The organism is Acinetobacter sp. F9 (assembly GCF_019195275.1).
GTDB lineage: Bacteria > Pseudomonadota > Gammaproteobacteria > Pseudomonadales > Moraxellaceae > Acinetobacter > Acinetobacter pseudolwoffii.
In genome coordinates, this window is sequence record NZ_CP078068.1 from 1106672 (window position 1) to 1164160 (window position 57489).

At 44.0% G+C, this 57489-nt stretch carries 62 protein-coding genes, 6 tRNA genes and 1 other RNA gene (1 of these 69 running past the window's edge); 38 read left to right on the forward strand and 31 right to left on the reverse strand.

Features of this window, described 5'->3' with window-relative positions; genetic code table 11:
- Positions 1-382 precede the first annotated feature (382 nt).
- The 3 genes from KT990_RS05310 (at position 383) to KT990_RS05320 (ending at position 3150) form a co-directional block, all read left to right on the forward strand.
- Positions 383-1372 carry a LysR family transcriptional regulator gene (locus tag KT990_RS05310; RefSeq protein ID WP_005097703.1) on the forward strand — a complete coding sequence of 330 codons (990 nt, stop codon included), beginning with the start codon at positions 383-385 and terminating at the stop codon, positions 1370-1372.
- A gap of 127 nt (positions 1373-1499) precedes the next feature.
- Positions 1500-2822, forward strand: coding sequence for a hemolysin family protein (locus tag KT990_RS05315; protein ID WP_005097704.1), 1323 nt, complete (start codon positions 1500-1502; stop codon positions 2820-2822).
- 46 nt (positions 2823-2868) lie between these two features.
- A complete protein-coding gene (locus KT990_RS05320) occupies positions 2869-3150 on the forward strand; it encodes a hypothetical protein (protein WP_005097706.1) in 282 nt (93 codons plus the stop codon).
- A 52-nt stretch (positions 3151-3202) separates the two neighbouring features.
- Here the strand turns inward: KT990_RS05320 and KT990_RS05325 are convergent, their stop codons facing one another.
- Complete coding sequence (locus tag KT990_RS05325; RefSeq protein ID WP_005097708.1) at positions 3203-3709, reverse strand: hypothetical protein; 507 nt, start codon at positions 3707-3709, stop codon at positions 3203-3205.
- Between the two features lie 174 nt (positions 3710-3883).
- Here KT990_RS05325 and KT990_RS05330 point away from each other — a divergent pair, with 174 nt between their 5' ends.
- The 3 genes from KT990_RS05330 to KT990_RS05340 all read left to right on the forward strand — a co-directional run bounded on the left by KT990_RS05330 (position 3884) and on the right by KT990_RS05340 (position 5642).
- Positions 3884-4612: a hypothetical protein gene (locus KT990_RS05330; RefSeq protein ID WP_100534866.1), complete on the forward strand. Its 729-nt coding sequence runs from the start codon at positions 3884-3886 to the stop codon at positions 4610-4612.
- Between the two features lie 169 nt (positions 4613-4781).
- A tRNA-Leu gene (locus KT990_RS05335) sits at positions 4782-4867 on the forward strand.
- Positions 4868-4958: 91 nt separating this feature from the next.
- On the forward strand, positions 4959-5642 hold the full coding sequence (locus KT990_RS05340; protein WP_100329093.1) for a hypothetical protein: 684 nt from the start codon (positions 4959-4961) through the stop codon (positions 5640-5642).
- A 32-nt stretch (positions 5643-5674) separates the two neighbouring features.
- Here KT990_RS05340 and KT990_RS05345 read toward each other — a convergent pair whose 3' ends face one another.
- From KT990_RS05345 to rlmE, 4 genes are all read right to left on the reverse strand, one after another.
- Positions 5675-5989 carry a DUF5713 family protein gene (locus KT990_RS05345; protein ID WP_005169878.1) on the reverse strand — a complete coding sequence of 105 codons (315 nt, stop codon included), beginning with the start codon at positions 5987-5989 and terminating at the stop codon, positions 5675-5677.
- 108 nt (positions 5990-6097) lie between these two features.
- A complete protein-coding gene (gene folP / locus KT990_RS05350; protein ID WP_159138239.1) occupies positions 6098-6949 on the reverse strand; it encodes a dihydropteroate synthase in 852 nt (283 codons plus the stop codon).
- A gap of 169 nt (positions 6950-7118) precedes the next feature.
- Positions 7119-9008, reverse strand: coding sequence for an ATP-dependent zinc metalloprotease FtsH (gene ftsH, locus KT990_RS05355; RefSeq protein WP_100355633.1), 1890 nt, complete (start codon positions 9006-9008; stop codon positions 7119-7121).
- 132 nt (positions 9009-9140) lie between these two features.
- Positions 9141-9791: a 23S rRNA (uridine(2552)-2'-O)-methyltransferase RlmE gene (gene rlmE, locus KT990_RS05360; RefSeq protein ID WP_005097715.1), complete on the reverse strand. Its 651-nt coding sequence runs from the start codon at positions 9789-9791 to the stop codon at positions 9141-9143.
- Positions 9792-9986: 195 nt separating this feature from the next.
- Here rlmE and yhbY point away from each other — a divergent pair, with 195 nt between their 5' ends.
- Together yhbY and KT990_RS05370 are read left to right on the forward strand one after the other, a co-directional pair.
- The gene (yhbY, locus tag KT990_RS05365) at positions 9987-10310 is read left to right on the forward strand and encodes a ribosome assembly RNA-binding protein YhbY (protein ID WP_005097716.1); all 324 of its coding nucleotides are present in this window, start codon (positions 9987-9989) and stop codon (positions 10308-10310) included.
- An 11-nt stretch (positions 10311-10321) separates the two neighbouring features.
- The gene (locus tag KT990_RS05370) at positions 10322-10861 is read left to right on the forward strand and encodes a DOMON-like domain-containing protein (protein WP_218209272.1); all 540 of its coding nucleotides are present in this window, start codon (positions 10322-10324) and stop codon (positions 10859-10861) included.
- Positions 10862-11016: 155 nt separating this feature from the next.
- Here KT990_RS05370 and KT990_RS05375 read toward each other — a convergent pair whose 3' ends face one another.
- Both KT990_RS05375 and KT990_RS05380 read right to left on the reverse strand, forming a co-directional pair.
- Positions 11017-11241 (reverse strand): hypothetical protein, encoded by a 225-nt coding sequence (locus KT990_RS05375; RefSeq protein WP_005169862.1) that lies wholly within the window; start codon positions 11239-11241, stop codon positions 11017-11019.
- Positions 11242-11342: 101 nt separating this feature from the next.
- Positions 11343-11831, reverse strand: coding sequence for a hypothetical protein (locus tag KT990_RS05380; RefSeq protein WP_005097720.1), 489 nt, complete (start codon positions 11829-11831; stop codon positions 11343-11345).
- 308 nt (positions 11832-12139) lie between these two features.
- Here KT990_RS05380 and carA point away from each other — a divergent pair, with 308 nt between their 5' ends.
- From carA to greA, 3 genes are all read left to right on the forward strand, one after another.
- Positions 12140-13279 (forward strand): glutamine-hydrolyzing carbamoyl-phosphate synthase small subunit, encoded by a 1140-nt coding sequence (gene carA, locus KT990_RS05385; RefSeq protein WP_005097721.1) that lies wholly within the window; start codon positions 12140-12142, stop codon positions 13277-13279.
- A 13-nt stretch (positions 13280-13292) separates the two neighbouring features.
- The gene (gene carB / locus KT990_RS05390; protein WP_005097722.1) at positions 13293-16523 is read left to right on the forward strand and encodes a carbamoyl-phosphate synthase large subunit; all 3231 of its coding nucleotides are present in this window, start codon (positions 13293-13295) and stop codon (positions 16521-16523) included.
- A 92-nt stretch (positions 16524-16615) separates the two neighbouring features.
- Positions 16616-17092, forward strand: coding sequence for a transcription elongation factor GreA (greA, locus tag KT990_RS05395; protein ID WP_005169861.1), 477 nt, complete (start codon positions 16616-16618; stop codon positions 17090-17092).
- 83 nt (positions 17093-17175) lie between these two features.
- Here the strand turns inward: greA and KT990_RS05400 are convergent, their stop codons facing one another.
- Positions 17176-17757: a TetR/AcrR family transcriptional regulator gene (locus KT990_RS05400; RefSeq protein WP_159138242.1), complete on the reverse strand. Its 582-nt coding sequence runs from the start codon at positions 17755-17757 to the stop codon at positions 17176-17178.
- A gap of 140 nt (positions 17758-17897) precedes the next feature.
- Here KT990_RS05400 and KT990_RS05405 point away from each other — a divergent pair, with 140 nt between their 5' ends.
- Together KT990_RS05405 and KT990_RS05410 are read left to right on the forward strand one after the other, a co-directional pair.
- Entirely contained in the window at positions 17898-18302 is a 405-nt protein-coding gene (locus KT990_RS05405) for a RidA family protein (protein ID WP_005169859.1), read from the forward strand.
- A gap of 105 nt (positions 18303-18407) precedes the next feature.
- Positions 18408-19034 carry a CatB-related O-acetyltransferase gene (locus tag KT990_RS05410; RefSeq protein ID WP_218209273.1) on the forward strand — a complete coding sequence of 209 codons (627 nt, stop codon included), beginning with the start codon at positions 18408-18410 and terminating at the stop codon, positions 19032-19034.
- On the opposite strand, the gene KT990_RS05415 is transcribed toward KT990_RS05410, so the two are convergent.
- The 5 genes from KT990_RS05415 to coaD form a co-directional block, all read right to left on the reverse strand.
- Positions 19018-19809, reverse strand: coding sequence for a hypothetical protein (locus KT990_RS05415; RefSeq protein ID WP_228730818.1), 792 nt, complete (start codon positions 19807-19809; stop codon positions 19018-19020). The genes KT990_RS05410 and KT990_RS05415 overlap by 17 nt on opposite strands.
- A gap of 53 nt (positions 19810-19862) precedes the next feature.
- Positions 19863-19939: transfer RNA gene (locus KT990_RS05420), tRNA-Met, on the reverse strand.
- 72 nt (positions 19940-20011) lie between these two features.
- Positions 20012-20389, reverse strand: an RNA gene (gene rnpB / locus KT990_RS05425) — RNase P RNA component class A.
- Positions 20390-20415: 26 nt separating this feature from the next.
- On the reverse strand, positions 20416-20679 hold the full coding sequence (locus tag KT990_RS05430; protein WP_005097729.1) for a YfhL family 4Fe-4S dicluster ferredoxin: 264 nt from the start codon (positions 20677-20679) through the stop codon (positions 20416-20418).
- Position 20680: 1 nt separating this feature from the next.
- Entirely contained in the window at positions 20681-21172 is a 492-nt protein-coding gene (coaD, locus tag KT990_RS05435) for a pantetheine-phosphate adenylyltransferase (protein ID WP_004280585.1), read from the reverse strand.
- Between the two features lie 139 nt (positions 21173-21311).
- On the opposite strand from coaD, the gene smpB reads away from it, so the two are divergent.
- Complete coding sequence (gene smpB, locus KT990_RS05440) at positions 21312-21791, forward strand: SsrA-binding protein SmpB (RefSeq protein WP_004280586.1); 480 nt, start codon at positions 21312-21314, stop codon at positions 21789-21791.
- Positions 21792-21847: 56 nt separating this feature from the next.
- Here the strand turns inward: smpB and KT990_RS05445 are convergent, their stop codons facing one another.
- Genes KT990_RS05445 through rluD form a run of 3 tightly spaced genes read right to left on the reverse strand, consistent with a single transcriptional unit; the run spans position 21848 to position 24279 of the window.
- Positions 21848-22408 carry a flavodoxin family protein gene (locus tag KT990_RS05445; RefSeq protein ID WP_005097730.1) on the reverse strand — a complete coding sequence of 187 codons (561 nt, stop codon included), beginning with the start codon at positions 22406-22408 and terminating at the stop codon, positions 21848-21850.
- 40 nt (positions 22409-22448) lie between these two features.
- Positions 22449-23189, reverse strand: a complete 741-nt coding sequence (pgeF, locus tag KT990_RS05450) for a peptidoglycan editing factor PgeF (protein ID WP_100534868.1) — start codon at positions 23187-23189, stop codon at positions 22449-22451.
- Positions 23190-23226: 37 nt separating this feature from the next.
- Positions 23227-24279 carry a 23S rRNA pseudouridine(1911/1915/1917) synthase RluD gene (rluD, locus tag KT990_RS05455; protein WP_218209274.1) on the reverse strand — a complete coding sequence of 351 codons (1053 nt, stop codon included), beginning with the start codon at positions 24277-24279 and terminating at the stop codon, positions 23227-23229.
- 71 nt (positions 24280-24350) lie between these two features.
- On the opposite strand from rluD, the gene KT990_RS05460 reads away from it, so the two are divergent.
- Positions 24351-25343 carry an outer membrane protein assembly factor BamD gene (locus KT990_RS05460; RefSeq protein WP_218209275.1) on the forward strand — a complete coding sequence of 331 codons (993 nt, stop codon included), beginning with the start codon at positions 24351-24353 and terminating at the stop codon, positions 25341-25343.
- 193 nt (positions 25344-25536) lie between these two features.
- Positions 25537-27450, forward strand: a complete 1914-nt coding sequence (locus KT990_RS05465) for a DNA primase (RefSeq protein ID WP_180191118.1) — start codon at positions 25537-25539, stop codon at positions 27448-27450.
- Positions 27451-27531: 81 nt separating this feature from the next.
- Here KT990_RS05465 and hemA read toward each other — a convergent pair whose 3' ends face one another.
- Complete coding sequence (gene hemA / locus KT990_RS05470) at positions 27532-28815, reverse strand: glutamyl-tRNA reductase (protein WP_218209276.1); 1284 nt, start codon at positions 28813-28815, stop codon at positions 27532-27534.
- Between the two features lie 78 nt (positions 28816-28893).
- On the opposite strand from hemA, the gene KT990_RS05475 reads away from it, so the two are divergent.
- The 11 genes from KT990_RS05475 (at position 28894) to panD (ending at position 34992) form a co-directional block, all read left to right on the forward strand.
- Positions 28894-30606: a tetratricopeptide repeat protein gene (locus tag KT990_RS05475; RefSeq protein ID WP_100329191.1), complete on the forward strand. Its 1713-nt coding sequence runs from the start codon at positions 28894-28896 to the stop codon at positions 30604-30606.
- A 7-nt stretch (positions 30607-30613) separates the two neighbouring features.
- Positions 30614-31192 carry a lipoprotein insertase outer membrane protein LolB gene (gene lolB / locus KT990_RS05480; protein WP_005097737.1) on the forward strand — a complete coding sequence of 193 codons (579 nt, stop codon included), beginning with the start codon at positions 30614-30616 and terminating at the stop codon, positions 31190-31192.
- Between the two features lie 21 nt (positions 31193-31213).
- Positions 31214-32041, forward strand: a complete 828-nt coding sequence (ispE, locus tag KT990_RS05485) for a 4-(cytidine 5'-diphospho)-2-C-methyl-D-erythritol kinase (protein WP_218209374.1) — start codon at positions 31214-31216, stop codon at positions 32039-32041.
- A gap of 2 nt (positions 32042-32043) precedes the next feature.
- Positions 32044-32118 (forward strand) — tRNA-Gln (locus KT990_RS05490).
- Positions 32119-32143: 25 nt separating this feature from the next.
- Positions 32144-32218, forward strand: a tRNA-Gln gene (locus KT990_RS05495).
- Between the two features lie 20 nt (positions 32219-32238).
- Positions 32239-32313, forward strand: a tRNA-Gln gene (locus tag KT990_RS05500).
- Positions 32314-32405: 92 nt separating this feature from the next.
- A tRNA-Gln gene (locus KT990_RS05505) sits at positions 32406-32480 on the forward strand.
- 36 nt (positions 32481-32516) lie between these two features.
- Complete coding sequence (locus KT990_RS05510; protein ID WP_005097740.1) at positions 32517-33470, forward strand: ribose-phosphate pyrophosphokinase; 954 nt, start codon at positions 32517-32519, stop codon at positions 33468-33470.
- Positions 33471-33568: 98 nt separating this feature from the next.
- On the forward strand, positions 33569-33865 hold the full coding sequence (gene rplY, locus KT990_RS05515) for a 50S ribosomal protein L25 (protein WP_005097741.1): 297 nt from the start codon (positions 33569-33571) through the stop codon (positions 33863-33865).
- A gap of 18 nt (positions 33866-33883) precedes the next feature.
- Complete coding sequence (gene pth, locus KT990_RS05520; RefSeq protein WP_074383404.1) at positions 33884-34465, forward strand: aminoacyl-tRNA hydrolase; 582 nt, start codon at positions 33884-33886, stop codon at positions 34463-34465.
- 146 nt (positions 34466-34611) lie between these two features.
- Positions 34612-34992: an aspartate 1-decarboxylase gene (panD, locus tag KT990_RS05525; protein ID WP_005097743.1), complete on the forward strand. Its 381-nt coding sequence runs from the start codon at positions 34612-34614 to the stop codon at positions 34990-34992.
- A gap of 69 nt (positions 34993-35061) precedes the next feature.
- Here the strand turns inward: panD and KT990_RS05530 are convergent, their stop codons facing one another.
- The 4 genes from KT990_RS05530 to KT990_RS05545 form a co-directional block, all read right to left on the reverse strand.
- On the reverse strand, positions 35062-35634 hold the full coding sequence (locus tag KT990_RS05530) for a GDYXXLXY domain-containing protein (RefSeq protein WP_005097744.1): 573 nt from the start codon (positions 35632-35634) through the stop codon (positions 35062-35064).
- The gene (locus KT990_RS05535; RefSeq protein WP_218209277.1) at positions 35631-37436 is read right to left on the reverse strand and encodes a DUF2157 domain-containing protein; all 1806 of its coding nucleotides are present in this window, start codon (positions 37434-37436) and stop codon (positions 35631-35633) included. Before KT990_RS05535 ends, KT990_RS05530 begins: the two co-directional genes overlap by 4 nt.
- Positions 37437-37526: 90 nt before the next feature.
- A complete protein-coding gene (locus KT990_RS05540; protein ID WP_218209278.1) occupies positions 37527-38138 on the reverse strand; it encodes a LysE family translocator in 612 nt (203 codons plus the stop codon).
- A gap of 46 nt (positions 38139-38184) precedes the next feature.
- Entirely contained in the window at positions 38185-38670 is a 486-nt protein-coding gene (locus tag KT990_RS05545) for a DUF1289 domain-containing protein (RefSeq protein WP_035337988.1), read from the reverse strand.
- A 198-nt stretch (positions 38671-38868) separates the two neighbouring features.
- Between KT990_RS05545 and KT990_RS05550 the strand changes: the two genes are divergently transcribed.
- The 4 genes from KT990_RS05550 to KT990_RS05565 all read left to right on the forward strand — a co-directional run bounded on the left by KT990_RS05550 (position 38869) and on the right by KT990_RS05565 (position 41447).
- Positions 38869-39801 (forward strand): rhodanese-related sulfurtransferase, encoded by a 933-nt coding sequence (locus KT990_RS05550; protein WP_005097749.1) that lies wholly within the window; start codon positions 38869-38871, stop codon positions 39799-39801.
- 206 nt (positions 39802-40007) lie between these two features.
- Entirely contained in the window at positions 40008-40286 is a 279-nt protein-coding gene (locus tag KT990_RS05555) for a hypothetical protein (protein WP_005097750.1), read from the forward strand.
- An 87-nt stretch (positions 40287-40373) separates the two neighbouring features.
- On the forward strand, positions 40374-40991 hold the full coding sequence (locus KT990_RS05560) for a DedA family protein (RefSeq protein WP_074383408.1): 618 nt from the start codon (positions 40374-40376) through the stop codon (positions 40989-40991).
- A gap of 30 nt (positions 40992-41021) precedes the next feature.
- Complete coding sequence (locus KT990_RS05565; RefSeq protein WP_100329106.1) at positions 41022-41447, forward strand: ABZJ_00895 family protein; 426 nt, start codon at positions 41022-41024, stop codon at positions 41445-41447.
- A 67-nt stretch (positions 41448-41514) separates the two neighbouring features.
- Here the strand turns inward: KT990_RS05565 and KT990_RS05570 are convergent, their stop codons facing one another.
- Positions 41515-42039, reverse strand: coding sequence for a YecA family protein (locus KT990_RS05570; protein ID WP_005169813.1), 525 nt, complete (start codon positions 42037-42039; stop codon positions 41515-41517).
- A 71-nt stretch (positions 42040-42110) separates the two neighbouring features.
- Entirely contained in the window at positions 42111-42317 is a 207-nt protein-coding gene (locus KT990_RS05575) for a PA3496 family putative envelope integrity protein (RefSeq protein ID WP_005169810.1), read from the reverse strand.
- Positions 42318-42663: 346 nt separating this feature from the next.
- On the opposite strand from KT990_RS05575, the gene rpoD reads away from it, so the two are divergent.
- The 6 genes from rpoD (at position 42664) to KT990_RS05605 (ending at position 49262) form a co-directional block, all read left to right on the forward strand.
- Positions 42664-44598 (forward strand): RNA polymerase sigma factor RpoD, encoded by a 1935-nt coding sequence (gene rpoD / locus KT990_RS05580; protein ID WP_228730826.1) that lies wholly within the window; start codon positions 42664-42666, stop codon positions 44596-44598.
- 113 nt (positions 44599-44711) lie between these two features.
- Entirely contained in the window at positions 44712-44999 is a 288-nt protein-coding gene (locus KT990_RS05585; protein ID WP_004280625.1) for a YbeD family protein, read from the forward strand.
- Between the two features lie 150 nt (positions 45000-45149).
- Positions 45150-45809 carry a lipoyl(octanoyl) transferase LipB gene (gene lipB, locus KT990_RS05590; protein ID WP_086044564.1) on the forward strand — a complete coding sequence of 220 codons (660 nt, stop codon included), beginning with the start codon at positions 45150-45152 and terminating at the stop codon, positions 45807-45809.
- A 74-nt stretch (positions 45810-45883) separates the two neighbouring features.
- The gene (locus KT990_RS05595; protein WP_005097759.1) at positions 45884-46417 is read left to right on the forward strand and encodes a hypothetical protein; all 534 of its coding nucleotides are present in this window, start codon (positions 45884-45886) and stop codon (positions 46415-46417) included.
- A 1-nt stretch (position 46418) separates the two neighbouring features.
- Positions 46419-47603, forward strand: coding sequence for an iron-containing alcohol dehydrogenase (locus KT990_RS05600; protein WP_218209279.1), 1185 nt, complete (start codon positions 46419-46421; stop codon positions 47601-47603).
- Between the two features lie 264 nt (positions 47604-47867).
- Positions 47868-49262, forward strand: coding sequence for an APC family permease (locus KT990_RS05605; protein ID WP_005097762.1), 1395 nt, complete (start codon positions 47868-47870; stop codon positions 49260-49262).
- 61 nt (positions 49263-49323) lie between these two features.
- Here the strand turns inward: KT990_RS05605 and KT990_RS05610 are convergent, their stop codons facing one another.
- From KT990_RS05610 to rplU, 8 genes are all read right to left on the reverse strand, one after another.
- Positions 49324-49719 (reverse strand): hypothetical protein, encoded by a 396-nt coding sequence (locus tag KT990_RS05610; RefSeq protein WP_228730827.1) that lies wholly within the window; start codon positions 49717-49719, stop codon positions 49324-49326.
- Positions 49720-49859: 140 nt separating this feature from the next.
- Positions 49860-50336, reverse strand: coding sequence for a tRNA (cytidine(34)-2'-O)-methyltransferase (locus KT990_RS05615; RefSeq protein ID WP_218209281.1), 477 nt, complete (start codon positions 50334-50336; stop codon positions 49860-49862).
- Positions 50337-50823: 487 nt separating this feature from the next.
- Positions 50824-52206 (reverse strand): siroheme synthase CysG, encoded by a 1383-nt coding sequence (gene cysG / locus KT990_RS05620; RefSeq protein ID WP_218209282.1) that lies wholly within the window; start codon positions 52204-52206, stop codon positions 50824-50826.
- A gap of 73 nt (positions 52207-52279) precedes the next feature.
- The gene (gene serS, locus KT990_RS05625; RefSeq protein ID WP_218209283.1) at positions 52280-53551 is read right to left on the reverse strand and encodes a serine--tRNA ligase; all 1272 of its coding nucleotides are present in this window, start codon (positions 53549-53551) and stop codon (positions 52280-52282) included.
- Between the two features lie 100 nt (positions 53552-53651).
- The gene (locus KT990_RS05630) at positions 53652-54413 is read right to left on the reverse strand and encodes a DUF3298 domain-containing protein (protein WP_218209284.1); all 762 of its coding nucleotides are present in this window, start codon (positions 54411-54413) and stop codon (positions 53652-53654) included.
- Positions 54414-54583: 170 nt separating this feature from the next.
- The gene (lolA, locus tag KT990_RS05635) at positions 54584-55279 is read right to left on the reverse strand and encodes an outer membrane lipoprotein chaperone LolA (RefSeq protein ID WP_218209285.1); all 696 of its coding nucleotides are present in this window, start codon (positions 55277-55279) and stop codon (positions 54584-54586) included.
- 250 nt (positions 55280-55529) lie between these two features.
- Positions 55530-55784 (reverse strand): 50S ribosomal protein L27, encoded by a 255-nt coding sequence (gene rpmA / locus KT990_RS05640; RefSeq protein WP_005097774.1) that lies wholly within the window; start codon positions 55782-55784, stop codon positions 55530-55532.
- A 19-nt stretch (positions 55785-55803) separates the two neighbouring features.
- Complete coding sequence (rplU, locus tag KT990_RS05645; RefSeq protein WP_005097776.1) at positions 55804-56115, reverse strand: 50S ribosomal protein L21; 312 nt, start codon at positions 56113-56115, stop codon at positions 55804-55806.
- A gap of 445 nt (positions 56116-56560) precedes the next feature.
- Here rplU and sdsA point away from each other — a divergent pair, with 445 nt between their 5' ends.
- On the forward strand, positions 56561-57489 hold the 5' portion of the coding sequence (gene sdsA / locus KT990_RS05650; RefSeq protein ID WP_218209286.1) for an All-trans-nonaprenyl-diphosphate synthase. It continues 49 nt past the right edge of the window; the window shows 929 of its 978 coding nt (coding positions 1-929); it begins with the start codon at positions 56561-56563; the stop codon falls past the right edge of the window.

Here is a 57489-nt window from a genome sequence, read left to right on the forward strand (position 1 = left end):
TTCATTAGACTTAAGTCTGGGTTTGGCTCAAATCCACTTTTATTAAAAAATAATCATGATTTTGAATTATTTCTTAGGCTGAAGCATTTATCAAGATAGCATACTTTTCACGCAATTATTCACGCAATTACAGCTGTATTTTTAAAGTTTAAAGCTTGGCTATGGAGCTGTTGATCTGCCTACATGAAAATACTGAATCTTTGCTTAGCCCGTGCTTCTACTCAGTCGAATAAAATCGTTAATCATTCAGCTTAAACCTGCATAAATTCCCTAGATTTTATCTGCATTCTCATGGCTTTTTTTTCATCGGCGCTTTACACAAAGCCCGGCAGTTATGGCATAATCAGCATAATTTCTTGTATTTATTCTCGGTATTTCTTTTATGAATCTGGAGCGGGTCGATCTCAATCTATTAATTTATCTTGATGTACTTCTTCGCGAAAAAAATGTCACCCGTGCAGCCGAACAATTGGGCGTTACCCAGCCTGCCATGAGTAATATTTTACGCCGATTACGCAATTTATTTAATGATCCTCTCCTGATCCGTTCTTCTGAAGGCATGACACCCACAGAACGTGCACTTGAGTTACAGCCACGTATCCGGGATGCGCTGGCTGACTTGTCCATGATTCTGGAACCGCGTACCGAGTTCCGTCCTTATACGTCAAATCGTGTCTTCCGGATTATGACCTCGGATTATGCCGAAGCGACGCTGGTTCCTCGGCTGGTCAAAGCCTTACGTTCAGAAGCACCGAACGTGGTCTTGGACTTTCTAACCCCGAGTGATGTGTCTTATCGTGACATGGAACAAGGCAAAGTTGATCTGGCGATTAACCGTTTTAATGAAATACCGCAAAGTTTTCATCAGGTTCTGGTCTGGCGTGACAGTTTTTCCTGTTTATTAAACAATAAACACCCCGCTGCAACCAACCTGAACTTAAAAAGCTATCTGGATGCACAGCATATCTGGGTCTCTAAAACCGGTATGGGTGTAGGCTTTGGGGTCAACCCGGAGAAACAGGCCGGTTTAGGCTGGATCGATCAGGCTTTGGAACGTATTGGCCAGAAACGTAAAATCTCGGTCTTTACCCGTCATTATCAAATGCCAGGTTTATTGGCCTCCAATGTCGATCTGGTGGCAACCCTGCCTTCACGGATCGCACGCCTGCAAGCCAAGAATCATAATTTAATTCTGAAAGATCCACCATTTTATATTCCCGAATTTGAACTCAAAATGGCATGGTGCCCTCTATTGCATCATCACCCTGCACATCGCTGGTTACGTCAGCTGATTTTGTATGTTGCGCGTCAAATGATTGAGGAAGAAAATCGTGAATTCCTGAGCAATAATTCTCAATTTTCACACTATTAAACTCAAATTCTTCTAAATTCTTATTTTTTAAGATTATACTTTGAAGGCTTGAGAGGTAGTTTTTACACCTCAAGCCTTTTTTTGTGTTAAAAATATCCCAAGATACTATTCATCCACAGGTGGATTTGTGAGCCTCTTACAAAATATCGTGATTATCTTAATACTCATCGCGGGGGCCGGTTTTTTATCTTTAACAGAAATCGCCCTCGCAGGTGCCCGTAAAGTCAAACTGAAAATTCTGGCTGAATCGGGTGAACATCGCGCTCAAAAAGTTTTAGATCTACAAGAAAATTCTGCTGACTTCTTTGCAGCCTCTCAAATCGGTTTAAATGCAGTCGCCATTCTTGGCGGTATTTTAGGTGAAGGAGCCTTCCGTCCTTATATTTTTAATTTTGTTTCCCGCTTTTACCAGGGTCCTTGGGCTGAAAATATTAGCTTTGCACTTTCCTTTACTGTCGTCACTTCTTTATTTATTCTATTTGCAGACTTGATGCCGAAACGTCTGGCCATGATTGCGCCAGAAAAGATCGCAGTCTCGGTCATTGAACCCATTCAGATTTTCATTAAAGTCTGTAAGCCTTTGGCCTGGCTCATTAATGTTATTGCCAACATGCTGTTCCGTCTGTTTAAAGTGAATACCATTCGTGATGATAATATTACCTTTGATGATATTTCCGCAGTGATGGATGCAGGTGCACAAGCTGGCGTACTGCAAAAACAGGAACATCATTTCATTGAAAATGTATTCGAGCTGGAAGAGCGTAATGTACCTTCGAGTATGACTACCCGTGAGAATGTGGTGTTCTTTACCTTAAATGAACCAGAAGAAAGTATTCGGCAAAAGCTGGCGGAATATCCCTATTCCAAGTTTCTGGTGTGTAGCAATGACATCGACAGTGTGATTGGCTATGTCGATGCCAAAGATATTCTGGTGCGGATTCTGAATAACCAGTCGCTGCTACAGTTAAATGAAAATACCATCCGTAATGTCCTGACCATTCCGGATACTTTAACTTTATCGGAAGTTCTGGACCGTTTTCGCTCGACCAAGGAAAAATTTGCCGTCGTCATTAATGAATATGCGCTGGTGGTTGGGGTGATTACCCTCTCCGACATTATGATTACTGTAATGGGCGACTGGGTGACACCAATTGAAGCCGATCAGCAAATTATTAAGCGTGACAATAATTCCTGGTTGATTGAAGGCAGCACGCCAATTGAAGACATGAAACATGCGCTTGAAATCGACTCAATGCCAGATGAGGAAAATTACGAAACACTGGCTGGTTTTATGATGTTCAAGCTGCGTAAAATTCCGCGTCCTGCCGATACCGTCATTCATGCCGGTTATAAATTTGAAGTCGTCGATGTCGATCATTTCAAGATTGACCAGTTGCTGGTGACTCGGATCATTGAAATCAATCCATTAATTCAGGAAGAATCAGAATAATCTGATTCTTCCTCTATTTTAAAATAAAAATCATAAGGATAGAGTGATGTCCATTTCTGCGCTATTGGCTTGTTTTAGTTTTTATTCAGGACTGTATTTAATCTATTTCTTTTTTGCTCAACAACAAAATCCGCTGTTCTTGTTTTTAGCGATCATTTTATTGATTTTTGCTTGCATCATTACCCCTTATGGTTACCAGCGTCACCGTGGCCATTATGACCGAACCATGAGTTGGGGACAGTATTTGGCCATACCTTTGATTTTATGGGGACGACTATTTATCGTTCCTATCAGTTTTATTTTAAGTTTGTTTTATTCAAACCAGTAAATTCAATCATAAAAAAGCACCTAACGGTGCTTTTTTACATCTATTGAGGTGCTTAGATCTTTGTTAACAATGCATCTAAAACAGCTTGATAGTGAATCTGGATATCATCTTCTAGAATCTTGTAAGCATTGTCGAACTGCACCATAGGCCAGCCTTCTTTCCAGAATGGAAAAATATTATGCAGGTCATGGGTAACAATCGCATCTTCACGCAGAATCGCTTGTGCAATCTGGGACAGCACTTGTGCCGTTTCAGCGCCATCAATCGCCATATAGTCGATTCCGCGCGCTTTTAAAATACGGACGCGGTCTTTTTTATAACGGATTTTTTTGATTTGTGCCGTATTCAGGCCCAAAGCCAAAGATACCGCTTCGACAAATTTGTCTTCAAATGACTGATTCAATGCCACTAACGCTTCTTTATGCGCTTCCTGACGACCAGCTTTACCACCCTGACGAATCACTTCTTTCGCCTCAGTATTTAGTTCATCCTTTTTCATGCTTTGCAGGATGTCTAAAATTTCGATGTCGCTTAACGCCTCAGGAGATTGATCAGTCATAAACTGTCCTTAAAAAAATAAATCTTGAATCGGCTATTTTCGCATAATTCGTGGCTAAAAAACTAAAATCTTCGTGATTAAAGCAATGATAAGCGCTGAAAATGGATTTGTCCTGTGATTCTGCGTCAAATCGACTATAGTGCCTGTGTCTATTTCTGAATAAATCTCTGGATGATGCCCACTACCCAAGTGACTTTGTTGCTGCAGCAACTTCAACAACAGTATCCGACTGCATTTAAAGGCAATTACCTGTTCTATAGCCAGATCAAAATCCGTGGGATCTGGGATAAAGCCAAGCTTTTGATTCCCTGGGTCTTGGCGGCCATGATTTTTATTCCCGTCAGTTTGATGTTCGGTGACGTCATAAAGCAATCTTTTGTGCAAGTGAGCGAATTTCAGGCGCAAAGTTATGCCATTTTGGCGATACTGTTGTTCCTGATGTTGAGTCTCACCTTAATTCTGCAACAGGTTCAGCATTCTTCTTATTCGCTATATCAGTTATTACGCCATACCCCAATCAAGATGGCTGTGGTGATTATACTACAAACCTTAAATCTGTTTTTTGTACAAAGTAGCCTGCTGATGTGGAGTTTATTCTTTTTTGGAGTCAGCTTTGGCTTTATCCGTTTTTATCGGGAAAACTTGTTCCGGGAAAACAGCCAAAATACTGAACATTATCAGTTGCAACAATTACGTAGAATCTGCTTCTGGGCTTATAAACAGACCTGTATGCTTCGACTAAAATTACGTTTTTGTTCAAACAATCATCCTCAGCATGCCGAACTAAAACAGCAATTAAATCACTATGCCGAGTTATATATCCAACTGCTGAAACATGAGCATCAATACTGTAAAACCATCAAGCATCTGGATGTCGACAGTTATCTGGACGAGAACTCATAGTTCGCTCTATTATTTTGATTAGCCATCTTGAATATTTCTAATAAGGGGCCTTAAAAACAGATTGATCTGCTAATTTTTTAGAGAGAAGCCACGGAATTGCTTGAAAAGAAAGCAATCATTTAGAAATGTGCTTGCCAAGCTTTATTTCGTCCTCTATTATTGCGCACATGCCCGAGTGGTGAAATCGGTAGACACAGGGGATTTAAAATCCCCCGCCCACAAAGCGTGCCAGTTCGAGTCTGGCCTCGGGCACCATTTTAATCTTTATTAAAATGGTGCAATAGAAAACCCAGCATTAGGCTGGTTTTTTTGTGCCTGAATTTTATTCTTTTAGCGCGAAATCCTCATGTCAGAATTAAAATACTTCGATCTCGCCACATTACAATTACGCCATCCAGACGCTTTTTTCCTGAAGCTGCGTTATAGCCGCTTCAAATTTAATGCCCTGCAAAATCTCCAGTTTGTGATCGCGATTAATTTACTGTCTCTTTTAATCTGCGTGGCCTGTAGCATCAGCTCAGTACTTCTGGAATATTATTTTTTCAAGAATGCCACGATCGCCTTTAATGTCACCTTGATCATGTTAATGGCCCTGCTTTATCCCTATATCTGGTATGCACAATATCAGGCGCAATTCAGCTCCAAAGCCTATAGTCAGCGCTTGCAGAACTGTCTGTATCTGCAAATTCCGATTTTTCTGGTTTTATTGCTGAATCTGTATGTAATTCATTCAGATATGCTGGTGATCATCAGCATGATCATTTTAGCGCTTTCCTCTTTTGGCGCTGTGACCTTAGAACCTTTATTTAAAAGTTCTTGTAGTGCAATTGATCAGATCAAACTGCAAAAACTGCGGCAGCTGGCCTTTTGGGCCTATCAACAGTCCAGATCCAAAACACCGCAACCGATTCAGGACCAGTCAAATCTGCAGGCTTATTACCAGAATCTTTATCAGCAATGCATGCATGAAGAGCAAAAATTACTCAGCTCGATTCGCTTTAAAAGTTTTAAAGACTATTTCTACAAATAATAAAAAACCCTGCAGTAGCAGGGTTTTATCGATCACCATTCACGATTGGTAATCAGCTCTTCCATTTCAATCTCGAACAACCCGTGCTCTTGCACCACCATCATCATGGCTTCGGCAATATAATCTGCAGCGGTATCATCCAGAGATGAATCCAGATCTTCAAACTGCGGTTTCATGGCATTAATATCAGCAACGGTCAGATGGGCAAGCTGGTAAATTTCTTGATCTGACAAAGCTGATTTAGCGACTTTTTGGGCAAAATGTTCGATGTGCTGTTTGATTTCAGCAACCAGAATATCGGGATAATACGCATCATCGAACATGGGGAGAAGTAAATCTGCAAACATTACAGGCACTCTAAAAGATGACAATTTAATCTAAGCGTGCCTATATAGCACATTGTTGCCTGAAAGCCAAACAACATTGCCAGATGCTTACTCTCCCGCCATCAATGTCTACGCCATCTGCATGGCTTGCCAGACTCTAATCGCATCCGCTGTCGCTTTCACATCATGTGCCCGTACCATACAGGCGCCCTGCTGAATACTGAGCAAATGTGCTGTTGCCGAACCCACCGCACGCGCCTGTGGTTCTGCGCCATCTAAGACAGCCCCAATAAAGCGTTTACGTGATAAGGCAGATAAAATCGGATAACCCATTTCTGTCAATTTATAAAATTCTTGAAGCAGCTTGAGATTTTGCTGGGCATTCTTGGCAAAACCAAACCCCGGATCAATCATGATATTTTCGGCTTTTACTCCTACATCCAAGGCATCCTGAACACGTTGAGATAGTTCGCCAATCACCTCGGTAGTGACATCCTCATATTGATCCAGATTGTTCATGGTGGTCGGCTCACCACGCATATGCATAATGATTACCGGAATATTTAATTCAGCGGCCGTTACTAAGGCATTGGGGCGGGTCAACGCACGGACGTCATTCCAGATATGCGCTCCGGCCTGAACCGCTGCACGAATCACTTCTGGTTGTGAAGTATCAATCGAGAGAACAACATCATGTTTTGCCAAGGCTTCAACCACAGGCACCACGCGGCGGATCTCTTCCTCTACGTCTACCACAGCGGCACCCGGACGGGTCGATTCCCCGCCGATATCAATTACGGTCGCACCTTCAGCCATCATCTCCAGCGCACGTGCAACTGCATCTTCTTTTTGATTATGCCGACCACCATCACTAAATGAGTCGGGGGTGACATTGAGAATTCCCATCACATGCGGCTGAGATAAGTCCAGTTTTAACTCACCAAATGTCCATACATGTGGTCGTAAAGGCATCAGCTGCATGTTTCCATTCTCGTTCACAATAATTCGAATATTGTCTTATGGATAGAGCAATAAAGCAAAGCTCGATAAGACATTTGCCCATTAGTTTTGAGTTAAATATAGCATTCAGAAAATTATCATAAAAATGACTGACATAAAAAAACCACCCGAAGGTGATTTTTTATTTAACTTAGTTGGCTGGCAATGGCGGTGGCGTTAACGGGCCATCATCTGGGGTTACATCAATCACAGGATTTTCTGCAACATAGACTTTTGGCGGTTGAGGCTCACGACCTTCCATAATGTCACGGATTTGATCACGATCAATAGTTTCCCATTCCATCAAGGCTTTGACCATCGCATGGGCAACATCTTTTTTACTTTCCAAGATATCGCGTGCGACTTTATATTGCTCATCCAGAATACGACGGATTTCACGATCGACTTCTAACTGGGTCGTTTCAGAAATACTGCGACTGCCAATACTACCCATAAACGATTGCTGTGCATCTTCTTCATAGACCATGACGCCCATTTTGTCAGACATACCGTATTTGGTCACCATCGCACGTGCCATTTTAGTTGCACGTTCGAAGTCGTTTGAAGCACCTGTCGACATTTGGTTAATGAAGACTTCTTCTGCAATACGACCACCAAACAAAATCGAAAGTTCATTCAACATTTTGTCTTTATAATGGCTGGTTTGGTCAAATTCAGGTAGCTGCCAGGTCACGCCCAATGCCCAGCCACGCGGCATAATGGTGACTTTATGCACAGGGTCTGTACCCGGCAAACTTTCAGCAACAATCGCATGACCTGCTTCATGATAAGCCGTCGCACGACGCTCTTCATCACGAAGTACCATCGATTTACGCTCAGGACCCATATAAAGCTTGTCTTTTGCATCTTCAAAGTCATGCATATCGACAGTGTTTTTGTTACGGCGTGCAGCAAATAAAGCAGCTTCATTCACTAGGTTGGCCAATTGCGCACCCGAGAAGCCCGGTGTACCACGTGCAAGTACTTTAACATCGACCCCTGTGACTGAAGGCAATTTTTTCAAATGCACATTCAGGATTTGTTCACGACCCTTAATGTCTGGCAAACCAACCACAACTTGACGGTCAAAACGGCCTGGACGAAGTAATGCTTTATCCAGTACATCTGCACGGTTGGTTGCAGCAATCACGATAATGCCTTCATTGCCTTCAAAGCCGTCCATTTCCACCAGCATCTGGTTCAGCGTCTGCTCACGTTCATCGTGACCACCACCCGTACCTGAACCACGGTGACGACCGACTGCATCAATCTCATCAATAAAGATGATACATGGTGCATGACGTTTTGCCTGTTCGAACATGTCACGCACACGCGATGCACCAACACCCACAAACATTTCCACGAAGTCAGAACCTGAAATACTAAAGAATGGCACTTTAGCTTCACCGGCAATGGCTTTGGCAAGCAAGGTTTTACCTGTACCTGGAGGACCGACCATCAAAACACCACGTGGAATACTTGCACCGAGACGTTTAAATTTGGTTGGGTCTTTCAGGAAGTCGACAATTTCAACCACTTCTTGCTTGGCTTCATCACAACCGGCAACATCGACGAAAGTGACTTTAATCTGGTCTTCAGACAACATTTTGGCTTTAGACTTACCAAAACTCATTGGGCCGTTTTTACCACCTGCACCGCCACCCATGTTGCGCATAAAGAACATGAATAACAAAATGATTAAAAGCACAGGGAAACTTGCAATAAGCAACTGCATGAGCAAGCCTTGACGTTGTGGTGCTTCACCTTCGACCACAACATTATTTTTAATGAGGCTTGGCATCAGCTCAGGATCCTGAACTGCCGGACGAATACTTTCAAACTCTGAACCGTTTGATTTTTCGCCACGAATTCTTTCGCCGTCAATAACAACTTGTTTAATTTGGCCAGCATTGACCGCGGCAACAAACTCTGAGTAGTTCATTGTAGTCGGTTGATTGCGGTCACTGACGTTGCTGAAGATTAACACCAGCACACCCAGTATTACGAGCCACAATACGGCATTCTTAAAAAGATCGCTCAAAGCTTTATTCCCATTCCAATCTAATTTGATCATGCCCTGTTCAGGGTGACCTTAATACTTAAGCTGTAAATTAACTTACAATTATCTGAAAACGTACAAAATGCACAATTTTTAACGACTTGGCAAGTAGACTTATTTTAAAGCCTTCTTGCGTCCCTGCCCGATCAGGAAAACTTCTTTAGAGCGAGCACGTGATGCCAAGGGTTTAGATGTTTTCAGAATATCAAAACTATCAACCACTTGCTTACGGAATTCATCAAAACCTGAGCCTTGGAAAACTTTTACCACAAATTGACCTTTAGGGCCTAGCACCTTATTGGCAAAATCCAGTGCAAGTTCACACAAGTAAATCTGACGCGGTTGATCTACAGCCTTATTACCTGATGTATTGGGGGCCATATCTGAAATTACAACGTCTACAGTACGACCATCTAAAATTTCTAGCAGTTTTTGGAAAACTTCTTCTTCACGGAAGTCACCTTGCAGAAAAGTGACATCTGGTAAAGCATCCATTGGTAAAATATCAGATGCAATCAATAAACCCTTATCGCCAACAAGTTTACCGGCAATCTGTGACCAGCTGCCTGGCGCTGCGCCCAGGTCGACCACAGTCATACCAGGTTTAATGATTTTATACTTTTCTTGCATTTCTAAGAGCTTATATGCTGCACGCGCACGATAGCCTTCCTTTTGTGCCTTTTTCACATAAGGATCGTCTAAATGCTCTCTCATCCAATCACGACTACTTTTAGATAACTTTTGGTTGGTAATGCGTGTAGCCATAACTCTCTAAATAAAAAAATGTCTCATTATTAATTGTACGTGAAAAAGACTTATTTTGCAGTATACATGTGTATCTAAATCTAAGGCTTTTGCTCTCTCCGTGGACAGATTGAATATGATTATTTCCTGATAATTTACAGCGTTTATTTTTTGCTTTTGCTATACTAAGCCGTTTTAAAATTCAGGTTATCTCTCATGGCGGCTTTATCTATTCAGGAACGTAAGCGTTTACGTCAAATCGGACATACACTTAACCCAGTCGTGATGCTAGGTGACAAAGGTCTGACGGAAAATGTCATCGAAGAATTAGCGCGTGCTTTAAACGATCACGAACTGATTAAAGTTAAAATTGTCGCTGAAGATCGTGAAGCGCGTGCAGCGCTGATTGCTGAAATTTCAGAAGCGACTGGTGCTGAAGTGGTTCAAACTATTGGTAAAATTGCACTTCTTTATAAGAAAGCGGCAAAACAGAACCAAAAATTGTCCAATCTTGTTCGTTTCGCTCATTTGTCTAACTAAGTACAGGACTTATGGCAAGTTACGAACTTAGCGCATTTGATCGCCGTTTTCAGGCCATCTCTCTGGTTGCTGCCATTGAACAGCAAGGTCCATGTAGTTTAAATGTGGGCTTCTGGATCCGCGATCCCAATCATTACATCCTGTGGCCAGACATGGTAGCTGCACATCCCCGTCAGGATTTCTTGTGGGAACAGACCTGCTTTGAAATTTTTATTGGGGTTCAGGGTGAAGATTTTTATCGTGAGATTAATCTCTCCCCTTCTCAGGCCTGGCAGGCTTATCAATTTGAAGAATACCGCTATCCTGAAGATATGCCACCACAAGCTGCAGATGATATTGAGCTGAATCAGCTCAAACGTACCCATTATGGTCTCAATGTCAGTGTGGGTCTGACCGATTTTATGGCAACACATAAACTCAAATGGGAAAACTTGTTCCTGGGTTTATCTGCTGTTTTAAAAACCTCGCAAGGTGACCAGTACTACGCGATGCAGCATAGTAGTCCTCAGGCAGATTTTCATAATAAACGTGACTGGTTGCATGTATTTTAGATCAGTCAAACCTGTATATCCTCTGTCTGAATCTGTAAAAGACTGATAAAACGTGAGACTTGAAGTCTCACGTTTTTGTTTGTCTCTAGACAAAGTAGTTAGCTGTGTATGGTTATTTTGCATTTTCTTGTTTTTGAACATCTTAGAGTAGCATTTTAATGAGGTAACTGATGCTGGCTCCGAATGGCTTTCACTGCAGCATAAAGAATAAAAGTAAAAGTGAGTACCATGAGCAGAACAGTCCCCAAAACCAGCCCCAGTACGCCCAAACATAACACAATCACACCCAGATAAAGTATGCGCCCCAAGCCGCTTTCCAGATTAAGCAGCATAATCAATATCAATAAAACAAGCACACCTACCAAATAATGCCGTGGCATCGTAACCCCTTCTGATTATTATTGTGAGTCCGTTTTGCTACATAAAGACAAAGGAGAACATGTGATTGTTCTCCTTTTAAAGAGCAGCCTTTCAACGCAGCTTAACTTTTCAGCTCAGGCTTTTTGTCTGAACTTTCTGCTTTCACTACCGGCTTGACTTTTTTCAGCACTTCAATGGTGCTGTCTTTAGAACGTTTTAAGGTATCGGTCAAATGCTCTTTATGTTTGGTCGAAATTTGACTGACATCCTCTTTCAGTTCCTTGCCCAGACTGGACAAGTCTTCGATCACTGCATTGAATTCTGTTTTGATAAAGCTCTTCAATTCAGTTAATTCTTTTTGTGAACCGAAGATCTGCTCCTTTAAAGTGTCAATTCGCTGCAACACCTCCTGCTTAAATTGGCGCAATTGTTCCTGTACGGTATCGGTCAATTGCTTGGCTTCAACTTCAAGCTTTTCTTTACTTTCTTCGATGCTTTCAAGTGCTTGATCTTTCGCCTCTACTGCTACTTTTTCAAGCTTCTCGGCAGTTTCTGCCACGACGCTCGGGCTGGCTTTTTGGGATTGGGTAGATTTTGATGCTGTAGTCATTTGTCTTGTTCCTATTTTTATATTGACTGAGCTATAGTAGTAGACTTGATAAAATTTAAGATTTGATTTGTCTGACAATTATTAATTGCTTACATTTTTTCACCCTGCTCACAAAACAGACTTCCACTCAAAAAGCAAGGCATTTATCTTATACTTTCGCTGTAAAGCCATTGGACTTCAAGCATCATTCTGCGTATAATGCCGTGTTAAGTTCAAGCGAGCAGACATAGGAGGGTAGGTTTAAAAATTAGCCTTCCTTTTTTTTCGTCTTCTCGCTTTTTTACAGCCTAAATTTCAGGAGCTTTGGTTTGAGCACCCCAGCAATTTTAGCCCTTGCCGACGGAACTATCTTTAAAGGTACTTCGATTGGCGCATCGGGTAGTACGACTGGTGAAGTCGTTTTCAACACTGCCATGACTGGCTATCAAGAAATTTTGACTGACCCGAGTTATGCACAGCAACTTGTGACACTGACTTACCCGCATATCGGTAACACAGGCTGCAATGAAGAAGACGCTGAATCAGGTCGTATTCATAAAGTTTGGGCCAACGGATTGATCATTCGTGACCTGCCTTTATTGCACAGTAACTTCCGTTCAACCCAATCATTAGCTGAATATTTGGTACAACACAATGTTGTGGCAATTGCGGATATCGACACGCGTAAATTGACACGTATCCTACGTGACAAAGGTGCGCAAAATGGTTGTATCCTTGCTGGCGAAAATATCACTGAAGCAGAAGCGCTTGAAAAAGCACGTGCCTTTAGCGGTTTAAACGGTTTAGACCTGGCAAAAGAATGTTGCGATCCTGAGGGCTTTGAGTGGACTGAAGGCTCTTGGGCATTAGGCAAAGGTTTCTCTCAACCTGAACTTAAATTCCATGTTGTTGCATACGATTACGGTGTCAAAACCAACATCTTACGTATGCTCGCAGACCGCGGTTGTAAACTGACTGTGGTGCCTGCGCAAACTCCTGCTGCTGACGTACTTGCTCTGAATCCAGATGGTGTGTTCCTGTCGAACGGCCCTGGCGATCCAGCTGCATGTGACTACGCAATTGAAGCTGTAAAAACAATTGTAGAAACCACTGAAATTCCAGTATTTGGTATCTGTCTAGGTCACCAGATCCTTGCACTTGCAAGTGGCGCCAAAACACTAAAAATGCCTCACGGTCACCACGGTGCCAACCATCCTGTGCAAAACCTTGAAAATGGTACAGTGATGATTACTTCTCAAAACCACGGCTTCGCAGTTGATGAAAGCAACCTGCCGGATGTATTGCGTGTAACGCATCGCTCACTGTTTGATGGTACTAACCAAGGTATTCATCGCACAGACAAGCCTGCGTTCAGCTTCCAGGGTCACCCTGAAGCAAGCCCTGGTCCACATGACTGCGCACCATTGTTCGATCATTTCATCGAACTTATCGAAGCATCTAAGAAGTAATTAAGGAAGCATCATGGCTAAACGTACTGACATTAAAAGCATCTTAATTATTGGTGCGGGTCCGATTGTCATCGGTCAGGCATGTGAGTTTGACTACTCAGGTGCTCAAGCATGTAAAGCCCTTCGTGAAGAGGGCTACCGCGTTATTTTGGTCAACTCGAATCCGGCGACCATCATGACCGACCCTGCAATGGCAGACGCAACGTATATCGAACCGATTACCTGGCAAACTGTTGCACAAATTATTGAGAAAGAACGCCCAGACGCAGTTCTTCCCACCATGGGCGGTCAAACTGCATTGAACTGTGCCCTTGCCCTTGATGAGCACGGCATTCTAGAAAAATACAATGTTGAATTGATCGGCGCGACCAAAGAAGCGATTGAAAAAGCTGAAGACCGCAAACTCTTCGACCAGGCAATGCGTAAAATTGGTCTTGAATGTCCAAAAGCAGATATTGCCGAGTCAATGGAAGAAGCTTTAACTATTCAAGCACGCTTCGGCTTCCCTGTGATTATCCGTCCATCATTCACGATGGGTGGTTCAGGCGGCGGTATCGCATATAACCGTGAAGAGTTCATTGAAATCTGTGAACGCGGTTTCGATCTTTCTCCGACCAAACAGTTATTGATTGATGAATCTTTAATTGGCTGGAAAGAATACGAGATGGAAGTTGTTCGTGACAAAAATGACAACTGTATCATCGTATGTACCATTGAAAACTTTGATCCAATGGGCGTGCACACCGGTGACTCCATCACTGTTGCGCCTGCACAAACGCTGACAGATAAAGAATTCCAGTTACTTCGTAATGCATCTTTAGCTGTACTTCGTGAAATTGGCGTAGAAACAGGCGGTTCAAACGTTCAGTTCGGTATCAACCCGAAAGACGGTCGTATCGTTGTGATCGAGATGAACCCACGTGTTTCTCGTTCTTCTGCCCTTGCATCTAAAGCAACGGGTTTCCCGATTGCGAAAATCGCGGCGAAACTGGCTGTAGGTTATACCCTTGATGAGTTGAAAAATGACATCACGGGCGGTACAACACCGGCTTCATTCGAACCTGCGATTGACTACGTTGTAACGAAAATTCCTCGCTTCAACTTCGAGAAATTCCCGCAAGCAGATGCAACTTTGACGACTCAGATGAAATCTGTCGGTGAAGTCATGGCCATTGGCCGTAACTTCCAGGAGTCTATGCAAAAAGCGCTTCGTGGTCTTGAAGTCGGTGCTTCTGGCTTCGATGAAAAAATCGAAATCGGTGCTGAAGGTGCGAAAGATAAAATTCTTCAAGAACTTAAAGTGCCAGGTCCTGAGCGCATCTGGTTCATTGGTGATGCATTCCGTCACGGCTTTACACTTGATGAAGTATTTGCTGCAACCAATATCGACCCTTGGTTCCTGATTCAAATCGAAGACATCATTAAAACTGAAGAACAGATTAAATCTTTAGGTTTTGGTGATTTGAACGCGGACAACATCCGCAGCTTCAAACGTAAAGGTTTATCGGATCTTCGTATTGCAGACTTGATGGGCATTTCACAAAAACAATTCCGTAAACACCGTTGGAACCTGGGCGTAACCCCTGTTTACAAACGTGTCGATACATGTGCTGCAGAATTTGAGTCTGATACAGCATACATGTACTCAACTTACGATGAAGAATGTGAAGCAAATCCATCAACGCGTGACAAGATCATGGTGATTGGTGGCGGGCCTAACCGTATTGGTCAAGGCATCGAGTTCGATTACTGCTGTGTACACGCAGCGCTTGCAATGCGTGAAGATGGTTATGAAACCATCATGGTCAACTGTAACCCTGAAACGGTTTCTACAGATTACGACACATCAGACCGTTTGTACTTCGAACCAATCACATTGGAAGATGTGCTTGAAATCGTACGTATCGAGAAGCCTAAAGGCATTATCGTGCAGTACGGTGGTCAAACACCTTTGAAATTGGCTCGTGCTTTGGAAGAAGCCGGTGCGCCAATTATCGGTACATCTCCAGACGCGATTGACCGTGCAGAAGACCGTGAACGCTTCCAGCAAATGATTCAGCGTCTGCAACTTCGTCAACCGAACAACAGCATTGTAAAATCTGCTGAAGAAGGTATGGCTGAAGCAGCAAAAGTTGGCTATCCACTCGTTGTACGTCCATCATACGTTCTTGGCGGTCGTGCCATGGAAATCGTGTATAACGATGACGAATTGAAACGCTACTTACGTGATGCAGTTCAAGCATCAAACGAAGCACCGGTTCTTCTTGACCGCTTCCTTGATGACGCGATCGAAGTTGACGTGGACTGCGTATCTGACGGCAAAGACGTTGTAATTGGCGGTATCATGCAGCACATTGAACAAGCGGGTATCCACTCTGGTGACTCAGCATGTTCGATTCCTCCTTACTCGCTTTCTCAAGAAGTACAGGACGAAATGCGCCGTCAAACTGTTGCAATGGCAAAAGAACTGGGTGTAATCGGTTTGATGAACGTTCAGTTTGCAGTAAAAGGCACTGACGTTTACATTCTGGAAGTGAACCCACGTGCATCACGTACTGTACCGTTCGTTTCTAAATGTATCGGTGAGTCTTTAGCAAAAGTTGCTGCACGTTGTATGGCAGGTCAATCTCTAGAATCTCAAGGATTCACTAAAGAGATTATTCCTCAGCACTTCTCTGTAAAAGAAGCGGTGTTCCCATTCAACAAATTCCCGGGTGTTGACCCAATCCTTGGCCCTGAGATGAAATCGACTGGCGAAGTCATGGGTGTTGGTAAATCATTTGGTGAAGCGTTCTATAAAGCTGTATTAGGCTCGAACGATCGCTTACCAGGTAAACCAACTGAAGGCGAAGTAAAACATGCATTCCTGTCTGTTCGTGATTCAGATAAGCCGCATGTCGCGCGTATCGCTCAGCAACTGGTAGACTATGGCTTCAAGTTGCTTGCAACGGGTGGCACATACAGCGTGATTACTGAAGCGGGTATTGCATGTGAACGTGTGAATAAAGTAACCGAAGGCCGTCCTAATATCGTGGACCGCTTGAAAAATGGCGAAATTCACCTCATTATCAATACATCTGAAGGTAAACAGGCTCAGCAGGATTCGTTCTCGATCCGTCGCTCTGCGCTACAAGGTAAAGTGTATTACACGACCACCTTGAACGGTGCTGATGCTGTATGCCAAGCTTTAGCAATCAAATTGCCAATGGATGTATATCGCTTGCAAGACCTAACTAAAGGTTAATTAAGTTTCCAAGAAGTCCCGCTACCTTCTTGGTGGCGGGCTTTTTTTTATTTATAGATTTTATATCTTTCAACTGACTTTTGAGGGACAACATGCAACGTTATCCTATGACTCCTGAAGGCAAAATTGCCTTAGAGAAAGAATTACATCAACTGAAAACCGTTGACCGTCCTCGTATCACGGCTTCGATTGCGGAAGCACGTGAACACGGCGACTTAAAAGAAAATGCAGAATATCACGCAGCGCGTGAACAGCAAGGCTTCTGTGAAGGCCGTATTCAGGACATCGAAGGGAAACTGGGCGCTTGCCAGGTCATTGATGTGAAAGAACTTGAGCAATCAGGTCGTGTGGTTTTTGGTGTGACAGTGACAATTGAAAACCTGGATACTGAAGAGCAAAAAACTTACAAGATTGTAGGCGATGACGAAGCAGACTTTAAGATCAACAAGATCTCTGTGAACTCACCAATTGCACGTGGTCTTTTAGGTAAAAACGAAGGCGATGATGTGAAAATTACGACACCAAATGGTGAAGTTGAATACGAAATTGTGAAAGTTGAATATCTTTAATATTTAAAGTTATTTAATTTAAAGCCCCTCTTTTGAGGGGTTTTTATATTTAGCTATCGAACTTCAACAGATGATCGTGGTACTTATTTCAAGAATCCTGATGCCAGTAACTTGAACGCATGTAAGGCCTCAGGGAGTACCTGTGCAGGATACTCACTCGAAGCCACCCATAATGCAGCATTCATGGCTGCACCATTTAAAAACACTGCCGCTGCTTGTGGAGATACAGGTTTCAATCGATCTGCTGCCAAGAGCTGTTCAACGCACTCACGGGTAGACTGCAAACATTTGTTTTGACTCGGCCAATGTGCCGGATCACCCAGTACGGCCGGCCCATCACGTAATACTATACGCTGAAACTCCGGATCCAAGGCATGTTCAATATAGGTCTGTCCTTCAAGCAGCAAGCCTTCCCAAAGATCCTCAGGCTGTTCCAGATGCTGCTGGGCATATGCCGCCATCTCTGAATCGATCTGATCGACTACAGCAGCAAACAGACCCTTTTTATCACCAAAATGATGATAAAGCGCACCACGGGTCAGCCCCGCTTCTGCCGTGAGCTTATCCATTGAGGTATCTGCATAGCCATATTCAGCAAATGTACGGCGTGCAACTTCAATCAGTTTTTTGCGGGTTTCCGCCATTTTTTGTTCACGAACAGACATCAATTACTTTACCTCATCATCACAAAAATTTTAATTGACATACGTATCGTATGTCAATTATGTTTAATACATACGAAGCGTATGTGAAAATTTACGGCGCTTTAAAATAATTTTTCATCTAGGTTTTAACGAGAATAGTCATGACCAGAACTGCAATATTTCCTAAAGACCGCCATGCCCTATATGAACAGCATGGTTATTCGGCTGCAATCAAATCGCAAGATCTGCTCTTTGTCTCGGGTCAGGTCGGTAGCCGTGAAGATGGCAGCCCCGAACCTGATTTTGAAAAACAGGTAGAACGTGCTTTTGAAAATTTAGCTGCGACCCTCGCAGCGGCAGGTTGTAGCTTTGATGATATTATCGATGTGACGACTTTTCACACTGACCCAGAAGTACAGTTTGAAAGTATCATGAAAGTTAAGCAGCAAGTGTTTAATCAAAAGCCTTACCCAAACTGGACGGCTGTTGGTGTGACCTGGCTAGCGGGTTTTGATTTTGAAATTAAAGTCATTGCACGTATTCCCATCCAGTCTGCTATAACTTAATCATTTGCTTTACCCCTACTCGCTAGATTGTCTTTCGAGATTATTCAGCCAGTTTAGACGCCGATTAGGTATAATTTCTCATTCCTTGATTTTTGTATCTCCCTTATGGCCGAAAAGTTAATTAATTCCCCTGTAAACCACTGGTGTGAGTTCGAGTTCATCTCTAAAACGGTGAAGAATCCAAATATTCATATTAAGGGAAACTATTCTTACTATTCTGCTTATTGGGATCAGGGTTTTGAGCGTTGCGTGGTGCGTTATCTACATGACAAGCCCTCTACCCCAGATAAACCCATTGATCAGCTCTATATCGGCAATTTTGTCTGTTTTGGCGCAGAATGCGTGATTATGATGGGTGGTAATCAATTACACCGTACCGACTGGATTTCAGCCTTTCCCTTCGATACACGCAGTTTTGTGCCTGCTGGCGATACATTCATTGGCGATGGTTGCTGGATTGGCTCTCGTGCCATGATTATGCAAGGTGTAACGCTTGGCGAAGGTTCTGTGGTGGCAACAGGTGCCGTGGTGACAAAAGACGTTCCATCATACGCAGTGGTCGGTGGCGTGCCTGCCAAAATTATTAAATATCGTTTTCCTAAAGCAGATATAGAAAAACTGCTTTCTCTTAAGCTCTATGACTTAGATGAAAAGCAGTTTTTAAAAATGCGTGAGCAGTTGCAGACGGATGATGTTAGATCACTGCTACATGCCTTTACTGCGCTTGAATAAAAGGGATTAACACCAAACTCCGCTGTTTATATTCGTCGATTTTATTATTTTTAAGCCAGTTTATATTCAAATAACTTAAACGCCATTCATAATAAGCCAATCCTACATCTCTATAGCTGATCTTAAGTACGGTCTCCTTCTGATCATCACAATAATTATTCTTTTTATCTTTCATATCTTTGTAGCAGGAAAGTCGATTCTGGTATTCGTAAAAAGGTAAATGCTCGAAGACCAGTTTTGTCTTTCCTTTTGGAAGTAATTGAATAAACTGTGCATTCTGTTCACCTGCATCATTTGAAACCCAGCCATGAATTAAGGCAATAGCATAACTATGCCGATTGAGTGGGTATAAGGCAGGATATATAAATTCTATACCACTCTTATCCTCTTTAAGCGCATAAACCTGTTGATACGTGGTTAGATCCCAATAATCAATGATTTGATATTTTCCAAGATTTTTTGAAAGCTGAATAATTTGTAAATTTTCATCAATTAAATAATATTTTTCAGCTTCAGCAATTTTAACTACCCAAAGTTTTGCATCACTCTCATCACAACTAAATTTTACTTTTTGACAAATTGATCTTATTTCTGCTTTGGAAATATTTTTTTCTTTAAAAGGAAGTGACTTAATTGAATCTGCAGCAAAAACAGGTAAAGCAATAAAGAAAATCAGAGTTGATAGTATTAAATTTTTAATCATCATACATATTCTTGTTATTTGTTTTATTTTAACTATTGTAGTGCTTTTCAGATTTTCCACCAACATCATCATCAAATATCAGACATAAAAAACCCCACTCAATCGGAGTGGGTTTTTTCAGAATATGGTGGCTATGACGAGACTTGAACTTGTGACCCCCGCATTATGAGTGCGGTGCTCTAACCAACTGAGCTACATAGCCTTAAACTGTGCGCGCATTATGAGATTTTCTTTAAAGAGCGTCAACCCCATAATGCACTGTTTGATCAAAATTTGTTGAAGTGAGCCGATAAGCCGGGTTCTGTCGTGAACGATCATTCCTCTAGGCGCACAATCACTCATGCGCTCAAGCGACCTACCCGAATCCAGCATGGGCCATGCCTAATGGATTCCTATTTGGTCTTGCTTCCGGTGGGGTTTACCTCGCCATGAACTGTTACCAGCCATGCGGTGCGCTCTTACCGCACCCTTTCACCCTTACCTCCGATTCCGATTGCTCGAAAACATAATGAAGGCGGTCTTCTCTCTGCTGCACTTGCCGTCGGTTTGCACCGCCCAGGCGTTACCTGGCACCTTGCCCTATGAAGCCCGGACTTTCCTCCCCTGCTTCAATCACGGAGATCTCCACAGCAGCGATCGTCTGGCTCACTTCGAGCGGCATAGTACCAAATATCGCAACTAATTGCTTGATGTTTTTTGAGCAGTCAGTTTTTCATACTTGGCTTGCAGCTGTTCCTGCGTTTCCGCATGGTTCGGATCCAGTGGAATACAATCCACCGGACAGAACAGCTGACATTGCGGTTGATCATGATGTCCGACGCACTCTGTACATAAATCTGGATGAATCTCATAAATGAGTTCACCCATATAAATGGCCTCATTCGGGCATACAGGTTCACAGACATCACAATTAATACATTCATCGGTGATATATAAAGACACGCTACCAACCTTGTTGAAGTTTACGCTCGAAGGCAGCAACCACGTTTGGTGGTACAAACTTGGTCACATCACCTCTTAATCGAGCAATTTCACGCACCAAAGTGGATGAAATAAAAGAATATTGCTCTGAAGGGGTTAAAAATACCGCTTCAAAGTGGGAGTCCAGCTGACGGTTCATATTGGCCAGCTGAAATTCATACTCAAAATCGGACACTGCACGCAAACCACGCAGTACAGCCGTCGCTTTTTGTTCACGAAAGAAATTGACCAGCAAACCATCAAAACCTACAAATTCAACATTGTCCAAATGACTCAATGACTCTTTTGCCAATGCAACACGCTCTTCCAGACTAAATACCGGATTTTTATGATGACCGATGGCAATCGCCACAACGACCTCATCAAACATTCGCGCTGCGCGGGTTACCAAATCAATATGTCCATTGGTAATTGGATCAAAAGTCCCCGGATAAATCACACGAGTTTTAGACATCCATTTGTACTCTGTTTGTTATGTAGAATCTTATTTTAGCAAAAACTTGTTTTTTTGGTGAATAATCCTCATTAATTTAAAAAACTTCACCTTATTTCTAGTTGCGGTACAATAGCAGCACGTTTGGAAGTATCAGATTATGGCGAAAGCATCTATTGTAGTAAAAAAAAATAATGGCGGTACCATTGCACTGAATAAACGTGCCCGCCACGATTATTTTATTGAAGAGAAATTTGAAGCGGGGCTGTCATTAAAGGGCTGGGAAGTCAAATCAATGCGTGCCGGTCGTATGACCATTGTAGAAAGCTATATTACCTTTAAAAATGGTGAAGCTTTCCTGTTTGGTGCGCAAGTTCAGCCTTTGCTGAGTGCTTCAACACACGTGGTGCCTGAAGCGACCCGTACCCGAAAACTGTTGTTGAATCGCCGTGAAATTGAAAAGCTGATGGGCGCGATTAACCAGAAAGGTTATTCCTGCGTGCCACTGGCCTGTTACTGGAAAGGCCCGCATGCCAAGCTGGAAATTGCACTGGTCAAAGGTAAGCAGCTCCATGACAAACGTGCCACTGAAAAAGACCGTGACTGGCAACGTGATAAAGCGCGAATTTTCCATAAATAATGGATCAATACTTGAATATAAAAACCTCCAGCATGTGGAGGTTTTTTTATCACTGACTAAGCTGGATGATTTAAGCGTGCCAGTGTCAAAGCAATATATTCGCCAAACCAGAGCGCGGTTTTTAAATCCCCTTCAGGTGGGGTGACTTCTACCGGTGCATTGTCCGACTGGGTCATCAGCCCCAAAAAGCTCGACATACGATTCAGATCAGTCACGGCACGACCTGTCGGCATCAAGGGCAAACCGCTCCACAACATACCATGCTGCATCGCAAACAGGTTGATTTGCTGCAACACTGCCAGTTTGTCGCCACTAAGTCCGCCACCATTGGTAAAAGCTGCTGCCAGTTTGCCCTGCCAGCTACGCGCCAGCCAGCGCTTGGAAGACTGCTCCATAAACAGCTTCATGGCAGAGGTCAGGCTCCCCATATAGGTCGGACAGCCAAAGACAATCGCATCTGCGGCATCTAGCACATCCCAATCAATATGTTCGACATTCATCATATGCACCTGAACACCGGTTTCCCGTGCACCATCGGCAATAAAATTTGCCACTTTAGCCGTGTGTCCATAAGGACTGTGATAAACAATCGCAACAGATTTGGAAGATAGGGACATAATGCTCAAAAGCCAAAAAATTCAGTTAAGTTTAACATTTTCATGCCATAAACACGAATGTCGCCATACGACCCGTTTTAGGCTCACGGCGATAAGAAAAATATTCATCTGCTTGACGATAAGAACACTGATCCCCGCCCAATACGGTATTTACCCCATGTTGCTGCAAGATATAACGCGCAATCGCATACAGGTCGGCATAATATTTATCTGGCTGTTCCCCGGCCTGAAATGCACTATCCAGTTCAGGATATTTACTGCAAAAAGCCACTTTTACCTCTGTGCCAATTTCAAAACAGGGCTGACTGATGGCTGCACCAAGCCAGGCCCAGGTCGGCGGAGTCTGCATGGCGGCAATGGTATTTTCGACAATACCACCGGCCAGACCACGCCAACCGGCATGCAAATTAGCAACTTCCGTACCATCGGCATTACCTAACACCACCGGCAAACAGTCTGCGGTCATCATCATCAAAGCATGCGCTTTGCGCTGTGTCACCAGACCATCGCCGACCAATGCCTCAAAGGGTATCTGTTCATTAATGCTATGACAGATGGTGCTATGCGTCTGGGTCATCCAGGTAATTTTATCTACGCCAAAGGCAGCGAAATCTTGCAGTAAAGCCATACGATGCTGTTGTACCCGCTGCGCATCATCCTTCACATGCAAGGCCAGATTAAAACCTGCAAGCTCAGGCTGCGTGGATGGCTGTACTTTCGCATGATGAATGCGGGTCTGACCCACATACACACCTTGTGGAAGTCCTGGTACAAATTGCATCTCGATTCCTTGCTTTGACGCGAGCTAAATAAAAAAATTAATAGGCTTTGTTTTCGGTGCGCAGCACTTCAATCAGATTGGCAAAATCTTCCGGCCACGGCGCTTCAAAGGTCATTTCTTCTTTGCTACGCGGATGGGTCAGACCGAGTTTTGCTGCATGCAAGGCCTGACGTTTAAAGCCACGTAAAGTATCATCTAATAATTGTGATGCACCTGCCGGCATACGTACACGCGGCATATACACCTGATCACCAATCAGGCCAAAGCCGATATAGCTAAAATGCACACGAATCTGGTGGGTACGTCCGGTTTCCAGACGGGCTTGAACACGGGTGAAATGCTGGAAACGCTCTTTGACGTTGTAATGCGTCACGGCATCTTTACCGCCTGGAAGTACAGTCATTTTCACACGATCTACCGGATGGCGTTTGATCGGTTCGTCAATGGTACCGCCGGCAATAATATTGCCGTAAACCACCAGATCATACAGGCGATATACTGATTTTTTCTCAAGCTGTTTGCTAAGAGAGAACTGTGCTTCCAGATTTTTCGCGACGACCAACAGACCACTGGTGTCTTTATCAATACGGTGTACCAGACCGGCACGTGCCAGTTCAGCCGATTTTGGATAATGATGTAACAAAGCATTCACCAAAGTACCCGATGTATTGCCTGCGCCCGGATGCACAACCATGCCGACAGCTTTGTTAATGACGATAATGTCATCATCTTCATAGATGATGTCCAGTGGAATATCTTCCGGCAGGTTTCGCGTTTGCGCTTCAAGCTCGACATTTAAGGTCAGGATTTCAAAACCATCACTTTTAAATTTCGGCTTGACCGGTTGACCATTCACCAATAAATTGCCATCTTTGATCCATTGCTTTAATTTTTCTCGGGAAAAATCGCTCCAGACCATCGCGGCAATCTGGTCGATCCGTTGCCCGATATAAGTTTCATCCAGTTGAAATTGCAACGATAAACGTGTTGCAGTTGCTTCTGAAGTATGGTTATCTGCATCCTCAGAATCTTCAAGTAAATTGAAATCAGTATCAGGGATATTAGAATTGGAAGATTGTGCTTGACTCATTTGCTCATTCAGACAAAAGTGGTTTAATAGTGCAATTGTAGCTCATTGCCCGTATTAACAGAGGAATTTTTATGTCGCTACCACATTATAAAATGACAATGCTTGCCCTCACGATTGGCATTGCATCGGCAATGGTAGGCTGTAGCAGTAATCCCAAAAAAGAAGTCGTGGATAAAGGTCCTGAATCTAGCGAGCAAGTTTATATTCAAAAAGCACAGAAAGCGCTAGATCGTAATCAATATACCGATGCCGCAAAACAGCTAGAAGCACTGGAAACCTATTTCCCTACCAGTCAGTATGCTCCGCAAGCGCAGCTTGAACTGTTATATGTAAAATTTCAGCAAAAAGATTATGAAGGTGCAGTGGCACTGGCAGAGCGCTTTATCCGTCTGAATCCACAACATCCAAATGTCGACTATGCTTACTATGTACGCGGCGTATCCAATATGGAGCAGAACTATAATGGTCTGCTGCGTTATACCTCGCTGAAACAGTCGCATCGTGATGTCAGCTATCTGAAAGTGGCTTATCAGAATTTTGTCGATTTCATTCGCCGCTATCCGTCTAGCACCTATGCGGTCGATGCAGCGCAGCGCATGAAATTTATCGGTCAGGAACTGGCTGAGCATGAAATGAATGCGGCACGCTTTAATTTAAAACGTAAAGCCTATCTGGCTGCGGTTGAACGTGCACAATGGGTGGTGGAACATTATCCACAAACCCCTCAGATTCCAGAAGCACTGGCAACGATTGCCTATGGCTATGATCAACTGGGTGATAAAGCAACCTCTCAGCAATATATTGATGTGTTAAAGCTGAATTATCCAAATCTGGTGAAATCTGATGGTACGGTCAACTTGCGTGCAGCACGTAGCGAAAGCAGTTTCTTTAACCGTGCCACACTGGGTATTTTTGGTAAAGAAGCCAAGACGGTGACTGACAACAATGCAGAGTCGGATGCGCCAGAAACTGAAAAGCGCAGCCTGACCAATCGTGTGTCTTTTGGTTTGCTTGATCGTCCTAAAAATACCGAAGCAGAGCAACCTGAACCGACTGCCGAATAAGCCGACTGTCACAGGTGCATTTTCTTTAAGGGCAAGGTATCATACTTGCCCTTTTGCTTTGTCCCGGCCAGGCTTGAACAAATCGTGCAAAAGGTATACAAAGGAAGTTAAAAAGAATTGACCTGAATCAGTTCAATCCTATTGATTCAATCACTTAAACCTTAGATACGCAGCACGAGAAGCTCAGCAGATTATGGCAATTCCTCAACATACGATTGATCAGATTCTCGATCGCACCGATATTGTCGATGTGATTGGTCAATTCGTGAAACTGAAAAAAACTGGCCGTACCTATTCGGGCTGCTGTCCTTTCCATCAGGAAAAATCGCCCTCTTTTCACGTCTATCGTGACAAACAATATTTTCACTGTTTTGGCTGTCAGGCCAATGGCAACGCCATCCGTTTTTTAATGGACATTGGTAGCCGTAATTTCGTCGAAGTGATGAAAGACCTGTCCAGTCAGACCGGCATTGAACTGCCAAAAGACAATACTGATTCCAATAAATTAAAATACAAACGGGAATCAGCCAAACCGAAAATAGTCGCTGCGACCAAAGTTGAGAATACGCAAGCTCCGCAACGCCCAGCACAAGAATATTCTGTGTCGGATGCTTCTTTTGATCCATTTGCAGAGTTTCAGGCCTCCGAACAGGATTTCTACGGCGACCCTTTTGCTGCTTTTGAGCACATGCCAATGGCCGAAGTTCAGCAAGACGGCAACTTATACGACCTGCTGGAAAATATCGCGCAGTTTTATGAACGCCAGTTACCCAACAGTTCCAGTGCACAGCAATATTTCAAGCAACGTGGCCTGACTGCAGAAACCATTGCCTATTGGCGCTTAGGTTATGCACCTGAAGACTGGCAACATCTGGAAAAAGCCTTTCCTCAGGATATTGAAGGCCTGAAACTACTGGGGCTGATTCGTACCAGCGACAGTGGCCGTGATTTTGACCTACTGCGAGAGCGGGTAATTTTTCCGATCCGTGATACCAAGGGTCGTGTGGTCGGCTTTGGTGGCCGTGCGCTCAATGACGAGATCAAGCCCAAATACATCAACTCGCCAGACTCTGAAGTTTTCCATAAGAACCAGTTGCTTTATGGGCTATATGAAGGCAGAAAGCAGAAAGCCCAGGAATGGCTGATGGTCGAAGGCTATATGGATGTGATTGCATTGCAGCAATACGGCATTCATGGCGCAGTCGCGACACTGGGGACTGCCAGTAATACCGACCATCTGAACATTCTGTTTAAGCAGAACAACCGGATTACCATTGCCTTTGATGGCGATGCTGCCGGTCAAAAAGCTGCACGCCGAACGCTGGACATTGCCCTGCCATTACTCAGTGATGGCCGTGAGCTGAAATTCTTTGTTTTGCCTGCTGACCATGACCCGGACTCCTTGATCCGCCGTGAAGGCATCGAAAACTTTAGACGCTTGCTGGATCAGGCGCCGCTGATGTCGGACTTCGTGTTTGCCCATCTGACCCAAAATCAGGACATCACCACCCCTGAAGGTAAAAGTCAGGTCATGGGTGAACTGAAAAATCTGACCGAATTATTGCCTAAACATGGCTCATTCCGCTATTTGCTGCAGCAATTTTTCCGCGAGAAACTGGGCTTTAACCGTAAATGGCAACCCAAGGTCAATACCGATGCATCCTTAAGTTTTAGCACCAAAATTGATGCTGAAGAATATGTGATTGCAATTTTGATGAATCATCCCTATTTGTATATTCATTTTGAACCCTTGCGTGCGCTGGTATCTGAAGATCAGCTGCTGTTTAAAATCCTAAATATTCTGAATGTGATTTTTGATGACCTGCCGGATGATCCTGAACTGTCGATCTATTATGTTTTAGGTGCCTGTGCAGTACATCATCATGAATTACAGCATATTCTACAACATGCCAATGTGAGCGATTATACCTCTTCGCCTGAACAGGCCGACAAACTGGCGGCAGACTTCTCGACCAAGCTGCAATATCAGTGTCTGAAAAACAAGATAAAATCGAAAAAATTTAGCAGCATTGCAGAAATGAAGAATCTGAAAATGCAGATTTACGAAATTGATAAAAAACGCTCCATGACCTTATTGGACGATTAACAGTTTTAAATCGCTTCAAATAAAAATAAGGCGTTTATCTCTAAACGCCGTTCTTCAAAATAGCTATTGTTAAAGAGCTCGCTAATGTTTGGTCTTGCGGCGTGTATCAACTACCTCTTGCAAGGTATCGCGCATCATTTCAAAACAGCTTGGATCTTCCGCCTTGGCCGCCTCACGCAGCACAATAGAAGTCGGATGTAAGAGTTTCTGTGTCAGGCGGTGCGAAAACTCAGCCATAACCATTTCTGCTTTTTCACCCTGGGCAATACGTTGCAGCGCCAATGCCAGTTCTTCCTGCCGCAACTCTTCACCATGGTCACGATAAGCATGAATGGTGGCCCCGGCCTGCTTGACCTTTTGCTGGGCCATCAGTTCTGTTGCGAGCTGATTCACCATAACTTCGGCTTCAACCGCAGCCTGACGACGATGCGCCAGATTTTCCTCAATCACGCTTTGCAGATCATCGACGCCATACAGATATACCCCATCAAGTTTTTCAACTTTAGGATCGATATCACGTGGCACGGCCAGATCGACTAACAACATTTGCTGGTAACGGCGTTTTTTCAGTGCCGCTTTGATATCTGCAAAATGAATCACCTGATGCAGACTGCCGGTACAACTGGAAATCACATCGGCGCGATGCAGATTGTCTGCCAGCTGGTCAAAGTCAATAATTTCTACTTCTACCCGATGCGCAATTTCCTGCGCCAGAATGTCTGCACGTTCTCGGGTACGGTTACAGATAATAATCTTGCCCACACCCATTTCTGCGAGATGCTTGGCGACCAGACTGTTCATCTCCCCGGCTGCTACCACCATAATGGTGAGCTTGTCTGGATGACTAAATACCTGTAGGGCCAACTGTGCAACCGCATAGCCCATCGATACCGCATGACTGCCGACAGCAGTCTCGGAACGAACCCGTTTGGCCGCATAAAAGGCATATTCAAAAATTCGGTTTAAACTGCGTGACACCGTCTGGGAGTCTTTGGCAAGAGAAAGTGCATTTTTGACTTGTCCCAGAATCTGCGGTTCACCCAGCATCAGTGAATCCAGACCACTGGCGACACGCATCAAGTGCGTCACGGCTTGGGCATTTTCATAACGATAGACATGATTTTGCAGTTGTTTGACATCCACCCCATTTTTTTGGGCGAGCCAGTTCAGCACCATGTCGACATTGTCAGACATCGCGTAAACTTCGGTTCGGTTACATGTAGACACCACCACCATGTCGTTTAATTCAGGGTGTTGGCTTTGCTCGGCAAGAATGACACTTAACTTTTCAGGGTTAAACGCAACTTGTTCCCGCAGTTCTACAGAGGCAGTTTGATGGTTGACACCCAATGCAAAGAAAGACATATCAGGTCATCATTTCAATAAATTTATGCTATTGTGCAATATCGGTGTCATAAAAAGCATTACTTGGATCAAGAAAAATTGCGTCAAACAATCAGCCGTATCAACGGCCCTACAATTAAGCAATATTCTACCACATTCCTATTGGTGGGTAGCATGGCTTCAACTGCTCATCTTTATGCAGCGGAAGCAGTTTACCATGCAAATCAAAATTATGATGCCATAAAACAAAGTATGATGGCCGAGTTTGCCATTGCCGCACATGACATTCCGACTGCTTTGCACAACTATACGGTTCTGGCAATCAAGAGCAATTCCACCACGGTCAAGCAGCGTGCACTGAATGTTGCATTGGAACATGATGATTTACAGGCAGCCCTCGATATCTCGACCCACTGGGTGGTACAGGAGCCGCAGGATGTCCCCGCCTTATTTTATTTATCCCATATTGCCCTGAAAGCGCATGAGTATGAGCTGGCGGCAGAGACCTTAGAGAAAATCCTGCAAATTGATGACAGTGCCGATCTGGAAGAAATTCTCGCTGGGATTTCACCTGAAGGCACAGAAGACCGCAGCTATCTGATTCAGGCTTTAAGCACCACCAAAGCCAGAGACAATCCGTCTATTCTGGTGCTGGTGGCCGGTCTGGAAGCACAAAATGGTCAGCTGGAACAGGCTTTAAATACCATTAACCGTGCTCTAAAAAAACGTCCGAATGCGACTGGTTATATCCTGATGAAAGCCAATCTGCTGAATGCTCTCGACGATCCAGAGGAAACTCTGCAATGGTATGAAAAATCCAGCCGTAAACACCGTAACAATCTGGATGTGCGTCTGGCCGAAGTCAAATATCTGGTCAAGCTCAATGAATCGACTTTAGCGCTAAAAAAACTGCAGGATATTCTAAAAAAATGGCCAACGGCTGAAGAAGCCTTGTTTATTGCCGGACTGACCAGTATTGATCTGGAAGAATACGAGAAGGCCGAAAAACATCTGGTCGAACTGCGTTATTCTGCACAGTATCAAAATGAAGCCTATTATTATCTGGCAGTGAATGCTGAACGCAAACAGCATTATGAAACCGCCAAAGCCTATTATCGTCTGGTCGATGGCAGTCTGTACACCGTCTCGCGTCGTAACATGATCTCGATTTTTGCCCAGCAGGATAAGCTGCATGATGCGCTGCGTTTCTTGACTCAGGAACGGGTGAATTATCCGCAACATGCCAGCTTTTTATATCTGGCCCAGGCAGATATTTTAACGCGTATGCAGAATAAAAAAGCCGCGATCCGCCTGCTAGAAGAAGCCAGCAAAAACCTGCCGGATGATCCGGAACTGGTTTATGCACAAGTGCTATTGCTAGATCCACATCAGGATCGCAACAAGCTGGATGAATTGCTGGCAAATTTACTCAAGATTGAACCGAATAGTCCGACCTATCTGAATGCCTATGCCTATACCCTGGCAATGCAGAACCGGCGTCTGGAAGAAGCGCGCCGCTATGTCGAACAGGCACTGGAATATGCACCGGAACAGGCTTCCATTCTGGATACCTATGGTTATATCTGTTATTTACAGAATGACTTTGCCACGGCTGCAGATGTGTTATACAAAGCGTATCAACTCAATCCAAGCGTGAAGATTGGGGTACGTTATGCGCGTTCGTTGTACATGAATGGTGATATACAACACTTCCATCAAGTGTTACAACAATTACAACAAAACCATCCAAATGACCCCGAATTAAAACAACTTAATTCGCTATTGTTAGCACCACAAAACCAAACGAGTTAATTCTTTTATGCGCAATTTAAGCCAATTGGGCTGCTGTGCCTTTGCAGCAACTGCTTTATTCTTAACTGGTTGTCAGCAGATGATCAATCCGCAAACGCCAGTGACGCCTTCTGTACAGGCAGATAATCAATTCCAGCTGCAAGGTAAAATTGGTGTGCGCACACCGCAACAGACCGGCAGTGCATTCTTTACCTGGGTACAACAGCAAGAAGAATTTGATATTGAGCTGAGTGGCATTTTAGGTGTGGGCAAAACCCAGATTTCCGGCACGCCCGGCCAAGTCACATTAAACAGTGCTAAAACAGGTGTGATTCAGGCGGCAAGTGCCGAAGAATTACTGCAACGCGCCACAGGCTGGCAAGCACCGATCAGCTATTTAGTGGACTGGGTACAGGCCCGCCCTGCGACAACGACTGCTAAATTGCAAAAAGATGATACACAGCGGATTAGCCAGATTATTGAACAGGGCTGGACGGTCGATCTCAATTACAATGCGCAGGCCAAAATGCCAAACCGCTTGATTTTAAAGCAGTCACTTGAAAATGGTGCGGAAAACCGTATTACAATGATCATTGAAAACCGTTAATTGACCTGATGTTAGCCCATGATGATTCGTGTTCCCTCGCCTGCTAAACTGAATTTGTTCTTACATATTACCGGTCGCCGTGAAAATGGCTATCACGAGCTGCAAAGTATTTTTCAGCTGATTGATCTGTATGACTGGCTGGCGTTTGAACAAACAGATAATCAACACATCCAGATTGAAGGGCTGGCCTCAGTCGATCTGGAACAAAATTTAATCTATCGTGCGGTACAACTGTTGAAGCCCTATGCTCAAACACTATCCGGACTAAAGATTCGTCTGGAAAAAAATATCCCGATGGGTGCTGGACTCGGTGGCGGTTCGTCGAATGCAGCCACCACCCTGATTGTGCTGAACCAGCTCTGGCAGTGCGGTTTAAATATCGAGCAACTGGCAGATCTCGGAGTCAAGCTGGGTGCAGATGTACCGATATTTGTACATGGTCGAAATGCCTGGGCTGAAGGCATTGGCGAACACTTAACATTCATAGACTTAGATCAAAAACAATTCATTGTGTTAAAACCTGACTGTTTTATCAGCACTCAACTGCTTTTTTCGCAAAAAGCATTGACAAGAGACACGAAGAGCACTAAATTTTGCGCCTATCAGCAAACGCCATCTGATTTTGGAAATAACTTTGAGCCACTGGCTCGATCCTTATATCCTGAAGTCGATGAAGCGATGCAATATCTCGACCAGTTCGGTATTGCAAAACTTACAGGTACAGGTGCTTGTGTGTTTATTGAAGTCACTGAAAATCTGAATATCGAAGATATTCTTGCAAATGCACCATGTAAAGCTTACCTGGTCAACAGTTTACAAGAATCACCTTTAGTTCAGTTTAAAGTGTAGATAGGGGTATCGCCAAGTGGTAAGGCACCGGGTTTTGATCTCGGCATCCGTTGGTTCGAATCCAGCTACCCCTGCCATTTTCACCTGTAGATGTACTGTATTAGGGGTATCGCCAAGTGGTAAGGCACCGGGTTTTGATCTCGGCATCCGTTGGTTCGAATCCAGCTACCCCTGCCATCTTACAGTTCATCAAATTTAGGGGTATCGCCAAGTGGTAAGGCACCGGGTTTTGATCTCGGCATCCGTTGGTTCGAATCCAGCTACCCCTGCCATTTTCTCGAAAAAAGACAGAACACTCATTTGCTGTAAGACTGTTAATTTACCTTGACACTTTACCGTAAAAATATTAAAGTTCTGCCGCATTAGGGGTATCGCCAAGTGGTAAGGCACCGGGTTTTGATCTCGGCATCCGTTGGTTCGAATCCAGCTACCCCTGCCATCTATTCCCATATATCCCAACCGCCAAGGGTGCTTCATGCCCAATCTTGTCGTTTTTAGTGGATCTGCGCATCCACAATTCGCTCAAAAAGTCGTAAGTCACTTACATATTCCTCTAGGCGCTGCCTCTGTAGGTCAGTTCTCTGATGGTGAAATCGCTGTCGAGATTACTGAAAACGTTCGTGGTAAAGACGTATTCGTCGTGCAACCTACTTGTGCTCCTACTAACGATAACCTGATGGAAATCTTAGTCATGGCTGACGCTTTGCGTCGTGCAAGTGCAGGTCGTATTACTGCCGTGATTCCTTACTTTGGTTATGCTCGTCAAGACCGTCGTCCACGTTCAAGCCGTGTGCCAATTACTGCTAAAGTCGTTGCAGACATGCTGACGACTGTAGGTATTGACCGCGTTGTGATGATTGATCTTCATGCTGACCAGATCCAAGGTTTCTTCGATATCCCTGTAGACAACATCTACGGTACACCAGCGCTACTTGCTGACTTACGTCAGCAGTCACATCACAACCTGATGGTGGTTTCACCTGACGTCGGTGGTGTGGTTCGTGCACGTGCTGTTGCGAAACAAATGGGTGATATCGATCTTGCAATCATCGATAAGCGTCGTCAAAAAGCGAATGAATCACAAGTGATGCATTTGATTGGCGATGTGAAAGATCGTGATTGTGTCATCGTCGATGACATGGTAGATACTGCAGGCACTTTATGCAAAGCAGCTGATGCATTGAAAACTTTCGGTGCTCGCAAGGTTGTTGCTTATGCAACGCATCCAGTACTTTCTGGTAAAGCATTAGAAAACTTAAGACATTCTGTGATTGATGAGTTGGTGGTTTGTGACACCATCCCACTTTCAGATGAAGCTTTAGCACTGGGCAAGATTCGCCAGGTTTCCGTAGCCAGCATGGTTGCCGAAACGATTCGTCGCATTAACAACGAAGAATCTATTAGCGCAATGTTCGATTCTTATCTATAATAGAGCGCTGAATTTTCAAAGCCCTGCCATTTGGTAGGGCTTTTACTCACTAGACTGGTCGCAAGTCTGGTTCATTTAACTTAAATAGGATGTCTATCATGGCAAACTTCGTATTAAACGCAGCAGCACGTGAAGAAGCAGTTCAAGGGAAAGGTTCGAGCCGCCGCCTTCGTCTTCAAGCTAAAGTTCCTGCAATCATCTACGGTGGCGAAGCTGCTCCTGTAGCTGTTACTCTTGAGCTTCGTCAGCTTGTTAAATTCTTAGAAAATAACTCTTTCTTTGAAGAAGTTATCGAAATTGATGTAGACGGTAAAGTTGAAAGCGTGAAAATCCAAGCCTTACAACGTCACCCAGCTAAAAACACGCCTATGCACGCTGACTTTAAACGCGCATAAGTGTTAATGGTGTAATTAGTGTCAAATATTTCACTGATTGTTGGTTTGGGCAACCCAGGTTCTGAGTATGCCCAAACCCGCCATAATGCAGGGGCCTGGTTCGTAGAACGCCTTGCAGAGCAATATGGCATTACCCTCAAGAAAGACCCGAAATTCAATGGATTTAGTGGTCGTGGCAATATCGAAGGTCAAGACGTTCGTCTTCTTCTACCTACAACCTTTATGAACCTTTCCGGTAAAAGTGTTGTTCCTTTCGCCAAATTCTACAATATCGCACCTGAATCGATCCTGATTGCCCATGATGAACTGGATATGAATCCTGGTGTCATTCGCCTGAAAACGGGTGGTGGTCACGGTGGTCATAATGGTCTACGCGATATCGTGCCGCATATTGGTTCAAACTTCCATCGCCTGCGTATTGGAATCGGCCATCCTGGTGCCAAAGACCGTGTTTCTGGTCATGTGCTCAGTAAAGCGCCCAGCAGCGAACAAAAGTTAATGGATGATGCAATTTCACATGCGCTCGCACGTACCAAAATGCTGGTGAATGCAGAAGTACAGCAAGCCATGAATCAAATTAATGCCTATAAGCCGAACTGATCATTCAAAAATCGCTGGACAATTCCGCTTGTCAGAAAGATCATTTAAGCGCAAAATGCGCAAGCCTACCCACTTATCCAGTGTCGTAGAAATTGATTCAACCATATGATGATCAAAGTCTTAGTTCAACTCAGGGGACGCTAGCCATGCTATCTCGTTTATTAAAATGCAAAATTCACCGCGCTCACGTTACACATGCAGAATTACACTATGAAGGTTCATGTGCAATTGATGGCGTTTTGATGGATTTAGCTGGCATTCGCGAATACGAAGAAATTCATGTGTGGAACGTGACCAATGGTAAACGTTTTGCAACTTATGCCATTCGTGGCGAAGATAATTCAGGCATCATTTCAGTCAATGGTGGCGCTGCACATCAAGCCGATGTAGGCGATATCATCATTATTGCAACTTTTGGTGATTTCACTGAAGCTGAAGCAAATGCACATCAGCCACGCTTGGTCTATGCAAATCCAAACAATACCGTCAGCCATACTGCCAACTGTATTCCGGTACAAGTCGCTTAAGTCGATGCGACCAGATTCCCAAAGCTCGCACCTCGCGGGCTTTTTTATGGCCAGAATGACTAAATATAATTAACTGCCCTGCCGCCAGCTTTTAGAACTTTCACAATTTAGGGGCTTTAAATGGGAGTCAACAAGATTAACCAGTAAAGCCTTTCCATTTTCCTTAAGCTTAAGTTCGGCAAATTTGGCATTGCGATAACACGGCTCTAGGCCTTCGGCGAATAAAAAACTATTGGCCGCCGGATATAAAGCTTCAAAACTATTGCGTGGATTCTTTAACAGCAGTTTTGCGGAAGATGCTGGATGAACTTGTAACAGACGCGGATCAAAACTGCTTCGTATCACTCGTCGTTGTGCATCCAAGCGTACATAGCTCACGATCTGAGACCGATCTTTAAAATCCTGAATAGTGATATCCGAACCTGTTTGATTCAGGGCAGTTTCATCAGCATCCAGACCAGCAAAATGCAACTGATAGTTCAGTGCCATATAATCGCCCTGCAAAATCGAACGCGGATCGACGGGCGCCAACTTAACAAAAATACTCTGACTATTTCTTAAATGCCATTCATGCTGGATAATTAAGCCCACAAATAAGGCAATACTAAAAATACTCAGGTGTAGCACCCAGAACTTTTTCATGAGGCTACTCCTGTTTTCGACTGAAATTTCGGTGAGCTCAACACATAAGCCAGAAGCAAAACCAGCAGACCTGAAGCAAAGATACTGACACTCTTAAATAAAAAGCTGAGTCCCAGATTGTAATACAGCAACCATAACCAGAAGATCAGTAACAGAACCAATAAGGCCTGCATCAATCGCTGTTGATTGACCATCGCCCAGGCCATAAGTACCAGAATGATGAAAATTTCAAAATAGCCCAGTGCAATCAGTAAAATGCCTACGGCAGGAATCAGCCAGAGTGGTGTCAGCGAAAATTGCTTCAGATGTATTCCGATAAAACTCAGCAGCCATACTGCGGGTAAAATATAGAAAACAATTGCTTCATCTATACCGCGCGGATGCAGTTGCTGCGCTACGCCAAATTGCAACAGACATTGAAAAATAGCCGTTGCTGCCAAAATACTGATCATCCACAGATTCACACTTTTGGCATAAGCTGAAGCAAGCCAGTGTCTTGCAGTGAGTAAAGCCACGGTCAGCACACTGTAATTCAACAGCATGATCCATGTGATCAGGCGATGGTCATGAGAAAATGGGTGCTGCTCGATTAAAACTGCAATTCCCAACGCATGAGCCAGTAATAACTGTAATAGCAGCACCAGCCAATGCATGCGATTCATGATACTTAGCAACGTAATACCGATTTGTATCAGCCAGATCAGCAATAAACTATCTGTCAACAATTCGGTATGAATCAGGACAGCAGCCTGACCGCAGACCCACAAACAATAAGCCAATTGCCGCAGAAAAACTGAAGGCTTGCTATGAATCAACCACCAGGCAATCCCGATAAAGATTAGCCCCATCAGGATGGATAAACTTTCCCAATAGGTCAGCAACAGTATGGCCAGTATCACACCAGCAATCCATGCGCCCAGCGCCAGTGGAATGACCGAAAACCGGCTCTGGGGTAACAGCTTTATCAGCAGCGCACTAATCGCCGCAAACCAGCCAAAGATGAGCAAAGCCAGCACCAATAAGCCTGCAGCTGAATTTTGCAAATATTGGTCTGTGAGATCAAAAATCAGAATGCTAAAACTCAGTGCAAGCCCTGCAACCAGCAAACTGGTTTCCAGCTGTTGCTGCCGAGTATAGAAATAAGTACTAAATAACAGTGCTAAGACCAGTACCGAAGCCAAATACCAGATCGAATTCGAGTCGATAAATCGAAACATGCTAAATACCGAAATGAGTACCACCACGGCAATCAACAGATAGCGTAAAACCGGATAATAGCGTAATGCATAGATCAGACTCAGTCCGGTCAACAGATTAAGACTGAGCAGATAGGCAGTTTCAGCACGTACCAACCAAAAGCTTTGTTTAAAATAAAAATAAAGCGCCAGCTGGCTGACCACGCAAAATAATGCAAACACACCAATATTCGGTCGATACAGCCAAGGCAAAAGTAACAAGGCCCAAAGCAAAAACAATTGATAACTGTCAGCACCGGTCTGATAAATCTGCCCAATCACCGCCAGACTTAAGCCCAGCATTAAACCCGATACAGTATCCAGACTTTGTCTTAACTTTTCTCGCGCAGCGAAATGCACACTCAGCAATGCCGAACCCAGCAATAAAACTTGCGGCATAAACAACTGGACAAATTTCGGCAGCATCCACCAGTTTGCTGCCAGCAGATATACGATACTGACAGCGATCAGCGCGAGTCCAATGATTTGAAGAATCTGAATAACAGCAGGTTGAATAAATAACAGCGGTGAGAATGGATGATCGGGCTTGGGTACTGTTTTAGACATGCTGATCTGTTCAATTTTTATTTGATTTTACCTTAGCATGATTTTTAGCGCATATGCCAGGCAGGAATCTTACAACTGTGCAGTACTTTTTTAAATCAGGATCTGATAAATGCCGTAAAGAGCAATGATCAGCAGAATGAGACCACACAAGGCCAGCAAATGCGGATACAACCGAGAACGGGATAAACGATTAAAACCCAAATACACCACTGACAGGGTCAGGAAATCCAGCACGATCCAGCTCAGGGTTAAGATTATGAGACTTAAATCGAGATCAGATGTAATACCAATAAACTGCGGGAAAAAAGCCGCAAAGAAAATAATATCTTTGGGATTGGAAATACCGACCAGAAAACCCTGCTGAAAGCCGCCACGTACCGGAGATAACTTCTTTTGAGCTGACTCTGCTTGCTGAAAAATCACCTCCCGAAATATTTGCAGCCCCAGATAACCAATATACAGACAACCCAGCAACTTGATGGCATCCAGCCACTGTTCATTAATGACCAGCAAGCCTTTCAGGCTTAATATCGATAAAGCAATCAATATCAATGAAGCAAAATTGGTGCCAAAAATAGTTCTAAAAGCCGCAGCATAACCGCCTTTTAGACCGGAACTCGCCACCAGCAACATCACCGGACCAGGCGTGGCGATCATTACCACAACAGCCAGACAATACAAGAGATACTCACTGATATTCATGCTCTTCCCTCAGCTGTTGTTATTTTTCTGCATAAAAAAAGAGGACTTATTCCTCTTCCTGCAGATGAATCAGATGTTGACTGATACCATCCGCCCGCAGAAAAGCCAGATCATAACTGGCAGTGGCCAAAGCCAGGATCCGGCGCTCAAATTCATCCCAGAGTGGACGTACCTGCTTATAATGAATCCCCAAACCACTATCATCGGTAAAATGCCGATTTTTTTCACAGAGCTTTAAAGCATGATACAGCTTACGCCCTTTGGAGGCATCGTCACGTAAACGTACCCGTTTTGACAGCACAAAGGCTTGAACCTTGACGATATCTGCATGTGGCAACAACGGCACTAAAATCTGATCCAGCTGTGCATCCAGACGCCGCCATACGGCATGATGCTGATCAGCGCCATAAGTGTTCCAGTGAATCACCTCATGATTGAAACGGCGGCAACCACGACATACCGCATCACCAAATACGGTCGAGCAACGCCCAGCACACGGGGTTAAAGACGCAATACGACGATCTGAACTCAAAACACACTCCAAAGATACTGCAACTTCCAGTACCTGCATCACTGCATAAAACTTTACAAAATTCCGGGTCGGGCATGACTATACACGCTCTCCCCCATGAATTGAAGCCTGTTAAAAGGCAAGTGTTTTACTCGCTTATTCACTCGAATCACGCTAAAATATGCGCCTTTAAATTATCATGCTACGTTGGAGTATTCCATGAACGCTACTGTAGAACAGCTTGCACCTGTAGAACAGCAAGCGACCTCAGGTTGGGTTGTTGCCGCACTTTATCAATTCAAAGAAGTTCAAGATCCTGCCGATCTTCAACAACGTCTTTTAGACTTGGTAAAAACAATCAACCTTTGTGGAACACTCATTGTAGCGGGTGAAGGGATTAACGGTACGGTTGCAGGTGACCGTGCATCGATTGATCAAATTCACCAGTTCCTTCTCAATGAAGGCTTTGTTGAGATGGAATATAAAGAGTCAGACAGCTCTGACAAGCCATTTCGTAAAATGAAAATTAAATTAAAAAAAGAAATCGTGACTTTAGGGGTAGAAGTGAAACCACGTGATCTGGTCGGTCACTATCTTGATCCTCAGGAATGGAATGAACTGATTGCGCGTGATGACGTGATTCTGGTTGATACCCGTAACGATTACGAATACAAAGCAGGAACGTTCAAAGGCGCGATTGACCCGAAAACTGAAAGCTTCCGTGAATTCCCTGAATATGTGAAAAATAATCTGGAACAGCACAAAGACAAGAAAATTGCCATGTTCTGTACCGGTGGTATTCGCTGTGAAAAATCAACCTCTCTGCTTCTGCAAGAAGGTTTTACAGAGGTGTATCACCTGAAAGGCGGTATTTTAAAATACCTGGAAGAAACTCCGGCTGAAGAAAGTATGTGGGAAGGCGAATGCTTCGTATTTGATGGCCGTACAGCAGTAACACACGGTGTCGAAGAAGGTCAAAACACCAAATGCCATGCCTGTGGCTGGCCTTTGCTTCCTGAAGAAGTGGCGCTGCCAAGTTATGAACATGGTGTCTCTTGCGTGTACTGCATTGACAAGACCACAGAGAAACAAAAAGACGGTTTCCGTATGCGTCAGTCCCAAATTCTGGCAGCAAAACGTAAACGTCTCTAAGCCAGCCGCTTTGTAAGAAAATATATAAAAACCCTCTTCGGAGGGTTTTTTATTTACATAAAAATTACAACAGTAATAAAACTCTCACCAATTCATTACCAAGAACCTTATTTTTTTCCAAGCAAGATTGCTAGTCTATTGAAAAGTCTATCTTAAGCCAAGTCTTTCATTATTAACTTAAATTTTAAAATGAAAAGGAATATAACATGACCAGTTCACTTGCTCGAGATCCAGATAATCTGGTTCAGTTTCAACCCAAAGAGAATATAAAACAACAACGACTTCATCAGGTTAATGACGAGCTTGAGAGCCAGTCACATGTGTTTGTGGTCATCTTGGGAACTGTGATTGGCGCGATTTTAGCGCTGTTTATTGGTTATCATCTTAATACCAGTGTCATTCATTTTATGCTGCTGAGTGTTTTACCTGTCTGTTTGGCCTATGGCTTACGCAAAGTCTATATTTATACGCTGACACATAGCTGATTCTGCCTGCTCATTTATATTCCAAGACTTTACCGCATAAAAAATACTGCTTAGGATACAGGCAGTATTTTTTATTTTGACCATCTTATGAATTTAACTGAATGGATTATTTCCGTCATGGAACAACTGGGCTACTGGGGTATTGCCCTGCTCATGTTTCTGGATAATGTCTTCCCACCCATCCCTTCCGAAATCATTATGCCTTCTGCGGGCTATTCGGCCTCTCAGGGTGAGTTAATACTGGTCGGGGTGATCATGGCCGGTTGCATTGGCTCATTACTAGCAGCAGCCTTGCTGTACTGGGTGGGTTATAAATTCAATCACGATTCCATTTTCAAGTTTGTCGACCGTTATGGCAAATATCTGTTTATCAAATCCAATGATGTGAAAAAATCACTGAGCTGGTTTGAACATTATGGACATCGGATTGTGTTTTTTGGCCGTATGGTTCCTGCCGTCCGCTCACTGATCAGCATTCCTGCCGGCATGAGCCGTATGCCCTTCTGGAAATTCATGTTCTATAGCACACTCGGAACCATCATCTGGACCACGTTTTTGGCCTGTGTCGGATTTTACTTTGGTGAAAACCAAGAGTTGATGCAGCAAATTTTCAGTAAAGTCAGTTATGTGATTATTGCGATTGTTATAGTCATTATTGCCTGGGTTATCTACCGTAGACAGCAGCGTAAAAATCGTCCATCCTGAATAGACCTCAGCATGAAGGAGGCTAAAACGATGTCGCACTATCTTAAATATTTTGCTACCGTTTATCTTAGCTTGGTTCTATTCGTGGGCGTACTCATTTATGTATTCAATCTGGGCGCGATTCTCCTGATCCCGGCCCTGATCGCGTCAGCCTTTCTCAGTGCCCGATACTTTGTGAAGAGAGAACAACATTTACCCAGTAAGGAAGAGAAAAGCAAACTGGTATGGGGTTCTACCATCATTGCGATTACATTTGGGTTTATTTTTATATTTGTTGTGATCTGGATGCATCCACAGACTGAAGCCATCTTCAACAACATGGCTTATACCGGAAGGGGCCCGAATTCATTTCTGATGGCCGCTGTGATTGCGGTGCATGGTTTGATCTTTCATATTGCCTATAATAGCTATGCCCGCTACAGTCTGAGCAAACGGGTCGGTATTGAAAGAAAGTAAAATCCCTTCGATGCTTTGATAAAAGTCCAAAGCTAAAAAAAGCACCGTGCGGTGCTTTTTTTATGAATTATTCTGGAGTGTGATACATCAGATACAATTCATTTAAGTTGTCTGGAATTTCTTCTGCAAGTTCGTCCATTAACTGGCCATTGCGACGGAAAGTTTCCATTTGCGGATCTTCATCATCAATGCCGCTGAAGACCATGATTGGCAGAGTTAAATCTACCAGTTGCTCTTCAAATTCTTCAGTAAACCAAGCTTCTTCGTTCAGGAACATGGCATCGACAAAGCCCACACTCCAGTCACCCAAGCTTGATTCGGTGTCTGCTTCTTCAATTTCAAATGGGAATGTAATCCCTTCTTCATTGGCTAAGCTTTGACGGATAGACTCTAACCATGCTTGTACCTGAGTGATGATTTCTGCAGGCACTTTCTTTTGATTGCTATCAAAAAGCTCGTCTAACCATTTGTCGAATTTTGGGCCTACTGCAATAGCACATAAGAAACCATGGGTTGCTGCGAAATCTAGACCATGTTCATTTTGGTCACCATCTAGATATTCACTCAACAGGTCTAAATCTAAAGCACTCATCTAACATCCAAACTTAGAAAACCGAAAGGTTTAGCATAGCATTTATTCAGGCCATGCTAAATCCGAATTCGTTAATCTTCGTCATCAAAATCGTCATCATCGTCGAAGTCATAGTCAAAATCTTTGAGTTCGCGTTCCAAGCGACGTTGTGAAAGTAAATCATCAATCAGACGACGTTTTTCCAACGACTCTTTAGCGCTCAGCTTGCTGGAAGCTTCATCGAAATTAACATCATCCTCACCGAAGCTATCATCTAGTTCAAAATCTGTAGAAGACACTAAAACTTCCTCATAGTGAAAAATGTAAATGGTTTTAGCGCTATTTATCTTGCCTAAAACCACAAGTCAAGTTTTATTTAAATTTTCGTATTTTAAAGTTGTAAATAGGGCTTTTTTTTAAGGACATTGTGTGACATGATATAATCCACCCTGCGTCCTTATGTTTTTTGACTACACATTTTTTGGTCAAATACACAGATGCCGGGGTTGGACTTGAAAATAACAAATTCATCCCCATCTTAAATTACTGAATTTCATTTTAAATATTTTATCAGACAGCTTGAATGCTGAATACTCTGATGAAATACGTAGGCTATTCACTAAATTTAATGAGCTTAAATCGTGCATAAGTTGTACGGTTTTTCCTGTCACAGATTCAACGAAGAGTAAGCAAAAGATGAGCGATATGACTTCCCCTACTTCACAAGTAGCGGCTCTGATTAGCCGAGGCAAAGAACAAGGTTACTTAACCTTCGCTGAGGTTAACGATCATCTGCCGGACTCCATCACAGAAAGCGAGCAGATTGAAGATATCATTCAGATGCTGAATGACGTGGGTATTCCTGTACATGATCGCGCGCCTGAATCTGATGATACGATGTTCGAAGATACTACAGAAGCTGCCGATGAAGTTGCAGAAGAAGAAGCTGCAGCCGTACTGGCCTCTGTAGAAAATGAGCCAGGTCGTACAACTGACCCTGTGCGTATGTATATGCGTGAAATGGGTACCGTTGAGCTTTTAACCCGTGAAGGCGAAATTAGCATTGCAAAGCGCATCGAAGAAGGTATTCGTGATGTTTTGCACTCGATTGCTTACTGGCCCAATGCGGTAGAAGTTGTACTCCAAGAATATAAAGATTATGAAGCGGGCGAACGCCGTCTTGCTGACCTGTTATCGGGTTATTTAGATCCTGAATCAGACGAAGAAATTCCTGAAGTACTCGAAGAAGAAGTCGAGATCGCTGAAGACAAGACTGACTCGAAAAAATCGACCAAAGATGTAAAACTGGACGATGATGAAGAGGAAGAAGCTGAAACTGAAGATGATTCAGAAGCTGATTCTGGTCCAGATCCTGAAATTGCCAAAGCGCGCTTCACTGAACTTGAAAATGCATGGTTGAATACCAAAATAGCCATCGAAAAACATGGTCGTGACAGCGAAGAATCTGAAGCTGCGCTGGAAGCACTGGCGACCGTATTCATGATGTTCAAATTCACGCCGCGTCTATTCGATATCATTTCAGAAATGATTCGTGGTACGCATGACCAGATCCGTGGTGCAGAACGTGAAGTGATGCGTTATGCCGTGCGCCGTGGTCGTATGGATCGTACCCAGTTCCGTACTTCTTTCCCGGGACAGGAATCGAATCCAGCCTGGTTAGATGAACAGATCGCGAAAACACCTGCAGACCAGAAAGCCTATCTGGAAAAAGTACGTCCAGATGTATTGGCCTTCCAGCAAAAGATTGCCGATATTGAAAAAGAATTAGGTCTTGATGTTAAAGGCATTAAAGACATTGCCAAACGCATGGCCGTTGGTGAAGCTAAGGCACGTCGCGCCAAGAAAGAAATGGTCGAAGCCAACTTGCGTCTGGTGATTTCAATTGCGAAAAAATACACTAACCGCGGCTTGCAGTTCCTGGATCTGATTCAGGAAGGTAACATTGGCTTGATGAAAGCGGTGGACAAGTTTGAATATCGTCGTGGTTATAAATTCTCGACTTATGCAACCTGGTGGATTCGTCAGGCGATCACCCGTTCAATCGCCGATCAGGCACGTACCATTCGTATTCCGGTACACATGATTGAAACGATCAACAAGATCAACCGTGTATCTCGTCAGCTTCTACAGGAAATGGGGCGTGAACCGACGCCTGAAGAACTGGGCGAACGTCTGGAAATGGACGAAGTTAAAGTACGTAAAGTACTGAAAATCGCCAAAGAACCGATTTCGATGGAAACACCGATCGGTGATGATGAAGATTCGCATCTGGGTGATTTCATTGAAGACAGCAACATCACGTCACCAATTGATGCTGCAACGTCTGAAGGCCTGAAAGAAGCAACACGTGAAGTTCTGGAAAACCTGACTGAACGTGAAGCCAAAGTCCTGAAAATGCGTTTTGGTATCGACATGCCGACCGACCATACTTTGGAAGAAGTGGGCAAACAGTTTGACGTAACACGTGAACGTATTCGTCAGATTGAAGCCAAAGCACTGCGTAAACTTCGCCATCCATCGCGTTCAGAACACTTACGTTCATTCCTTGAGAATGATTAAGATTTGATACTTGATGTGGAGACTTGAAATTTGATCATCAGTCTCCATTTAAGTAGCCAAGACAGACCCAAACGCCTGCATGATTGCAGGCGTTTAAAATTAGGGGGACTACCATGTTAGACCGTACACCATCTCGTGAACTTCAAGAACATCTTTGGGTTTTCCCTATGGATTATCCGATTAAACTGATTGGCCTTGCGGGCGATGAATTGCGTCACGCTGTCATCGACATTTTTCTAAAACATTTTCCAGATTTTGAAGGTGATAGCGTAAGTATTACACCATCACGTACTGGCAAATATCACTCCATTACCGCACAACTGCGCTTTCTGGAGCTGGAACAGGTGCATGCAGTGTATGCAGATTTGGCCGCCTGCCCGCTGATTAAAACTGCATTGTAATCGAAAATACAAAAGACACGCTTCCGGGCGTGTTTTTTTATGCCTGTACAATGACTGAGCTAGCGCTTAAATATTGCAGATCTCGCCCCTATTTCATGCCGAAGCCATTATAATTATGATCAGTTTTTATAATTACTAAGGACACTCCCTGTGACTGATGTGCTGCAAAAGCCCGAGCTGATCATTCGTCAATATCACGACCTCACACCTTATGAAGATCGTTTTCTGGAAATGAAAACATTTACGGAAACCCGTGATGAACATAGCCCGGATCAATTGTGGATTTTGCAACATCAGGATGTACTGACTCAAGGTCAGGCAGGGAAACCGGAACATATTTTAATACCAAGCAACATTCCGGTGATTCAGACCGATCGTGGCGGTCAGGTGACCTGGCATGGTCCCGGTCAATTGGTGGCTTACTTTATGTTTGACCTGAATCGTCTGGGCTGGAATGTGCGCACCTTGGTGTCTTATGCTGAAAACCTGATGATTGACTTGCTGAAAAAATATGGCATTGATGCCTATGCCAAACCGGATGCACCAGGGGTTTATGTTGCTGAGCGCAAAATCGGTTCACTCGGTTTTAAAATTCGCAAAGGTCGTAGCTATCATGGTCTGTCCTTAAATCTGGATTGTGACTTGAGCGGATTTAATACCATTAACCCTTGTGGCTATGCAGGACTGGAAATGGTACGCATGAGTGACCTGCTCGAACACCCACCCCAATTCAGCCAGTTGTGCACTGAAATTATTGAAACTTTGCGTCACAGCGGGTACTTTAAGCAAGTAACTGTCGAGCAAAGATAAAGCCTTTGCATTTCAGCCCCAAATAAATTAGAGTATTTACTCTAAACTAATAATATTGAGATAGGGATCATCACGTGATTGCGACTAAATCCGTAAAACCCGCTTTGCAGCTTGCCTATGTCAAACTCATGATGGATGTGATTGGCCGAGGTCTGGTCATGGCAAGTCAGGTGGATGAAGAAATCAAACAGGAAGTTGCCCAATTTCCAGTCCATTTCACTCTTTCCATGAAAGTCTTTCCGCATGGCCCAGCCTTTGTGGCGCGGGTCACTGAGGACAAGCAATTGGAACTGGTGAAAAATCTGGAAAAAGCACCTGATCTGACTATTACCTTTAAACATCTGCACCATGCTTTTTTAGTTTTTTCCTTTCAGGAAAGCACCTCTCAAGCCTTTGCCAATGACCGCATGATTGCCGATGGCGATATTTCCAATGCCATTCGTCTGGTGCGTTGTCTAAATAAAATGGAAGCACTGATTTTGCCTAAACTGGTGGCGCAACTGGCTGTCAAAGAATATCCAAGCAATCTCAGCCTCAAAGAAAAACTAAGCGAAGCGAGCAGTATTTATCTAAAAATCGCTCAATCTTATTTAAAACGGAGTGTATAACATGGCTAAACCTTATTATGAATTTTTCTGTCCGGTTAAAGTCATTGCCGGACATGCCGCGTTAGAACATATTCCGTTTGAACTTGCGACTTTAGGTGCAAAACGTCCACTCATCATTACCGACAAAGGTGTACGCGCCAATAATCTTCTGGCACCGATTGAAGCTGCATTTGAAATGGCGGATGCTGCAATTGTAGCCATTTTTGATGATGTACCACCCGATTCTAGCTTGGGTACAGTACGTAGTGCGGCGAAACTGTATCGTGAAAATCACTGTGACGCGATCATTGCTGTAGGCGGTGGTTCAGTCATTGATACGTCCAAGGCCACCAATATTCTGGTGTCTGAAGGGGGTGATGACTTGCTTAAATATTCTGGTGCCCACAACCTGCCTAAGCCACTGAAACCATTTTTTGTGATTCCAACAACTTCAGGGACAGGTTCAGAAGTCACCATGGTGGCTGTCGTCTCAGATACCGAGAAGAACGTTAAAATGCCTTTCGCATCGTATTATCTGATGCCGCATGCTGCGATTTTAGATCCGCGCATGACCCAGACTCTGCCGCCGCATTTAACCGCCATGACCGCAATGGATGCACTGACCCATGCGGTCGAAGCTTATACCTGTATGGCAGCCAATCCAATCTCGGATGCTTATGCCACCGCAGCAGTCAAGAAGATCAGTAGCCATCTATTCAATGTGCTGGATAATCCCAATGATGCGCAAGGCCGTCTGGAACTGGCTCAAGCATCGACCATGGCCGGTATTGCATTTTCTAACTCGATGGTCGGGATTGTACATTCACTCGGTCATTCACTCGGTGCAGTGGTGCACTTGCCGCATGGTTTATGTATGAACCTGTTCCTGCCGTATGTGCTGGAATACAACAAAGAGGTCAATGGTGACAAGATTGCTGATCTGTTGCTACCTTTGGCAGGTGCCGATATTTATGCGCAAACACCTGCACATTTACGCGCAGACAAAACCATTGCCACTATTCTGACCATGCGAGATCGGATTTATAGTCTAACCAAACTGCCACGTACATTACGTGAAACCGGCAAGATTTCTGAAGCGCAGCTGGATGACGTGGCAGAGAAAGCCCTGAACGATGGTTCCATCATTTATAACCCGAAAGAAGCCACCCTGGAAGATTTAAAATCTATCTTAAAAAAGGCTTGGTAATTACTGAAAAATAAGCCAATATAGCGAAAATTAAAGCCTGATGTTTTTTTAGACATCAGGCTTTTATCTTGCATAAAGAAATCATTGCGTTAATTTGAATAGCATACTTTATGCACCTCAAAAGTCAAAAAAATAGCTAGCAAAAGCCCTTCTTTTCAAGTAGATTGGCGGGCTTTTATAGAAAACTGTAGGGGGGATCGTTCGTCTCAAACGATCCTTATAAATATGACTGATCCTTGATCAACGATTAAGAGGATAACGCCGTTGACTAATATCTCTGGGACTCAATCGGCAGCTAAACTGCAAAAAACGCTGGGACTCTGGCACATCATTATTATTGGTTTAGCTTATATTCAACCCATGACCTTGTTTGATACATTCGGTCTGGTATCTGAAGAAAGTAACTTCCACGTTCCAACCTCTTACATTTTTGCGCTGATTGCAATTTTGTTAACCTCTTTGAGCTATGGTCATATGATTCGTCGCTACCCTTCTTCGGGTTCGGCCTATACCTATGCGCAAAAATCCATTCACCCAAATGTGGGTTTCATGGTGGGATGGTCATCTTGGCTCGATTATTTATTGTCGCCAATGGTCAACATCATTCTTGCCGTCATTTACCTAGAAGCCCTGTTCCCTGATATCAATCATTGGGTTTGGGTCGTGGTATTGACTGCATTCATGACTGGCATCAATTTACGTGGTGCGCGCTTTGTAGCGAACTTCAACAGTATGATCGTGTTCGTGCAGTTGATTGTCATTGCCGTATTTACTTGGATGGTCTACAGCAAGTTACAGGCTGGCTTTAATGCGGATGGTCCAATCACAGCTGAGCAACGCTATCAGCTCTGGAGTCTGGAACCGTTCTGGAATGAGTTAACCTCAGTAGGCGCCCTGATTACTGGTGCGACTTTACTGTGCTTCTCTTTCACCGGTTTTGACTCTTTAAGCTCGCTGGCTGAAGAAACCAAAGATACTGAAAAAACTTTGCCTAAAGCGATTTTCTTGACCGCTTTAATTGCCGGTATTATTTTCATTATCAGCACTTACTTCATGCAGATTTACTTCCCGAACAATCCAGGTTCATATTTCCAGAATATTGCTGAAACTCAGCCGGAAATTTTGATGCTGGTGGGTGGGTCCTTGTTCCAGGCTTATGTACTTGGTTTTGCAATCATTACCGTCATGGCATCAGGGATTTCTGCACACGCAGGTGTATCTCGCTTAATGTATGTCATGGGCCGTGATGGCGTGATCAACAAGAAAATCTTTGGTCATATCAGTCCGAAAAACTACACACCGTCATACAACATTATGATTGTCGGTGCTGTAGCCTTAACAGCTGGCTTCATGGATCTTGATTTTGTGATTTCACTGATCAGTTTCGGTGCATTGACGGCGTTCAGTTTCGTAAACTTGTCTGTCATTTCACGCTATGCTTTACGTGATGGTCGTACCAAAACTGCGAAAGAAATTCTGAACTTTGTGGTGGTACCACTTGCAGGTTTCATTGCAGTGTTTGCCTTATGGCTCGAAGTTGATCAAACCTCATTGAAATATGGTCTGATCTGGGCATTTGGCGGTATCTTGTACCTGGGTTATAAAACCAAAGGTTTCAAGCATCCTGCACCTCAGCACAACGAATTTGACGATAAATAATATTGTTCCGGTTCAAATAAAAAAGGCGCTTAAAGCGCCTTTTTTATGGTTTTGATTTTATTTAAAATAAACGACAATCAAAACCCATCTGGGTATTGACCCGATTATTTTCATAGCCCAGTTTTTCAATGAACAGACTTCTATTCAACAATAATTTTTGCTCTTCCGGATTTAGTCTGGCTTTATTCTTGAGCGCCAGCTGATACATCTCATTTACAACGCCCTGAAAAATATCACAAATTTCCTGACGTTTGGCCTGCTTCAATTTACGTCCACGCCAGGTCCATTCAAAATCGTCTGGAGTCAGAGTCTGTCCCCAGTTGTCGATCCGCGCATCTAAGAGTTGCTGCATGTCAGTCAAGCCCTGCCGTATTTCAGCTTGCGTAATCGGCTGAACTTGTTGCGTTTCCGTCATTACATCACTTGCTTCTTGCGCACCGAGATGTAAAGCAGTCATTCCAATACAACAGGCCAAGGCAAATTTTAATATCGGCTTCACGCGTATATCCTTCTTATTCCAATCAATTTTCTCTCTCTATCCTAGCAAATAAAAAAAGCCACCCAAAGGCAGCTTTTCAAATTATTGTAAATTTAAGCTTAGAGTGCTTTAAAACCCTGCTGACGCCAGGCTTCATACACAATCACTGCCGTGGCATTGGACAGGTTGAGACTGCGGGAGTTCTCTGCCATCGGCAAACGAATCCAGTGCTGTTGCGGAAACATCATCCGAACATGTTCAGGCAGACCACGCGTTTCCGGCCCCATCAACAATACCACAGGACGGTTCAAGTCCGAGGTATGTGGCGTTTCAGTCCCTTTGGTGGTCAGTGGATAGACCGCATCCAGAGCAATGCCTTTGCTTGCAAGATCGGCCAGACAATCTTCGATCGTGTCCCAAATCTGCATACGTGCATATTCGTGATAATCCAGACCGGCACGTCTCAGTTTTTTATCATCCAGTTCAAAACCTAGCGGCTTGACCAGATGCAACTGTGCTCCCGTATTGGCACACAGACGAATAATATTGCCTGTATTTGCAGGAATTTCGGGCTCATATAAAACAACGTGGATCACTTATTTCTCACTTTATACATTTCATTTAGATACAGCCTGCGACTTTTAGATCAAATAGCCAATCAGCACGATCTTTTTCAACTACAACTTGTGCTTATCTTACTCAGGCACAGCCTTTGTCTTGCAGTCAAACAAAGCAAACTTGTGCTGATCCTCTTACTCAGGCACAGCCTTCGTCTTGCAGTCAAACAAAGTGAACTTGTGCTTATCCTCTTACTCAGGCACAGCCTTCGTCTTGCGCTCGGGCAAAGCAAACTTTTGCTTATCCTCTTACTCAGGCGCAGCCTTTGTCTTGCAGTCAAACAAAGCGAACTTGTGCTTATCCCCTTACTCAAGCACAGCCTTCGTCTTGCAGTCAAACAAAGGAACTTGTGTGATCCTCTTACTCAGGCGCAGCCTTCGTCTTGCAGTCAAACAAAGGAACTTGTGCTGATCCTCTTACTCAGGCGCAGCCTTCGTCTTGCGCTCGGGCAAAGCAGTGCTTTGCTTATCCTCGCTCATGCCATTGCAGTTGTTCACGCAAACGAACCACCTCACCAATAATGGTGAGGGTCGGTGCTTGAATCTGATGTTCAGATACCTTGGAGGCGATGTCTGCAAGGGTTCCCACCACAACTTTCTGCTCAGGCGTGGTGCCTTTAGAAATCAGCGCCACCGGCATATCGGGGCGTTGTCCATGCGCAATTAACTGCGCACAGATTTTTTCCAGTCCCACCAGTCCCATATACAGTACCAGCGTCTGGTTTTCATAAACTAGCTCAGGCCACGGCAGTTCTGGCGAACCTTCTTTTAAATGTCCGGTCAGAAAACGTACACTCTGTGCATAATCACGATGGGTTAATGGAATACCGGCATAGGCAGAACAACCTGAGGCTGCGGTAATTCCAGGCACCACCTGGAAAGTGATGCCTGCCGCAAACAGTTCCTCAATTTCTTCGCCACCACGCCCGAAGATGAATGGATCACCGCCTTTCAGGCGACAAACCCGCTTGCCTTCGCTGGCATATTTGACCAATAAGGCATTGATACCTTCTTGCGGAACTGCATGATTGGAGCGCGCCTTACCCACATAGATCTTTTCCGCATCACGGCGACACAAATCCATAATCGGCTCAGACACCAGGCGATCATAAATCACCACATCGGCCTGCTGCATGAGACGTAAAGCTTTCAGCGTTAACAGCTCCGGATCACCAGGGCCAGCACCCACCAAATAGACTTCACCCTTCGGCTGTTGCCATTCTTGTAGAGCTTGCTCAATCAGACGCTCTGCTTCAGCGATATTATCGTTAAATACCTGCTCTTTCAGCGGACCGGCGTACAGATCTTCCCAGAAAATACGGCGCTGATCCGGATTGACAATTTTGGCTTTGACGCGACTTCGCCAATTCCCTGAAAACTTGGCCAGTTTCCCCATACCATGTGGAATCGTCGTTTCAAGCTGAGTACGGATCTGACGTGACAACACTGGCGAGGTGCCATTGGATGCCACCGAAATGACCAATGGTGAACGGTCAATAATCGCGGGCACCATAAAACGGCAATGCGGAATGTCATCGACACTATTGACCAGTACATTCTCTGCTTCGCACAGCTCAAAAACCTGCCGATTGGTATCTGCATCATCCGTCGCGGCAATTACCAGACGATATGGACGGAGTGCAATCTCGGGACTGAACGCTGCCTGAACATATTGTCCCTGGCTGCCTTTCACAATATGCAGTAGACCTTCTTCAATTTCAGGTGCGATCACATCAATGACCGCGCCTGCTTTTTGTAGAAGAACCGCCTTGCGGTAAGCAATATGTCCACCACCGACAATCAGACAAGGTTGCTGTTGCAACTTTAACGAGATTGGAAAAATATCCACGAACTACCTCAAAATTTTGAATCTGACTGTCTATGCAATTTTCATGCACATTTAGCGATGCCAATATCAACGATTAGTCGATAGAGGTCGCACCACCCATATATGGACGTAATACTTCAGGAATCTCAATCGAACCGTCTGCGCGCTGATAGTTTTCCATCACTGCAAGCAAGGTACGGCCCACTGCCAGACCTGAACCATTTAAGGTATGGACAAATTCAGTTTTTTTCTGGTCAGCACGATAACGCGCTTTCATACGACGCGCCTGGAAATCACCCATGTTTGAACATGACGAAATTTCACGATAAGTATTCTGGCTTGGCACCCAAACTTCCAGGTCATAGGTTTTGACTGCACCAAAGCCCATATCGCCACCACAAAGAATGATTTTACGGTATGGCAGACCCAGTGCCTGCAAGATCCCTTCTGCATGACCAGTTAATTCTTCCAGTGCCTGCATAGACGTTTCAGGTCTAACAATCTGAACCATTTCTACTTTGTCGAACTGATGCTGACGGATCAAACCACGGGTATCACGGCCATAAGAACCCGCTTCACTACGGAAACATGGGGTATGTGCTGCATATTTCAGTGGCAGACGATCAGCATCAATGATTTCATCACGCACGAAGTTCGTCACTGGCACTTCAGCAGTCGGAATTAAATAGAATTCTTTTTCGCCCTGAAGTTTAAACAGATCTTCTTCAAATTTTGGTAATTGGCCTGTACCACGTAGCGAATCGGCATTCACTAAATACGGTACATAGGCTTCGGTATAACCATTTTGGTCAGTATGAGTGTTCAGCATGAATTGGGTGAGTGCACGTTGTAAACGTGCCAATGGGCCCTTTAATACGCTGAAACGTGAACCGGTCAATTTGGTCGCAGTTTCAAACTCCAGCCCACCCATCATTTCACCAAGATCGGTATGGTCTTTGATCTCAAAATCAAATTGACGTGGTGTACCCCATTTCAGGATTTCCACGTTATCGCTTTCATCTTTGCCTTCAGGTACAGATTCGTCTGGCAAGTTTGGAATAGATAACGACTTTTCTTCAAGCTCCGCTTGCAGCTCAGCCAGTGCTGCTTCAGCGGCTTTGATTTCATCACCAATCGCAGACATGCGTGTCATAATTTCAGAAGCATCGCCGCCCGCTTTCTTGATTTGACCAACTTGTTTTGCACCCGCATTACGTTCAGCTTGTAATGTTTCTGTCTTGGACTGAATTTCTTTACGGCGCGCTTCCAGGGATGCCCATTCTTCAACATTGAGTTGAACACCACGTTTTGCCAAGGCTAAGTTTACAGCTTCAATATTGTTTCTGAGTAATTTCGGGTCGATCATAATCAATCTTTGGAGAAGAAAAAAACTGGCTATAGTGTAAGCTCTTAACGCCAAAAAATACAGTGACTACCACCACAGCTGTGCCTTATTAGCACAATATTTAAGACGTTCTGGACTGTAAAATGGCTAAATATTCAGGCCGGATCACTTCACTTAAATCGGCATAGGACAGATTTAATTCAGACATCGCGGTTGTTGCCGAACTCAATTCACCTGGCGGATAAACCATCACCAGACCCTGCTGATCAAAATAATAATTATCACTCAGCTTAAACTGCTGCAGATTAATTCCCTGCTGATCCAGCCAGCGCGCATTGGCCCGATACAAGGCCTTAAGCAGCTTCTGCTCGCCGCCACCTGACATTAATTGATGCAAGGCCAGACGCTTTTTCTGTTTCAGATCAAAATTGATATATTCCACATGTTGCCATGACGCCGCCTTGTTACGCGCCAGATTGGAACTCTTCAAAGCAAAAGTCGCCAGATGACCATGCTGAGCAATAAACTCGACCTTGATCAAACGCTGATCCAGATAATGGGGCTCATCGGCTTTTTTAGGATTTTTCTGCGTGACTCTGGTGAATGCAACCGGCTCGGTATCCCGAATACGCGCTATAAAATAGTCATCAATCCAGTCAAGATTGGTGTCCAGGGTATGCAAGTCAAAGCGGACACAACCTTCTTTTTCACACACCACCTGGGCTGCCCCTTTGACCGGCACAGTCTTGGCTTCAATCGTCATCATCTGGTCTGTTTGCGCGAGCGTTGCAACTGAATTGGCTGGTGGCTGACAGCCGAGCACAGCCAGACTCATGAATAAGACAGGACAGATCTTTAAAAAAGCAAACCGCTTCACCTTCATTCTGAGCTCCTAAAATTTTGCAATTTCACTGACTCGCGTATATTTATACTAATACTCTCCACTGCCCAGAAGTAGCTGAAACTTGTAGTCTGTCCCTACTCTGCCTGATCATCGGCAATAAAAAAAGCAACCTGAATCGGCTGCTTTTTTGTTTTACTTGCTACGTCTCATTATTGATCAATAATGTCCGTACCTTTTGGCGGAGTAAAGTTAAAGGTAGAAGCTGGAATACTGCTATTCACTTTTACATTACTGAATTTGATCTGGGTGGTTTGTCCCAAGGAATCCTGCAGGATCATCAAGCTAGGTGCCTTGTTTGCACCGAAACTGATGGTCAGGCTCTCAAAGATGCCATCGGTATTTTTAGGATACAGCGTGTAATAGGTTTTTCCCTTATTCGGCTGGGTCACCCGGTAAGACTGCATAATCTGGCTGGTATTTCCTGACAGAAGCAAAGCCGGCGTATTGGCAACTTGCTCATCCAGGTTCTGACGAACTGCTTGCTGCAAATCCGGATCATAAATCCATACTGTTGTACCAGTCGTGGTAATGGTTTGCTTCGATGGTGCAGTGGTTTCCCAATAGAATTTACCCGGACGCTCAACCTTCATCACCCCTTTAAAGGTCTGATTCATATGTTGTGCGCTCAAGCCTTTTTTCTGGGTCGCTCTCGGATTGGTTATCTTGGTGCTTTGTTCAAAATTTGCCGTCATGCTACGTACATAATTCAGCTGTTTCACCAGACTGGCAGTGGCCTGTTGCTCCGACGCTGCCACAGGTGCAGCAAACACGGTTGTACTCATCACCGGTGCTAAAGTCACTGCACCCAGAGCCATAGCACAGACGGTTTTACGAAGCATATTCATAATTTCACCTTTATATTTTTGCGTGATCGCAATTTATTTGATGTCTCATCTTAAACCAAAATTAAAAGCTAAAATGATAGAAAATAAGAACTTTTGTATTGTTATTAATTCGAAATCCATTTTTTTGTTCATCATGATGAAGATTCGGACGCAATTTTTACATGATTGAATATCGCTTAATCTGCAGGTCAATTTTCAGACATAAAAAAAGCCCACAGCAACTGTGGGCTTTTATTTCTATTTTAGCGAATTACGCTTCAACAGATACGTAGCGACGACCGAACTGGCCTTTCACTTCGAATTTGATTACGCCGTCAGCAGTCGCAAACAAAGTATGGTCACGGCCCATACCTACGTTTTGACCAGCGTGGAATTCAGTACCACGTTGACGAACGATAATGTTACCAGCAGTCACAGATTGACCACCGTACATTTTAACACCTAACATTTTAGGATTCGAATCACGACCGTTTTTAGTCGAACCACCGGCTTTTTTAGTTGCCATGTCTATTTACTCCTCGTAATTAGCCTGAAATAGCTGTAATTTTCAACTCAGTGAACCATTGACGGTGACCTTGTTGTTTACGGTAGTGTTTACGACGACGCATTTTGATGATGCGGATTTTGTCGTGACGACCATGGCTAACTACTTCAGCAGTTACAGTAGCGCCAGCAACAACTGGTGCACCGATTTGAATGCTTTCACCGTTTACAAGCATCAATACGTCATCAAACGTAATAGTTGAGCCAGTTTCAGCTTTCAATAATTCTACTTTAAGGGTTTCACCCTCGATTACACGGTGTTGTTTACCACCGCTTTGGATTACTGCGTACATAATGTACTCCAAACAAGCCCGTGTCGTCGTGCCGATAAAGGAAGATATCGATCTTAAGACGTACGCCACTGGGGGATATCTAAGGGCGAGGATTTTAAGGGATATTCAAAAAAACAACAAGCCATTTTACCGAAATAATAATGGCAGGTATGTGCTAATTGTTTAACACTTAAATAATTTCCATCAAATCAAACACTCAAGATATATTCAGCAACAAAATAATACAGCAGCAATTCGGCCAGTTTGATTAAGATACTCAGCCGGAGAAATACCGTCAATTTGCTGAGCATTCCTGATTTTTTAGGGCAGCCAATATAGTTCGAATCTGAATAAGATCTATAAAAAGCTGATTTTTAGTGGAGTTTATGCATTTCTTAGGTTTCACTCATGTTATAAATTGTTAAACTACGACCTGCGATTTACCAGACTAGAGGTTTTCTTTCACATGACCATCGACTTTAAGCAAGACATTCTCGCTCCTGTTGCTAACGACTTTGCTGCGATGGATACATTCATTAATGAAGGAATTACGTCAAAAGTCGCCCTGGTGATGGCCGTGAGCAAACATGTGGTAGAAGCCGGTGGCAAACGCATGCGTCCGATTATGTGCCTGTTGGCTGCCAAGGCCTGTGGTGCTGAAGATTTAGTAGCGCATCGCAAGCTGGCCGCAATTATTGAAATGCTGCATACAGCGACCCTGGTACATGATGACGTGGTGGATGAATCGGGGCTGCGTCGTGGCCGCCCGACTGCCAATGCAACATGGAACAACCAGACTGCTGTTCTGGTCGGTGATTTTCTGATTTCTCGTGCCTTTGACCTGTTGGTCGATCTGAACAATATGGTCTTGCTGAAAGATTTCTCGACCGGCACCTGCGAAATTGCTGAAGGTGAAGTGCTACAGTTGCAATCCCAGCACCAGCCAGGAACCAGCGAAGCAACCTATCTGAATATCATTCATGGCAAAACCTCGCGCCTGTTTGAACTGGCAACCGAAGGCGCTGCAATTCTGTCGGGTAAAGACGAATTCCGTGCACCTTTAAAAACCTTTGCCGGTCATTTCGGCAATGCTTTCCAGATTATTGATGACATTCTAGATTACACTTCCGATGCTGAAACCCTGGGCAAAAATATCGGCGATGACCTGATGGAAGGCAAACCGACCCTGCCATTGATTGCTGCACTCAAAAATACCTCTGGCGAGCAGCATGAAATCATCCGCCGCAGCATTGCCACTGGCGGGACTGAACATCTGGAACAAGTCATTCAAATTGTCCATCAATCTGGTGCACTGGATTATTGTCGTCAACGCGCAACTGAAGAAACTGAAACGGCAATTCATGCCCTGCAGGCATTACCTGACTCGGAATATCG

Coding starts and splice junctions, on each gene's coding strand:
- KT990_RS05310 (WP_005097703.1), top strand. CDS start 383: ATGAATCTGGAGCGGGTCGATCTCAATCTATTAATTTATCTTGATGTA.
- KT990_RS05320 (WP_005097706.1), top strand. CDS start 2,869: ATGTCCATTTCTGCGCTATTGGCTTGTTTTAGTTTTTATTCAGGACTG.
- KT990_RS05325 (WP_005097708.1), bottom strand. CDS start 3,709: ATGACTGATCAATCTCCTGAGGCGTTAAGCGACATCGAAATTTTAGAC.
- KT990_RS05330 (WP_100534866.1), top strand. CDS start 3,884: ATGCCCACTACCCAAGTGACTTTGTTGCTGCAGCAACTTCAACAACAG.
- KT990_RS05340 (WP_100329093.1), top strand. CDS start 4,959: ATGTCAGAATTAAAATACTTCGATCTCGCCACATTACAATTACGCCAT.
- KT990_RS05345 (WP_005169878.1), bottom strand. CDS start 5,989: ATGTTTGCAGATTTACTTCTCCCCATGTTCGATGATGCGTATTATCCC.
- folP (WP_159138239.1), bottom strand. CDS start 6,949: ATGCAGCTGATGCCTTTACGACCACATGTATGGACATTTGGTGAGTTA.
- rlmE (WP_005097715.1), bottom strand. CDS start 9,791: ATGGCTACACGCATTACCAACCAAAAGTTATCTAAAAGTAGTCGTGAT.
- yhbY (WP_005097716.1), top strand. CDS start 9,987: ATGGCGGCTTTATCTATTCAGGAACGTAAGCGTTTACGTCAAATCGGA.
- KT990_RS05370 (WP_218209272.1), top strand. CDS start 10,322: ATGGCAAGTTACGAACTTAGCGCATTTGATCGCCGTTTTCAGGCCATC.
- KT990_RS05375 (WP_005169862.1), bottom strand. CDS start 11,241: ATGCCACGGCATTATTTGGTAGGTGTGCTTGTTTTATTGATATTGATT.
- KT990_RS05380 (WP_005097720.1), bottom strand. CDS start 11,831: ATGACTACAGCATCAAAATCTACCCAATCCCAAAAAGCCAGCCCGAGC.
- carB (WP_005097722.1), top strand. CDS start 13,293: ATGGCTAAACGTACTGACATTAAAAGCATCTTAATTATTGGTGCGGGT.
- greA (WP_005169861.1), top strand. CDS start 16,616: ATGCAACGTTATCCTATGACTCCTGAAGGCAAAATTGCCTTAGAGAAA.
- KT990_RS05400 (WP_159138242.1), bottom strand. CDS start 17,757: ATGTCTGTTCGTGAACAAAAAATGGCGGAAACCCGCAAAAAACTGATT.
- KT990_RS05405 (WP_005169859.1), top strand. CDS start 17,898: ATGACCAGAACTGCAATATTTCCTAAAGACCGCCATGCCCTATATGAA.
- KT990_RS05410 (WP_218209273.1), top strand. CDS start 18,408: ATGGCCGAAAAGTTAATTAATTCCCCTGTAAACCACTGGTGTGAGTTC.
- KT990_RS05415 (WP_228730818.1), bottom strand. CDS start 19,809: ATGATGATGTTGGTGGAAAATCTGAAAAGCACTACAATAGTTAAAATA.
- coaD (WP_004280585.1), bottom strand. CDS start 21,172: ATGTCTAAAACTCGTGTGATTTATCCGGGGACTTTTGATCCAATTACC.
- smpB (WP_004280586.1), top strand. CDS start 21,312: ATGGCGAAAGCATCTATTGTAGTAAAAAAAAATAATGGCGGTACCATT.
- KT990_RS05445 (WP_005097730.1), bottom strand. CDS start 22,408: ATGTCCCTATCTTCCAAATCTGTTGCGATTGTTTATCACAGTCCTTAT.
- pgeF (WP_100534868.1), bottom strand. CDS start 23,189: ATGCAATTTGTACCAGGACTTCCACAAGGTGTGTATGTGGGTCAGACC.
- rluD (WP_218209274.1), bottom strand. CDS start 24,279: ATGAGTCAAGCACAATCTTCCAATTCTAATATCCCTGATACTGATTTC.
- KT990_RS05460 (WP_218209275.1), top strand. CDS start 24,351: ATGTCGCTACCACATTATAAAATGACAATGCTTGCCCTCACGATTGGC.
- KT990_RS05465 (WP_180191118.1), top strand. CDS start 25,537: ATGGCAATTCCTCAACATACGATTGATCAGATTCTCGATCGCACCGAT.
- hemA (WP_218209276.1), bottom strand. CDS start 28,815: ATGTCTTTCTTTGCATTGGGTGTCAACCATCAAACTGCCTCTGTAGAA.
- lolB (WP_005097737.1), top strand. CDS start 30,614: ATGCGCAATTTAAGCCAATTGGGCTGCTGTGCCTTTGCAGCAACTGCT.
- ispE (WP_218209374.1), top strand. CDS start 31,214: ATGATTCGTGTTCCCTCGCCTGCTAAACTGAATTTGTTCTTACATATT.
- KT990_RS05510 (WP_005097740.1), top strand. CDS start 32,517: ATGCCCAATCTTGTCGTTTTTAGTGGATCTGCGCATCCACAATTCGCT.
- rplY (WP_005097741.1), top strand. CDS start 33,569: ATGGCAAACTTCGTATTAAACGCAGCAGCACGTGAAGAAGCAGTTCAA.
- panD (WP_005097743.1), top strand. CDS start 34,612: ATGCTATCTCGTTTATTAAAATGCAAAATTCACCGCGCTCACGTTACA.
- KT990_RS05530 (WP_005097744.1), bottom strand. CDS start 35,634: ATGAAAAAGTTCTGGGTGCTACACCTGAGTATTTTTAGTATTGCCTTA.
- KT990_RS05535 (WP_218209277.1), bottom strand. CDS start 37,436: ATGTCTAAAACAGTACCCAAGCCCGATCATCCATTCTCACCGCTGTTA.
- KT990_RS05540 (WP_218209278.1), bottom strand. CDS start 38,138: ATGAATATCAGTGAGTATCTCTTGTATTGTCTGGCTGTTGTGGTAATG.
- KT990_RS05550 (WP_005097749.1), top strand. CDS start 38,869: ATGAACGCTACTGTAGAACAGCTTGCACCTGTAGAACAGCAAGCGACC.
- KT990_RS05555 (WP_005097750.1), top strand. CDS start 40,008: ATGACCAGTTCACTTGCTCGAGATCCAGATAATCTGGTTCAGTTTCAA.
- KT990_RS05560 (WP_074383408.1), top strand. CDS start 40,374: ATGAATTTAACTGAATGGATTATTTCCGTCATGGAACAACTGGGCTAC.
- KT990_RS05565 (WP_100329106.1), top strand. CDS start 41,022: ATGTCGCACTATCTTAAATATTTTGCTACCGTTTATCTTAGCTTGGTT.
- KT990_RS05570 (WP_005169813.1), bottom strand. CDS start 42,039: ATGAGTGCTTTAGATTTAGACCTGTTGAGTGAATATCTAGATGGTGAC.
- KT990_RS05585 (WP_004280625.1), top strand. CDS start 44,712: ATGTTAGACCGTACACCATCTCGTGAACTTCAAGAACATCTTTGGGTT.
- KT990_RS05600 (WP_218209279.1), top strand. CDS start 46,419: ATGGCTAAACCTTATTATGAATTTTTCTGTCCGGTTAAAGTCATTGCC.
- KT990_RS05610 (WP_228730827.1), bottom strand. CDS start 49,719: ATGACTGCTTTACATCTCGGTGCGCAAGAAGCAAGTGATGTAATGACG.
- serS (WP_218209283.1), bottom strand. CDS start 53,551: ATGATCGACCCGAAATTACTCAGAAACAATATTGAAGCTGTAAACTTA.
- KT990_RS05630 (WP_218209284.1), bottom strand. CDS start 54,413: ATGAAGGTGAAGCGGTTTGCTTTTTTAAAGATCTGTCCTGTCTTATTC.
- lolA (WP_218209285.1), bottom strand. CDS start 55,279: ATGAATATGCTTCGTAAAACCGTCTGTGCTATGGCTCTGGGTGCAGTG.
- rpmA (WP_005097774.1), bottom strand. CDS start 55,784: ATGGCAACTAAAAAAGCCGGTGGTTCGACTAAAAACGGTCGTGATTCG.
- rplU (WP_005097776.1), bottom strand. CDS start 56,115: ATGTACGCAGTAATCCAAAGCGGTGGTAAACAACACCGTGTAATCGAG.